Annotated in this window: 58 protein-coding genes (2 of these 58 only partly in view); 37 read left to right on the top strand and 21 right to left on the bottom strand. The window is 61.3% G+C overall.

Annotated elements, in window-relative coordinates:
• The 3 genes from cobG to QMK55_RS16595 form a co-directional block, all read right to left on the bottom strand.
• A protein-coding gene (gene cobG / locus QMK55_RS16605; RefSeq protein WP_320329584.1) for a precorrin-3B synthase crosses the window boundary here: on the bottom strand, positions 1-1,063 show its 5' portion. The gene continues 236 nt to the left of window position 1, outside the view; the window shows 1,063 of its 1,299 coding nt (coding positions 1-1,063); the start codon lies at positions 1,061-1,063; its stop codon lies off the left edge, out of view.
• 159 nt (positions 1,064-1,222) lie between these two features.
• Entirely contained in the window at positions 1,223-1,861 is a 639-nt protein-coding gene (locus tag QMK55_RS16600) for a hypothetical protein (protein WP_320329583.1), read from the bottom strand.
• Positions 1,862-1,918: 57 nt separating this feature from the next.
• A complete protein-coding gene (locus QMK55_RS16595; RefSeq protein ID WP_320329582.1) occupies positions 1,919-2,134 on the bottom strand; it encodes a hypothetical protein in 216 nt (71 codons plus the stop codon).
• Here QMK55_RS16595 and cbiE point away from each other — a divergent pair.
• The 26 genes from cbiE to QMK55_RS16465 all read left to right on the top strand — a co-directional run bounded on the left by cbiE (position 2,133) and on the right by QMK55_RS16465 (position 28,150).
• Entirely contained in the window at positions 2,133-3,344 is a 1,212-nt protein-coding gene (gene cbiE / locus QMK55_RS16590; protein WP_320329581.1) for a precorrin-6y C5,15-methyltransferase (decarboxylating) subunit CbiE, read from the top strand. The two genes, QMK55_RS16595 and cbiE, sit on opposite strands and share 2 nt — an antisense overlap.
• Complete coding sequence (locus QMK55_RS16585; RefSeq protein WP_102354376.1) at positions 3,337-4,434, top strand: cobalt-precorrin-5B (C(1))-methyltransferase; 1,098 nt, start codon at positions 3,337-3,339, stop codon at positions 4,432-4,434. The genes cbiE and QMK55_RS16585 overlap by 8 nt, the downstream gene beginning before the upstream one ends.
• The gene (locus tag QMK55_RS16580) at positions 4,431-5,159 is read left to right on the top strand and encodes a cobalt-precorrin-6A reductase (protein ID WP_102354375.1); all 729 of its coding nucleotides are present in this window, start codon (positions 4,431-4,433) and stop codon (positions 5,157-5,159) included. The genes QMK55_RS16585 and QMK55_RS16580 overlap by 4 nt, the downstream gene beginning before the upstream one ends.
• Before the next feature lie 160 nt (positions 5,160-5,319).
• Positions 5,320-5,622 carry a type II toxin-antitoxin system RelE/ParE family toxin gene (locus tag QMK55_RS16575; protein WP_003221246.1) on the top strand — a complete coding sequence of 101 codons (303 nt, stop codon included), beginning with the start codon at positions 5,320-5,322 and terminating at the stop codon, positions 5,620-5,622.
• A 3-nt stretch (positions 5,623-5,625) separates the two neighbouring features.
• Entirely contained in the window at positions 5,626-5,916 is a 291-nt protein-coding gene (locus QMK55_RS16570; RefSeq protein WP_003221244.1) for an addiction module antidote protein, read from the top strand.
• A 97-nt stretch (positions 5,917-6,013) separates the two neighbouring features.
• A complete protein-coding gene (locus tag QMK55_RS16565) occupies positions 6,014-6,412 on the top strand; it encodes a DUF2946 domain-containing protein (RefSeq protein ID WP_320329580.1) in 399 nt (132 codons plus the stop codon).
• Between the two features lie 48 nt (positions 6,413-6,460).
• Positions 6,461-6,940: a copper chaperone PCu(A)C gene (locus tag QMK55_RS16560; RefSeq protein WP_320329579.1), complete on the top strand. Its 480-nt coding sequence runs from the start codon at positions 6,461-6,463 to the stop codon at positions 6,938-6,940.
• Positions 6,941-6,961: 21 nt separating this feature from the next.
• Positions 6,962-7,408 (top strand): DUF2946 domain-containing protein, encoded by a 447-nt coding sequence (locus QMK55_RS16555; RefSeq protein ID WP_320329578.1) that lies wholly within the window; start codon positions 6,962-6,964, stop codon positions 7,406-7,408.
• An 85-nt stretch (positions 7,409-7,493) separates the two neighbouring features.
• Positions 7,494-9,632: a TonB-dependent copper receptor gene (locus QMK55_RS16550; RefSeq protein ID WP_320329577.1), complete on the top strand. Its 2,139-nt coding sequence runs from the start codon at positions 7,494-7,496 to the stop codon at positions 9,630-9,632.
• Between the two features lie 177 nt (positions 9,633-9,809).
• Entirely contained in the window at positions 9,810-11,189 is a 1,380-nt protein-coding gene (locus QMK55_RS16545) for a PepSY domain-containing protein (RefSeq protein ID WP_320329576.1), read from the top strand.
• Positions 11,190-11,339: 150 nt separating this feature from the next.
• A complete protein-coding gene (locus QMK55_RS16540; protein ID WP_320329575.1) occupies positions 11,340-13,463 on the top strand; it encodes a TonB-dependent receptor in 2,124 nt (707 codons plus the stop codon).
• Between the two features lie 172 nt (positions 13,464-13,635).
• The gene (locus QMK55_RS16535) at positions 13,636-14,424 is read left to right on the top strand and encodes an ABC transporter ATP-binding protein (RefSeq protein WP_320329574.1); all 789 of its coding nucleotides are present in this window, start codon (positions 13,636-13,638) and stop codon (positions 14,422-14,424) included.
• Entirely contained in the window at positions 14,421-15,368 is a 948-nt protein-coding gene (locus QMK55_RS16530) for an ABC transporter substrate-binding protein (protein ID WP_102354365.1), read from the top strand. The genes QMK55_RS16535 and QMK55_RS16530 overlap by 4 nt, the downstream gene beginning before the upstream one ends.
• A complete protein-coding gene (locus tag QMK55_RS16525) occupies positions 15,365-16,375 on the top strand; it encodes a FecCD family ABC transporter permease (RefSeq protein WP_102354364.1) in 1,011 nt (336 codons plus the stop codon). The genes QMK55_RS16530 and QMK55_RS16525 overlap by 4 nt, the downstream gene beginning before the upstream one ends.
• Positions 16,376-16,698: 323 nt before the next feature.
• On the top strand, positions 16,699-17,964 hold the full coding sequence (gene urtA, locus QMK55_RS16520; RefSeq protein ID WP_320329573.1) for an urea ABC transporter substrate-binding protein: 1,266 nt from the start codon (positions 16,699-16,701) through the stop codon (positions 17,962-17,964).
• 143 nt (positions 17,965-18,107) lie between these two features.
• Positions 18,108-19,610, top strand: a complete 1,503-nt coding sequence (gene urtB, locus QMK55_RS16515) for an urea ABC transporter permease subunit UrtB (RefSeq protein WP_320329572.1) — start codon at positions 18,108-18,110, stop codon at positions 19,608-19,610.
• Positions 19,610-20,689: an urea ABC transporter permease subunit UrtC gene (gene urtC, locus QMK55_RS16510; protein ID WP_320329571.1), complete on the top strand. Its 1,080-nt coding sequence runs from the start codon at positions 19,610-19,612 to the stop codon at positions 20,687-20,689. Before urtB ends, urtC begins: the two co-directional genes overlap by 1 nt.
• Entirely contained in the window at positions 20,686-21,558 is an 873-nt protein-coding gene (gene urtD / locus QMK55_RS16505) for an urea ABC transporter ATP-binding protein UrtD (RefSeq protein ID WP_102354360.1), read from the top strand. Before urtC ends, urtD begins: the two co-directional genes overlap by 4 nt.
• A 133-nt stretch (positions 21,559-21,691) precedes the next feature.
• Complete coding sequence (urtE, locus tag QMK55_RS16500) at positions 21,692-22,390, top strand: urea ABC transporter ATP-binding subunit UrtE (RefSeq protein WP_320329570.1); 699 nt, start codon at positions 21,692-21,694, stop codon at positions 22,388-22,390.
• Positions 22,391-22,420: 30 nt separating this feature from the next.
• Complete coding sequence (locus QMK55_RS16495) at positions 22,421-23,260, top strand: urease accessory protein UreD (protein WP_320329569.1); 840 nt, start codon at positions 22,421-22,423, stop codon at positions 23,258-23,260.
• Between the two features lie 157 nt (positions 23,261-23,417).
• Positions 23,418-23,720, top strand: coding sequence for an urease subunit gamma (gene ureA, locus QMK55_RS16490; protein ID WP_003221215.1), 303 nt, complete (start codon positions 23,418-23,420; stop codon positions 23,718-23,720).
• Positions 23,721-23,729: 9 nt separating this feature from the next.
• Complete coding sequence (locus QMK55_RS16485) at positions 23,730-24,263, top strand: N-acetyltransferase family protein (RefSeq protein ID WP_320329568.1); 534 nt, start codon at positions 23,730-23,732, stop codon at positions 24,261-24,263.
• A 6-nt stretch (positions 24,264-24,269) separates the two neighbouring features.
• The gene (locus tag QMK55_RS16480; protein ID WP_320329567.1) at positions 24,270-24,806 is read left to right on the top strand and encodes a GNAT family N-acetyltransferase; all 537 of its coding nucleotides are present in this window, start codon (positions 24,270-24,272) and stop codon (positions 24,804-24,806) included.
• Complete coding sequence (locus QMK55_RS16475) at positions 24,803-25,111, top strand: urease subunit beta (protein ID WP_102354354.1); 309 nt, start codon at positions 24,803-24,805, stop codon at positions 25,109-25,111. Before QMK55_RS16480 ends, QMK55_RS16475 begins: the two co-directional genes overlap by 4 nt.
• 53 nt (positions 25,112-25,164) lie before the next feature.
• Positions 25,165-26,865, top strand: coding sequence for an urease subunit alpha (ureC, locus tag QMK55_RS16470; RefSeq protein WP_320329566.1), 1,701 nt, complete (start codon positions 25,165-25,167; stop codon positions 26,863-26,865).
• 157 nt (positions 26,866-27,022) lie between these two features.
• Positions 27,023-28,150, top strand: a complete 1,128-nt coding sequence (locus QMK55_RS16465; RefSeq protein WP_102354352.1) for a sensor histidine kinase — start codon at positions 27,023-27,025, stop codon at positions 28,148-28,150.
• A 111-nt stretch (positions 28,151-28,261) separates the two neighbouring features.
• Here QMK55_RS16465 and QMK55_RS16460 read toward each other — a convergent pair whose 3' ends face one another.
• On the bottom strand, positions 28,262-28,567 hold the full coding sequence (locus tag QMK55_RS16460) for a chaperone modulator CbpM (RefSeq protein WP_102354351.1): 306 nt from the start codon (positions 28,565-28,567) through the stop codon (positions 28,262-28,264).
• A 23-nt stretch (positions 28,568-28,590) separates the two neighbouring features.
• Positions 28,591-29,541, bottom strand: coding sequence for a DnaJ C-terminal domain-containing protein (locus tag QMK55_RS16455; RefSeq protein WP_102354469.1), 951 nt, complete (start codon positions 29,539-29,541; stop codon positions 28,591-28,593).
• Between the two features lie 291 nt (positions 29,542-29,832).
• Between QMK55_RS16455 and QMK55_RS16450 the strand changes: the two genes are divergently transcribed.
• A complete protein-coding gene (locus QMK55_RS16450) occupies positions 29,833-31,107 on the top strand; it encodes an Hsp70 family protein (RefSeq protein WP_102354350.1) in 1,275 nt (424 codons plus the stop codon).
• A gap of 114 nt (positions 31,108-31,221) precedes the next feature.
• Here QMK55_RS16450 and QMK55_RS16445 read toward each other — a convergent pair whose 3' ends face one another.
• From QMK55_RS16445 to QMK55_RS16435, 3 genes are all read right to left on the bottom strand, one after another.
• Positions 31,222-32,235: an AI-2E family transporter gene (locus tag QMK55_RS16445; RefSeq protein WP_102354349.1), complete on the bottom strand. Its 1,014-nt coding sequence runs from the start codon at positions 32,233-32,235 to the stop codon at positions 31,222-31,224.
• 308 nt (positions 32,236-32,543) lie between these two features.
• Positions 32,544-32,849: a PsiF family protein gene (locus tag QMK55_RS16440; protein ID WP_025111807.1), complete on the bottom strand. Its 306-nt coding sequence runs from the start codon at positions 32,847-32,849 to the stop codon at positions 32,544-32,546.
• 63 nt (positions 32,850-32,912) lie between these two features.
• Positions 32,913-33,707: a helix-turn-helix transcriptional regulator gene (locus QMK55_RS16435; RefSeq protein ID WP_320329565.1), complete on the bottom strand. Its 795-nt coding sequence runs from the start codon at positions 33,705-33,707 to the stop codon at positions 32,913-32,915.
• Between the two features lie 96 nt (positions 33,708-33,803).
• Between QMK55_RS16435 and QMK55_RS16430 the strand changes: the two genes are divergently transcribed.
• Positions 33,804-34,691 carry a DMT family transporter gene (locus tag QMK55_RS16430; RefSeq protein ID WP_102354348.1) on the top strand — a complete coding sequence of 296 codons (888 nt, stop codon included), beginning with the start codon at positions 33,804-33,806 and terminating at the stop codon, positions 34,689-34,691.
• 119 nt (positions 34,692-34,810) lie between these two features.
• On the opposite strand, the gene QMK55_RS16425 is transcribed toward QMK55_RS16430, so the two are convergent.
• The 3 genes from QMK55_RS16425 to QMK55_RS16415 form a co-directional block, all read right to left on the bottom strand.
• Positions 34,811-35,701: a triacylglycerol lipase gene (locus tag QMK55_RS16425; RefSeq protein ID WP_320329564.1), complete on the bottom strand. Its 891-nt coding sequence runs from the start codon at positions 35,699-35,701 to the stop codon at positions 34,811-34,813.
• Between the two features lie 91 nt (positions 35,702-35,792).
• Positions 35,793-36,098, bottom strand: coding sequence for a DMT family transporter (locus QMK55_RS16420; protein WP_102354346.1), 306 nt, complete (start codon positions 36,096-36,098; stop codon positions 35,793-35,795).
• Positions 36,099-36,737: an FMN-dependent NADH-azoreductase gene (locus QMK55_RS16415; protein ID WP_102354345.1), complete on the bottom strand. Its 639-nt coding sequence runs from the start codon at positions 36,735-36,737 to the stop codon at positions 36,099-36,101.
• 109 nt (positions 36,738-36,846) lie between these two features.
• Here QMK55_RS16415 and QMK55_RS16410 point away from each other — a divergent pair, with 109 nt between their 5' ends.
• Positions 36,847-37,797: a LysR substrate-binding domain-containing protein gene (locus QMK55_RS16410; RefSeq protein WP_178082082.1), complete on the top strand. Its 951-nt coding sequence runs from the start codon at positions 36,847-36,849 to the stop codon at positions 37,795-37,797.
• A gap of 100 nt (positions 37,798-37,897) precedes the next feature.
• Complete coding sequence (locus QMK55_RS16405) at positions 37,898-38,431, top strand: ferritin-like domain-containing protein (RefSeq protein ID WP_102354343.1); 534 nt, start codon at positions 37,898-37,900, stop codon at positions 38,429-38,431.
• Between the two features lie 103 nt (positions 38,432-38,534).
• Here QMK55_RS16405 and QMK55_RS16400 read toward each other — a convergent pair whose 3' ends face one another.
• The gene (locus QMK55_RS16400) at positions 38,535-40,610 is read right to left on the bottom strand and encodes an AsmA family protein (protein WP_102354342.1); all 2,076 of its coding nucleotides are present in this window, start codon (positions 40,608-40,610) and stop codon (positions 38,535-38,537) included.
• Positions 40,611-40,995: 385 nt separating this feature from the next.
• Here QMK55_RS16400 and QMK55_RS16395 point away from each other — a divergent pair, with 385 nt between their 5' ends.
• The 7 genes from QMK55_RS16395 to QMK55_RS16365 all read left to right on the top strand — a co-directional run bounded on the left by QMK55_RS16395 (position 40,996) and on the right by QMK55_RS16365 (position 46,294).
• Positions 40,996-41,460, top strand: coding sequence for a hypothetical protein (locus QMK55_RS16395; RefSeq protein WP_102354341.1), 465 nt, complete (start codon positions 40,996-40,998; stop codon positions 41,458-41,460).
• A 173-nt stretch (positions 41,461-41,633) separates the two neighbouring features.
• Entirely contained in the window at positions 41,634-42,266 is a 633-nt protein-coding gene (locus QMK55_RS16390; protein ID WP_102354340.1) for a TetR family transcriptional regulator, read from the top strand.
• A gap of 303 nt (positions 42,267-42,569) precedes the next feature.
• On the top strand, positions 42,570-43,070 hold the full coding sequence (ureE, locus tag QMK55_RS16385) for an urease accessory protein UreE (protein WP_320329563.1): 501 nt from the start codon (positions 42,570-42,572) through the stop codon (positions 43,068-43,070).
• Positions 43,067-43,741, top strand: a complete 675-nt coding sequence (locus QMK55_RS16380) for an urease accessory protein UreF (RefSeq protein ID WP_320329562.1) — start codon at positions 43,067-43,069, stop codon at positions 43,739-43,741. The genes ureE and QMK55_RS16380 overlap by 4 nt, the downstream gene beginning before the upstream one ends.
• A 23-nt stretch (positions 43,742-43,764) precedes the next feature.
• Positions 43,765-44,379 (top strand): urease accessory protein UreG, encoded by a 615-nt coding sequence (gene ureG, locus QMK55_RS16375; protein ID WP_102354337.1) that lies wholly within the window; start codon positions 43,765-43,767, stop codon positions 44,377-44,379.
• Between the two features lie 27 nt (positions 44,380-44,406).
• A complete protein-coding gene (locus QMK55_RS16370) occupies positions 44,407-44,979 on the top strand; it encodes a HupE/UreJ family protein (protein ID WP_102354336.1) in 573 nt (190 codons plus the stop codon).
• Between the two features lie 181 nt (positions 44,980-45,160).
• A complete protein-coding gene (locus QMK55_RS16365; RefSeq protein WP_320329561.1) occupies positions 45,161-46,294 on the top strand; it encodes an AGE family epimerase/isomerase in 1,134 nt (377 codons plus the stop codon).
• Between the two features lie 123 nt (positions 46,295-46,417).
• Here the strand turns inward: QMK55_RS16365 and QMK55_RS16360 are convergent, their stop codons facing one another.
• The 9 genes from QMK55_RS16360 to QMK55_RS16320 form a co-directional block, all read right to left on the bottom strand.
• Positions 46,418-47,323, bottom strand: coding sequence for a cation diffusion facilitator family transporter (locus QMK55_RS16360; RefSeq protein ID WP_102354334.1), 906 nt, complete (start codon positions 47,321-47,323; stop codon positions 46,418-46,420).
• A gap of 174 nt (positions 47,324-47,497) precedes the next feature.
• On the bottom strand, positions 47,498-48,262 hold the full coding sequence (locus QMK55_RS16355) for an SDR family oxidoreductase (protein WP_102354333.1): 765 nt from the start codon (positions 48,260-48,262) through the stop codon (positions 47,498-47,500).
• Between the two features lie 885 nt (positions 48,263-49,147).
• Positions 49,148-49,864: an ABC transporter ATP-binding protein gene (locus QMK55_RS16350; RefSeq protein WP_025111825.1), complete on the bottom strand. Its 717-nt coding sequence runs from the start codon at positions 49,862-49,864 to the stop codon at positions 49,148-49,150.
• Positions 49,861-50,733: an ABC transporter ATP-binding protein gene (locus QMK55_RS16345; RefSeq protein WP_102354332.1), complete on the bottom strand. Its 873-nt coding sequence runs from the start codon at positions 50,731-50,733 to the stop codon at positions 49,861-49,863. The genes QMK55_RS16350 and QMK55_RS16345 overlap by 4 nt, the downstream gene beginning before the upstream one ends.
• Entirely contained in the window at positions 50,730-52,031 is a 1,302-nt protein-coding gene (gene livM, locus QMK55_RS16340; RefSeq protein ID WP_102354331.1) for a high-affinity branched-chain amino acid ABC transporter permease LivM, read from the bottom strand. Before livM ends, QMK55_RS16345 begins: the two co-directional genes overlap by 4 nt.
• Before the next feature lie 3 nt (positions 52,032-52,034).
• A complete protein-coding gene (locus QMK55_RS16335; RefSeq protein WP_102354330.1) occupies positions 52,035-52,949 on the bottom strand; it encodes an ABC transporter permease subunit in 915 nt (304 codons plus the stop codon).
• 242 nt (positions 52,950-53,191) lie between these two features.
• Positions 53,192-54,325 carry an ABC transporter substrate-binding protein gene (locus tag QMK55_RS16330; RefSeq protein WP_064117213.1) on the bottom strand — a complete coding sequence of 378 codons (1,134 nt, stop codon included), beginning with the start codon at positions 54,323-54,325 and terminating at the stop codon, positions 53,192-53,194.
• A 368-nt stretch (positions 54,326-54,693) separates the two neighbouring features.
• The gene (locus tag QMK55_RS16325) at positions 54,694-55,977 is read right to left on the bottom strand and encodes an FAD-binding oxidoreductase (RefSeq protein ID WP_320329560.1); all 1,284 of its coding nucleotides are present in this window, start codon (positions 55,975-55,977) and stop codon (positions 54,694-54,696) included.
• 158 nt (positions 55,978-56,135) lie between these two features.
• Positions 56,136-56,177, bottom strand: the 3' portion of a protein-coding gene (locus QMK55_RS16320) for an aldehyde dehydrogenase family protein (protein WP_102354328.1). It continues 1,449 nt past the right edge of the window; the window shows 42 of its 1,491 coding nt (coding positions 1,450-1,491); its start codon lies off the right edge, out of view; the stop codon is at positions 56,136-56,138.

The following is a 56,177-nucleotide window of genomic DNA, read 5'->3' as shown; positions in this document are numbered from 1 at the left end:
GCCGGGCGTCGTGTTTGGTATCGGCAAGGCCTTTGCCGCAGCCGCTGGATCCGGTGCAGGCGATCAGCCGCGATAGCGCCTCGTCCGGATCGGTGCGCAACTGCAATTGCCCCAGTTTCTGCAGCACTTGCGCGGCGTCGGTGTGCTTCACGTTCGGTAGCAACACACTTTGCCAAGGTGTGAAGCGCAGGCTGCCATCGCCGAACTCACGGGCCAGTCGGGCCACCCCGTGAAGCATCGCCGGATCAAGACGGCCGAGCGCTGGCACCGCGCCGATGTACACCCGATCCACCGTGCCTTGCGGGTGAACACCGATGTGCAGAGCATCGATTGCGGGCGTTCGTTGCCAATCGCACAAAGCGGTTATCGGCAGGCGTTTGTGCAAATGTTCGAGGAACGTTGGCGTCGACATTTCATCGAGCAAATGGCGCATGCGCGTCTGCTCCGGCCGTGCCAGTTCGAGGAACAATTCCAGCACCGCGACGACCAGAGCATGGCCGTTTTCCAGGGGCACGGCGCCAGTTGCACTATCGGTCGGGCATCCGGCCAGACCAAACGCCAACAATACTTCACCGTCACGTTCGAACGCCGACAGCCACAAGTCATGCGGATGCTCGAGCATCGCCAACGCCTCGCCGCCATCGAGTTGCACGGCGAACTTGGCGCTCAACTGGTGAAACTGCGGGTGAGATTGCAGGGTCGCAAGAATCTGTTCGGCCAGTGACCGGGTATCGAATTGCTGCTGCCGATCGATCCCGGCACTGGGGCTGAGCATCAGATTGCGTACATCGTCGCCCTGCGCGGTTTGCGGCCCGAGGCCGGCGGCCAGCAAGCTGCCGATCAATGTCTCAGACTGCTCGCCGATACCGCGGATCTGCAGATTGGCGCGGTTGGTCGCCTCGATCACTCCACTGGCGAAACGCTCGGCAGCATCGGCTACCGCGTCAGCCTGATCGGCAGTGATCGACCCACCATTGAGCTTGATCCGGCAGATACCGCCGTCCAGCGCCTGGACAATACGCAGTAACCCCGGGCAGGCCGAGGGGCGTAGAGCGGTGGACATCGGGCGTTCGTTCAAGGGATGACCGGCTGGCTGGCAGCGCTGTGGTGGGCGAAAGGTCGCCATTATGCCTGCTTTGCCCAAGTGCATGAAAATGCCTGCCGGTCGGAAACTGCGTCGGGGTGCACGGCGCAGGATAAAAAGCGCTTTACCCCGTGCAAGTCAGATCGGGACAGCGGCGAAATTGAATTTGAGCCCCTCCAGCGCCTTGCTCACGCTCAGGCGGCGAGCGTCCATGACCCGGCGGCTGATCACCACCTTTCGCGCCACAACATCCAGCTGAGTCATGGATTGCGACACGTCCCAGAAAAAGTAACTGGTGTTGAGACTCGACTTGATGAAGCGGATATTGCTGATCACCAGTTCCAGATCGCCGTTGGCGTTATAGCTGAGCGGTATGACCTTGAAATCGAAAGGCTTGCCACTGGTGCCCTTGACCTTTTTCAGCAACTCCACGTCACGTTCCAGTTTCGCCAACCCTTGGTCAACCCCAGTCACCTGCTCTCGACTGAGCAGCGGCGATGCAAGTTGAAACCAGACCTGTCGCACGCTGCCATTGAACTGCGTCTGAACATGCTCGATCGGCTGATGATCGCGGTTCCAGCCATGCGACCAAAGCACATCAGTAAAATAATCGGTCCAGCGTCCTGGCTGGATCGCACTGTTGTAAGTGGTATCCGCCTGACGTTTTGCCAAATAAGCACAGTTCAACGCGAACTGATAATCCTCGTAACTCTGCCCCTGACTTCCAGTCAGCAATATATCGCCGACCAGTGTCGCATTATGTTTTATATCATCCATGTTTATTTTTTCATCCTAGTAAGCGACGCCCGTATGGCGTGCAAAGTATTAATCCATTTAATAATAATCTATCGGTTGACCAAGTTTGTTTTGGTTGTAACGGGCAACTTGATCAAATATCAAAATAACAAACACGCTTGCTCTGCCAATCATTTTTCTACCACATGGCATGTCAACCGTTGCCAGCACCTGCGACAAGGCAGCAGCACCAGACAACAGAAGCCGCGCTATCATGCGCCGCTTGAACGGGCGCACGAGATTGAGGAACGGCATGACACCCTGGCTGACGGTTGTGGGAATCGGTGAAGACGGCTTCAAGGGCCTGGGCAAAAATGCCCGGCGCGCCCTCATGAATGCTTCGCGGATCATCGGTGGCCATCGTCAACTGGACTTGTTGCCGGTGTGCATTCGCGGTGAGCGCGAATTGTGGCCGAGCCCGTTTTCCCTTGCCCCGGTACTGGAGCGGCGCGGCGAAGCTGTCTGTGTGCTCGCCAGCGGCGATCCGATGTTTTACGGCGTCGGTGCGAACCTTGCGCGGCAAGTGCCGAGCGCGCAGATGCTGATTCTGCCAACGCCATCTTCCTGCTCGCTGGCTGCAGCCCGCCTCGGCTGGCCGTTGCAAGAAGTCGTGACGCTGTCGCTGGTAGCCCGACCGCTGTCGGCGCTCAATGCGCAACTGTTCAGCGGTGTGCGCCTGTTGCTGCTGAGCAATGACGGGCAGAGTCCTGCGGCGGTCGCGGCGTTGTTGCGCGAGCGCGGTTTTGGCGGCAGTCGCATCAGCGTTCTGGAGCACTTGGGCGGCACAGCCGAACGCCGTATCGACAGCACCGCAAATCACTGGAACGACCCGCCAATTGCCGATCTGAATGTGATCGCCATCGAATGCCTGGCCGATGTGCAGGCGCCGCGCCTGTCGCGACTTGCCGGATTGCCCGACTCGGCATTCAAGCACGACGGCCAACTGACCAAACGCGATGTGCGCGCGATCACCCTCGCCCGCCTCGCGCCGACACCCGGTGAACTGCTGTGGGATGTGGGCGGCGGTTGCGGCTCGATCGGCATCGAATGGATGCGTGCGCATCCCAGTTGCCGAGCGCTGGCAATCGAAGCCGATGACGGCCGCCAGCAGTTGATCGAATACAACCGCGACGCGCTGGGCGTACCCGGCCTGCAACTGGTTCGCGGTCGTGCGCCACAGGCCCTCGCCGGACTGGAGCGCCCGGACGCGATCTTCATCGGCGGCGGGGTGACTCGCGAAGGTGTGTTTGAAACCTGTTGGGAACAGCTCAAACCCGGAGGCCGGTTGGTGGCCAATGCCGTGACCCTGCAAAGTGAGCTCGCGCTGATGAACTGGCGCGAGCGCCACGGCGGCGAACTGACCCGTATTCATGTCGCTCAGGCACAGCCGCTCGGTGAGTTCGACACCTGGCGCCAGGCGCTGCCGATCACCTTGCTCGATCTGGTCAAACCTCTCGATGCGTGACGAAACCGCCGAACAACCCGCGCCCCTGCGCAGCGGCCTGACCACCGGCAGTTGCGCCACCGCCACCAGCCTTGCCGCCGCACGCCTGCTGCTCGGCGGTACCGGCGCGGACGCCGTGCAGATCGTCCTGCCCAAGGGCAAGCAGGTGCAGATGCGCCTGGAGTTCTGTCGCCTGACCGAAGACGGCGCGGAAGCCGGGACGATCAAGGACGCCGGTGACGACCCGGACGTGACCCATGGCGCCTTGCTCTATTCGCGCGTGCGTCTGCTGCCCGAACCAGGGATTCGCTTCAATGCCGGCGCAGGCGTCGGCACCGTGACCCGTCCGGGACTGGTGCTGGGCGTTGGTGAGCCGGCGATCAACCCGGTGCCGCGCAAGATGATCAGCGATCACCTGAACCTGCTCGCCGAGGAAACCGGTTATACCGGCGGTTTTGACGTTACGGTCAACGTCGAAGGCGGTGAGGCGCTGGCGCTGAAAACCATGAATCCGCGACTGGGCATTCTCGGCGGCCTGTCGATTCTCGGCACCAGCGGCATCGTCCGGCCGTTCTCCTGCGCGGCGTACATCGCCTCGATCCACCAGGGCATCGACGTGGCCAGGACCAACGGCTACCTGCACATCGCCGCCTGCACCGGCAACGCCAGCGAAGACACCATGCGCCGGGTCTACGACCTGCCGGAAATCGCCCTGATCGAAATGGGCGACTTTGTCGGCGCGGTGCTCAAGCATCTGCGCAAAGTGCCTGTGGATAAACTCAGCCTGTGCGGCGGTTTCGGCAAGATCAGCAAACTGGCGGCCGGGCACATGGATCTGCACTCGCGGCATTCCAGTATCGACCTGCCGCAACTGGCCGAATGGGCGGCGGCGATTGGTGCGGATGAGATTTTGCAGCAAGGTATTCGTGCGGCGAACACCAGTCAGCAGGCCTTGGCGATGGCCAGTGCGGCAGGCGTCGCCCTAGGCAATGAAGTCTGTCGCCATGCGCTGAACTTCGCCCGCAGCGTGGTGCCGGCGCAGGTGCAGGTCGAGGTGTTTGCGATTGATCGTCAGGGCGGCATTGTCGGCCACGCAGGAGGTTTTGCATGAAGCGAATCTTGTTGCTCGGCGGCGTCACTGAGGCGCTGGCCATCGCTCGCACGCTGGGGCCAGAACACATTTACAGCCTGGCCGGCGTGGGCCGGGTGCCCACCGACCTGACCTGCCAGGTGCGCGTCGGTGGCTACGGCGGGGCCGAAGGTCTCGCGCAATTCATTCGCGCTGAAGGCATCGAGCTGCTGCTCGACGCGACCCACCCCTATGCCGCACAAATCAGCCACAACGCCGCCCGCGCCGCACAACTGTCCGGCATTCCCTGCTGGGCTTTGCGCCGCCCCGCATGGCAGGCACAGGCCGGGGATGACTGGCGCGAAGTCAGCGACTGGGCCGAACTGACCGAGGCCCTAAAACCGTTCCAAAGCCCGCTGTTCACCCTCGGCCGTGAACCGCTGCAACACCTCGACGAAATCCCCGCCGACCAGTTCTGGACTCTGCGCGCCCTCGACGTCTACCCCGGCAACGAACGCTGCGAAGTCATCGGCGCCCGTGGGCCGTTTCTGCTTGAGGACGAGCGCGCACTGTTCGAACGCCGGCAGATCGATGTGCTGATCAGCAAGAACAGCGGCAGCACCGCGACCGAGCCGAAGCTGGAAGTGGCGCGCGAACGTGGGGTGCCGGTGATGGTGTTGAAACGGCCGGTGTTGCCGGGAGTTGATCGGGAGTTTCTGACGACGGCTGAAGTCCTCGCTGCCCTGCTTACGTCAGAATTTTCCTGATTTCGAATTTATCTGCGAATTAGCCGGCTTGTTTTGAAGAAGCAGCCGACTGTTCTTCGCAATCCCCTCACCCAATACTTCGGTTCCTTCAATCCATACAGGCAGACAAGCGCTTAAAAGCGGCTTGCCAGACTGTATCCCAAGGAATACGATCCCTGACATGATCGAACTTGAACGATCCCGTATATTTTCCGAATGGCTCGACTCGTTGAAAGACATCATCGGCAAAGGCCGAATCATCTCCAGACTTCGAGCAGCCGAACATGGCAACTTTGGCGATTGCGGATTTGTCGGTGACACCGTTTATGAAATGCGTGTGCACTACGGTCCTGGTTACAGGATGTACTTCACTCGTCGAGACGAAGTGATTTATCTGCTGTTAATCGGGGGCGATAAATCGACACAACGGCGTGATATCAAGCGCGCCGTACAAATGGCACATAGCATCGGAAATGAGGAGTAAGTCATGACCGAAAAATTTACCCGTTTCGACGCCGCCGAATACCTCAAAACTCCCGAAGATATGGCGGCGTATCTGGACGCTTGCTTTGATGATGATGAAGGCGATGGCGTGCTCATCCGTGCGGCACTGAATGACATAGCCCGAGCTCAGGGCATGACACAGGTGGCACGTGATGCCGGCCTGGGTCGTGAAAGTCTCTATAAAGCGCTGAGCAGCACTGGTAACCCCGAATTCGCAACTATCATGAAGGTCATGAAGGCTTTGGGGTTGAGATTGCACGCCGTCGCGGTTTGATTGATCTGCGACACCAAACCGCACGACGCCTTTTTACTTATCGGCCCTGATCAGGCTAAATAGCCGCGCCTGATCGCCCACCCAACGGATCTGTCCCATGAACCAACACCGGCTAGCCATTGCCTGGATTGCCTGCTTTGCAGTGCTGTTCAACATGCTCGCCATGCCGATGACCGGGGCGATGGCGCAGGCGGCCAATTCACCGGCCGAACAATTGCTGTGGAGCAGTTTCTGCACCGGCAGCGGGACGAAGATGGTGGCGATCAATATCGGCACCACGGAGCAGAAAGCCCCGTCCAACGACACCCATTCGAACATGCAGCATTGCTGGTGCTGCTCGGGTTCCGCGCCGCTGGTGGCGTTGCCGGGCCATGCACCGCAGCTGTATTTCGCCCGTTACGAAAGCAATCGCAGCGTGGCAGCGCCCTCGTTGCAAACGCCGACACCGCGCCAGCAATGGCCGAGCCTCAATCCCCGCGCCTCGCCTCTGGTTTGATTTGTTCTCGCAATTGACCTGCGTTTCAAATCGTTCTGGAGAACTGCCATGTTGAACAAACTCATCGTCATCGCTGCGCTGTTGCTGCCGGCGTGCTTCGCCCATGCCCACGAATACAAGGCCGGCGAGCTGGAAATCGCTCACCCGTGGTCGCAGGAACTGCCGCCCAACGCGCCGACCGTCGCCGCCTACTTCGTGATCAGCAACCCCGGCAAGACCGACGACCGCCTGCTCAGCGTCGATTCGCCGATCACTGACCAAGCGCAGCTGCACGAGCATGTGATGCAGGGCGATCTGATGAAGATGCAGCAGGTGCCCAACGTGATGATTCCAGCCGGCGGCAAGGTGACGTTCGCGCCAATGGCTTATCACGTGATGTTGCTCAACCCGAAAGACCGCAGCCTGCTCAGCGACGGCAAACGCTTCCCGCTGACCCTGCATTTCGAGAAGTCCGGCAACGTCACCGTCGAGGTCGCGGTGCAGAAGAAACCACCGCACGCGGTGCCCGAGCACGAGCACGCCCAGTAATCGATCCGGCTGACCACGCCCGTGCGCTCGCAACGCGCCGGGGCGTCCAGCCTGCATCGCCAGAGCCAGACTCTGACTCGCGGTAGCTGGATCGCCCTGTTCGCCATGTTGATGATCTTCATCGGCCCGCTGATTTCTCAGTCGATGCCGATGGATCAGCACGCCTCGACTTCCATGCCGATGAGCATGGACATGTCGATGGCCATGCCCGGCATGGATCACGGTGGTCATGATGCACAGCCCAGCGCCGAACATTGCCCGCCGCAATCCTCGCACCACGCCCTGTGGGAAAAATGCGGTTATTGCAGCCTGCTGTTCAACTGCCCGGCACTGACCGGTGGCGGCAGCTTCGCCACGTTCAGCATCGCTCACGTCAACACCTTCACCCCGCCCTCCCCGCGCCTGGGTCATGCCCGGCAAACCTTCTTCCCCGGCGCCCGCACCCGCGCCCCGCCCATCACCGCGTAAACACCGCACCTTTGATTGCACACGGTTGAGAAGACAGCTTCAGGCTGCCGGCCGTGTCGTTTACGACTGTTTGATGGAAATTGTCATGTCCAGGTTTTCTGCTGTTCCACGCTTGAGCGCTGCTCAGGCGTCCTTCGACTTGAACGAATCGCGCATTCGTTTCTCGCACGCTACCGCCGTCCTTTGCGGCGTCCTGCTGTCCCCGCTGGTGCTGGCCGATGACCACACCGGTCACAACGACCCTGCCAGCCACTCTGAAATGTTGAGTCCAACGGTGATCACCGCGATCGCCCCCAGCTCACCGCTGACCATCGTCACCAACCCCAAGGACCCGCGCCAACCGGTGCCGGCCAGCGACGGTGGCGATTATCTGAAGACCATTCCAGGCTTTGCCCTGGTGCGCAATGGCGGTACCAACGGCGATCCGGTACTGCGCGGCATGTTCGGTTCGCGCCTGAATATCCTCACCAACGGCAGCATGCTGCTCGGTGCCTGCCCTGGCCGCATGGATGCACCTACCTCGTACATCTCGCCGGAAACCTACGACAAACTCACGGTGATCAAAGGCCCGCAAACCGTGCTCTGGGGCCCGGGCGCATCGGCCGGCACGGTGCTGTTCGATCGTGAACCGGAAAGCTTCGGCGAACTCGGTACCCGGGTGAACGCCAGCGTGCTGGCCGGCTCCAACGGGCGCTTCGACAAGGTCGTCGACGCCGCCGCCGGCGGGCCGTTGGGCTACGTGCGGGTGATCGGCAACACCGCGCACTCCGACGACTATCGCGACGGCAACAACGACACCGTGCCGTCGCGCTACGACAAATGGAACGGTGACATCGCCGTCGGCTGGACCCCGGACGCCGACACCCTGATCGAACTCACTGCCGGCAAGGGCGACGGCGAAGCGCGCTACGCCGGACGCGGCATGGACGGTTCGCAGTTCCTGCGTGAAAGCCTCGGGCTGCGCTTCGAAAAATCCAACATCACTGACGTGCTCGAGAAACTTGAAGCACAGGTCTACTACAACTACGCCGACCACGTGATGGACAACTACACCCTGCGCACGCCGTCCGGCACCGGGATGATGGCCGGGCCGATGGCGTCCAACGTTGATCGCCGCACCCTCGGCGCGCGGATCAAGGCGACCTGGCGCTGGGCCGACATCCAGTTGATCACCGGCCTTGACGCGCAGACCAACGAGCACCGCCAGCGCAGTGGCATGGGTATCGACACTTACAAGGATCAGCCGTACACCAAGGACGCCGATTTCCATAACTACGGCGTGTTCAGCGAAATGACCTGGTACGCCGCTGACCGTGATCGCCTGATCACTGGCGCTCGGGTCGACCGCGCTTCGGCCAAGGACTACCGGCAGAGAATCGGCTCAGGGATGATGAGCCGGCCGAATCCGACCGCCGACGACACCCGTGCCGACACCCTGCCCAGCGGCTTCGTGCGTTACGAGCATGACCTCGCTGACAGCCCGACAACGCTCTATGCCGGCCTCGGCCACGCGCAGCGCTTCCCGGATTACTGGGAGCTGTTTTCACCCAAGTCCGGCCCGGCAGGTTCGTTGAATGCCTTCGACTCGATCAAACCGGAAAAGACCACCCAGTTCGACTTTGGCGTGAACTACAAGACCGCCGAACTCGAAGCCTGGGCCTCGGGCTACATCGGCGTGGTGCGTGACTACATCCTGTTCGACTACACGCCGACGATGATGGGCATGAGCACCTCCCGCGCACAAAACATCGACGCGCGGATCATGGGCGGCGAACTCGGCGCTGCGTACAAACTCACCGACAACTGGAAAGCCGACGCGACCCTGGCCTACGCCTGGGGCAAGAACAGCAGCGACGGCAAGGCCCTGCCGCAGATGCCCCCGCTGGATGCGCGTTTCGGCCTCACCTACAGCGAAGACAACTGGAGCGCCGGAGCGCTGTGGCGCGTGGTCGCGGCGCAAAACCGCATCGATCAGAACAAGGGCAACGTGGTCGGCAAGGACTACGACAAGAGCGGCGGCTTTGGCGTGTTCTCGCTCAACGGTGCCTACCGGATCAACAAGAACTGGAAGGTCAGTACCGGCGTCGACAACCTGTTCGGCAAGGCTTACGCCGAACACCTGAACCTGGCGGGCAACGCCGGTTTCGGCTACCCGGCCAACGACCCGCAAGCGATCAATGAGCCGGGGCGCACGCTCTGGACCAAGGTCGACATGAGTTTCTGACAAAGAGGCACACCCTGCCTTTGTGGGAGCGGGCTTGCTCGCGAAAACGGTGTATCAGGCGCCAACAATGTTGAGCGTGCCGCCGTCTTCGCGAGCAAGCCCGCTCCCACAGGAGTGCAGCGATGACGCTACCGATACAGAACAACTAAAAGATCCAAGCCAAGCGGAGCACACGTGATGCAAAAGCCCAAACCGAACTTCTATAACACGGCCTGGCGCTGGCATTTTTACGCCGGTCTTTTCGTCGCCCCTTTCATGGTGATGCTGGCCCTGACCGGCATCATCTACCTGTTCAAACCGCAGCTCGATTCCCTGATGTACAGCAGCCTGCTCAAGGTTCCGGCCGGGCATCACACGGTGTCGGCCGATGAGCTGCTGCAACGGGTGAAAAGCGCTTATCCACAGGGCCAGATCACCCAGTACCTGCCGCCGGCGAATGCCGAACGCAGCGCGCAATTCGTGGTGAAGAACGAAGGTCATGAACTCAACGTGTTCATCGATCCGTACCACGGCGACATCCTTGGCGAGCAGGATGCCAAGCAGAATCTGCAAGCCGTCGCCCGCGCCATTCACGGCGAATTGATGATCGGCACGGTCGGTGACCGCCTGATCGAACTCGCCGCCGGTTGGGGCGTGGTGCTGGTGGTGTCGGGGGTGTTCCTGTGGTGGCCGCGAGGTCAGTCCGCCGGCATTTTGTGGCCACGGCTGAACAGTCGCGGTCGGGTGTTGTGGCGTGACCTGCACGCGGTCACCGGGTTTTGGGGCGCGGCCTTGCTGCTGGTGATGCTGCTCAGCGGCATGACCTGGACCGGCTTCTGGGGCAAGCAGTACGCCCAGGTCTGGAACGTGTTCCCGGCCGCCATGTGGAACAACGTACCGACCTCCGACATCGAGGCCGGCAGCCTCAACAACGCCGCGCGCCAGACCGTGCCATGGGCAATGGAAAACACGCCGATGCCGATGTCCGGCGACCATGCCGAGCACATGGCCCACGGCGGCATGCAACACGGCCCCGCCGCACCCGCGATCAGCCTGCAAGAGGTGCAGAACATCGCGATTGAACGCAAGGTCGAGCCGGGCTACAGCATTACCCTGCCGACCACCGCCAGCGGGGTGTTCACCATTGCCGTATTCGCCGACGACCCGCGCAACGACGCCACCCTGCACATCGATCAGTACACCGGCAAAGTCCTCGCCGATGTGCGTTTCGAGCAGTACGGCGCGGTGGCACGGGCCACGGAAATCGGCGTGATGCTGCATGAAGGCAAGATGTTCGGCACCTTCAACCAGATCGTCGTGCTGCTGATCTGCCTGATGATTCTGCTCAGCGCCGTCAGCGGTGTGGTGATCTGGTGGAAGCGCCGACCACAGGGCAAGTTCGGTGTGCCGCCGCTACGTCATGACCTGCCGAAATGGAAAACCGGCGTGGCGATCATGCTGGTGCTGGCGGTGATTTTTCCGCTGGTGGGGGCTTCGCTGGTGGTGGTCTGGTTGCTGGATCGAGTGCTGTTGTCGCGCCTGGGGCGCCAACCTGAATCTGCCTCAACTTCATCATGAAACAGGCGAGATGCGCGGTTTAGACAGTTCTTTAAACTGCCGGCTCTTATACGCCGGCATTTTTTAGTGTTACTGTATAACCCATATTTGCCACTCTGCCCGCGGCCAAAAGCTGCGGGGTTTCTTTTGAAGAAGTGATTCACCACCCCGATGAACAAGTACCTCTTGTCCAGCCTCTGCCTGTTCGCCCTGAACAACGCCAATGCCGATAGCCAACCGCTGACGCTGCCTATCGGCACGATCAGCGCACCGGCCATGGACGACGAAAGCCTCAGCCTGACCACGCCGACCACCGCCGGTTCACGCCTGAACCTCACGGCCATGGAAACCCCGGCCAGTGTCGAAAGCCTCAGTGGCGAACAAGTGCGTGCCCGTGGCGATCGCAACGTGCAGGACGCCGTGTCGCGCAGCACCGGCATCAGCCGCACCGGTACTCCCGGCGATGGCGGCACCTCGTTGCAGGCGCGCGGTTTTACCGGGCAGAGTTCGGTGATGCAGTTGTATGACGGCAACCGCATGTACACCGGCATGGGCACCGTGACCTTTCCGGTCGACACCTGGTCGGTGGCGCGCGTCGACGTGCTGCGCGGCCCGGCCTCAGTGCTGTACGGCGAAGGCGCGACCGGTGCGGTGGTCAACGTGATCCCGAAGAAGCCGTTCAGCGGTGAAATCGAAAACCATCTGCGCGTCGGCTACGGCTCGTATGACCGCCAGCAGCAGGCGTTCGACAGCGGCGGCTCACTGACCGACACCCTGAGCTATCGCCTCAATCTCAATCGTCTGCGCAGCAATGGCTGGATCGATCGCGGCGACTCCTCCAGCGACTTCATCAGCGCCGCCCTGCGCTGGCAGGCTACCGATGATCTGGCTTTCACCTTCGCCCACGACTACGGTGACCAGCGCCCACAGAACTACTTCGGCACGCCACTGATCAACGGCCGGTTGCAGGACAGCCTGCGCAACAAGAACTACAACGTGCGCGACAACCAGCAGCACTACAACGATCAGTGGACGCGTCTGACCACTGACTGGCAGATCAACGATGCGCTCAGTGCCAGCAACGAGTTGTACTACCTCAAGGCCCAGCGCCGCTGGCAGAACGCCGAGAACTACAACTTCGATCGCGACACCCGGCAATTGAGCCGCAGCGGCTACTTCGGTATCGGGCACAAGCAGGAGCAGGTCGGCGACCGCCAGACCTTCACCTTCAAGCACTCGCTGTTCGACCTCGACAGCCAGACCGTGACCGGTGTCGATTACAACCGCATCCGCTTCCAGCTCAACAGCAACTCGCCGTTCAACGACGTGTTGCCGAACGGCCAGGCGCTGGACCTGTATCACCCGCAGCCGGGCTATTTCGCAAGCGCCAATCCGTACCGCGATCAGTTCGACAGCACCACGAAACAGATGTCGCTGTTCGCCGAAAACCGTACGCAACTGAGCGAACGCTGGTCGCTGGTGACCGGTGTGCGCCGCGATTACGTGCACGTTGATCGCAACAATCTGATCGACGGCAGCCAGAGCGACAAGACCCTGACCGGTAACAACTGGAAGGCCGGACTGGTGTTTGCGCTGACGCCCGACACTTCGTTCTACGGGCAGGTCGCGACCAGCACCGACGGCATCGGCGGCCTGATCTCCCTGAGCCCGAGCCAGCAGCAGTACGACTTGTCGACCGCACGCCAGACCGAGATCGGCATGAAACAGTTGTTCTGGGATCAGCGCGGCGAGTTCACCCTGGCGGCCTATCGCATCGTCAAAAAGAAGCTGCTGACGGACGATCCGGGCAACCCGACGCTCAAGCAGCAAGTCGGTCAGCAATCGTCCAATGGCCTGGAAGCCAGCCTCGACCTGCAATTGCCCCACGCCTGGCAACTGCAGGCCAACGCCGCGATTGTGCAGGCCAAGTACGATGATTTCTCCGAGGTGGTCAACGGGCAAACCCTTTCGTACAACGGCAACCGCCCGGTGGACGTGCCCCGGCGCACCGCCAATCTGTGGCTGAACAAAAAACTGAGCGATGACCTGAAGGCCGGCGCCGGCGTGCGCTATGTCGATGCGCGCTACGCCGACATGGCCAACCGCAACGAGCTGCCAAGCTACACCGTGGTCGATGCCACGCTGTCGTGGCAAGCCTTGCGCAATACCACGCTGGGCCTGCAAGTGAACAATCTGTTTGACCGCCAGTACGCGCAAAGCCAATACAATGAGGGCCAGCAATGGATTCTCGGCGAGCCGAGATCGTTCTTCGTCACCGCGGATTACACCTTTTAAAAGTTGAAACACTCTTGTGGTGAGGGGATTTATCCCCGATGGACCGCGCAGCGGTCCCAAAACCTGTAATCACCGTTTATCAGAAGACCGTATTCATCGGTTTGCGACGGCTTCGCCGCCGATCGGGGATAAATCCCCTCGCCACAAATGATTTACTGAACTCAGGAATGTGATGACCTCGCTAAACCTCGCCAACCTCGCCTGGACACCTATGGGCCACGGCCACTGCCATCACCAGTTCCAGCTGCGTGACGCCTCGTTGCAGGTGGCCGCCGGTGAGTTTGTCGGTCTGATCGGCCCCAACGGCAGCGGCAAGACCAGCCTGCTGCGCTGTGCCTATCGCTTCAGCCAGCCGGAAAGCGGCGAGGTCAGACTCGATCACCACAACGTGTGGAAGCAGTCCTCACGCTGGTGCGCACAACGCATCGCCGTGGTCCTGCAGGAATTCCCCGATGCCTTCGGCCTGACCGTCGAAGAGGTTGTCGCCATGGGCCGTACACCACACAAAGGCCTGTTCGATGGTGACACGCAGGAAGATCGCAATCTTGCGACGCAAGCGCTCAAATCAGTCGGCCTCGACGGCTTCGAAGACCACGCGTTCGCCACCCTTTCCGGCGGTGAAAAACAGCGAGTGATCCTCGCCCGCGCCCTGACTCAGCAACCGCAACTGCTGATCCTCGACGAGCCGACCAACCACCTCGACCCGCGTTATCAACTCGAGCTGCTGCAACTGGTCAAGCGCCTGCAGATCGGCACCCTCGCCAGCATCCACGATCTGAATCTGGCCGCCGCGTTCTGTGACCGACTCTACGTGATCAACCACGGGCACATCGTCGCCAGCGGTACGCCGCAAGAGGTGCTCACCACTGAACTGTTGCGCGGCGTGTTCGGTGTCGAAGCCTTGATCGATTCCCACCCCCTCCACGGCTACCCGCGAATCACCTGGATAACCCGACCATGACTGTGCGTTCCCTGCTTTGCGTCGCTCTTTTGTTGTGCAGTGCCCAAGCCCTGGCCGAAGCCACGAAATACCCGCTGACCATTCATAGCTGCAACCGCGAAGTGAGCTTCAGCGAGGCGCCGAAGCATGCGGTCAGTCACGACATCAACATGACCCAGATGATGCTCGCCCTCGGTCTCAAGCCGCGCATGGCCGGGTACAGCGGCGTCAGTGGCTGGAAGTCGGTAACGCCCCAGATGCAGTCGCTGCTCGATGGTTTGCCGGAGCTGGCCGCGAAATATCCGTCGGTGGAAACCCTGCTCAACGCCAACGTCGATTTCTTCTTCGCCGGCTGGGATTACGGCATGCGCGTCGGCGGTGATCTCACCCCGCATACCCTGCAACCGCTGGGCATCAACGTGTATGAACTGACCGAATCCTGCGCCTTCGTGATGAAGCGCCCGGCGGCGACGCTGGAGGACACCTACAACGACCTGCGCAACCTCGGGAAGATCTTCGACGTACAGGATCGCGCCAACGCGCTGATCGCCGACATGCAGCAGCAGGTCGCCGAAATCCGCAAAGACCTGCCCGCCGACAAGCCGCGAGTGTTCCTCTACGACAGCGGCGAAGACCGCGCCATGACCTCCGGCCGCCTCGGCATGCCGCAAGCGCTGATCGATGCCGCCGGTGGGCGCAACATTCTCGATGACGTCGACGCGAGCTGGACCCGGGTCAACTGGGAAACCGTGGTCGAACGCAATCCGCAGGTGATCGTGATCGTCGACTACAGCGAAATCACCGCCGAGCAGAAGATCGAATTCCTGCTGAAGAACCCTGCGCTGCAGTCAGTGGACGCGATCAAGAACCAGCGTTTCATCGTCATCCCTTACGTGCAGGCCACGCCGGGGATCGATAACGTGCTGGCGGTGCAAACCCTGGCCAAGGGGTTCCACGGCGAATGATCGACCGTCGCTACGCCCTGTTGCTGACCGTCCTCGGCGCCGTGTTGCTGGTGTCATGCGTGGTGTCGCTCGGCTTTGGTCCGGCGCGGGTGCCGGTGGAGGTGGTGTGGCGGATTCTGCTGCACAAGGCCTTCGGCGTCGGCGACGTGAGCTGGAGCGCCGGGCAGGAACACATTGTCTGGCTGATCCGCGTGCCGCGCATGTTGCTCGGGGCATTGGTCGGTGCCGGGCTGGCATTGATCGGCGCGGTGCTGCAAGCGGTGACGCGCAATCCACTGGCCGATCCGCACCTGCTCGGCGTCACTTCCGGCGCGACGTTGGGCGCGGTGATCGTGGTGCTACACATTGGTGAAATCGTTGGCCTGCTGACCTTGCCGATTGCCGCGTTCATCGGTGCGTTGCTGAGCATGTTTCTGGTGCTGGGCATTGCCAACCGTCAGGGCCGGCTCGACAGCGACCGATTGCTGTTATGCGGTGTGGCGGTGTCGTTCGTGATGATGGCGATCGCCAACCTGCTGCTGTTCATGGGCGACCACCGCGCCAGCTCGGCGGTGATGTTCTGGATGCTCGGCGGCCTCGGCCTGGCACGCTGGGAACTGCTGGCGGTGCCGGCGCTGAGCGTGCTGCTTGGCCTCGGTTTGCTGTTGGGTATGGCCCGACCGCTGAACGCACTGATGGCTGGCGAGCAGACCGCCGTGACCCTCGGCCTGAATGCCCGGTCGGTGCGTTTACGGGTGTTTGTGATCGCCTCGTTGATGACCGGCGTGCTGGTGTCGATCAGCGGCTCGATCGGTTTTGTCGGGCTGATGGTGCCGCACATTGCCCGGCGCCTGGTCGGCGCCGAACATCGCCGCCTGCTGCCAGCCTGTGTGCTGCTCGGCAGCCTGTTCCTGGTGTGGGTCGATGTCGCCGCCCGGACCCTGATCGCGCCGGAAGACCTGCCCATCGGCGTCGCCACCGCTGCCATCGGCGGCGTGTTCTTCATCGGCCTCATGCGCCGCCGCTGATCCAACACAGATCAACTTGTAGGAGTGAGCCTGCTCGCGATGACGGCGACACATTCGACATCAATGCGGATGACAGAACGCTATCGCGAGCAGGCTCACTCCTATAGGGGACAATGTCGCCCTTGAAATCGCGCCCCAATCTGGCGCGGCCATCTGCACCAACGCTCCGCCCGCGTTCCTTCATGGTGCGCCCTGCCAACGCGCAACCGCTCTAAACCGAGATGTCCCTGCCCGATCCCGACCGGGCACAGCCCTTGCACAACACACCTTCAGTCGTCCGTATCTGCCAACCAGAAAAATTAAATGCTCATGGAGATCGCACAATGAAGCGTCGCAGTTTGATCAAGGCTTTCACATTCACGGCATCTATTGCCGCGATGGGCATGACCTGGACTGTCCAGGCTGCCGAGACCATCAAGGTGGGGATTCTGCATTCGTTGTCCGGAACCATGGCGATCTCCGAAACGTCGCTCAAAGACATGGCGCTGATGACCATTGACGAGATCAACGCCAAGGGCGGCGTCAACGGCAAGATGCTTGAGCCGGTGGTGGTTGATCCAGCATCGAACTGGCCGCTGTTCGCCGAAAAGGGCCGGCAGTTGCTGACCCAGGACAAGGTCGCAGTGGTGTTCGGTTGCTGGACCTCGGTGTCGCGCAAATCGGTGCTGCCGGTGTTCGAAGAGCTCAACGGCCTGCTGTTCTACCCGGTGCAATATGAAGGCGAAGAGATGTCGCCGAACGTGTTCTACACCGGCGCCGCGCCGAACCAGCAAGCGATCCCGGCGGTGGAATATCTGATGAGCGAAGAAGGCGGCAGCGCCAAGCGCTTCTTCCTGCTCGGCACCGACTACGTCTACCCGCGCACCACCAACAAGATCCTGCGCTCGTTCCTGCACTCCAAAGGCGTGGCCGACAAGGACATCGAAGAGGTCTACACCCCGTTCGGTCACAGCGACTATCAAACCATCGTCGCCAACATCAAGAAATTCTCCGCTGGCGGCAAGACCGCCGTCATCTCCACGGTCAACGGCGACTCCAATGTGCCGTTCTACAAAGAGCTGGCCAACCAGGGCCTGAAAGCCACCGACGTACCGGTGGTGGCATTCTCGGTGGGCGAAGAAGAGCTGCGCGGCATCGACACCAAACCGTTGGTGGGCAACCTCGCGGCGTGGAACTACTTCGAGTCGGTCGAGAACCCGGTGAACAAGAAGTTCGTCGCTGACTGGAAGGCCTACGCGAAGAAACACAACCTGCCGGGCGCCGACAAAGCGGTGACCAACGACCCGATGGAGGCCACTTATGTCGGCATTCACATGTGGGCGCAGGCGGTCGAGAAAGCCAAGTCCACCGAGATCGACAAGGTCCGCGAAGCGCTCGCCGGCCAAACCTTCGCCGCGCCGTCGGGCTACACCCTGACCATGGACAAGAGCAACCACCACCTGCACAAGCCGGTGATGATCGGCGAAATTCAGGCTGATGGTCAGTTCAACGTCGTGTGGCAGACCGAAGGGCCGATCCGCGCGCAACCGTGGAGTCCGTTTATCGATGGCAACGACAAGAAGCCCGATTATGCGGTGAAGAGCAACTGAGTCATCCCGCTCAACCTGATCGTTCCCACGCTCTGCGTGGGAATGCCTCAACGGACGCTCTGCGTCCGCTTTGGGGACGCGGAGCGTCCCGGGCTGCCTTCCCACGCGGAGCGTGGGAACGATCACTACGCAAGGCCAAGCATATGCCCACTGCCCTTTACCGCTTGCTTCTCGCCATCACGCTGTTGCTGCCGATGCTGGCCCACGCCGGCGATGCCGAAGACTTCGTCGCCGCCAACCCGGTGCAGCAAGCCAAACTGCTGGAAGCCTGGGCCGCGCAGCCCGATCCGGCCCGTATCGAGCTGATCAACGCCCTGCAACAAGGCGAGCTGACCATCGACGGCCAAGCCAAAACCCTGCGCCTGAACAACCGCCTGCGAGGTCTGATCGACACCGCGCTGGCCAGCCACCAATTGCTCGCCGCCGACGCCAAAACCCGTCTGACTGCCGCGCAGAAATTACAGAAAAGCGCCAAACCGGCGCAGCTGAAATTCCTCGACCAGCAACTGGCTGACGAAAAAGACCCAGGCGTTCACGACGCCCTGAGCCTGGCCTTGGCCAACCTGCAACTGGTGGATGCCGAACCGGCGGTGCGTCTGGCCGCCGTGCGCCTGCTTGGTGAAACCGGCGATCCACTGGCTCGCACCCGCCTCGAAGGCTTGCTCGAGCCTGGCGTCGAAAGCGATGCCGGCGTGCGCACCGCCGCCGAAACCAGCCTCGCTCAGGTCAAGCGCAAACTGCTGATCGGCGAAGTGTTGGGTCAGGCCTTCAGCGGCATGTCCCTCGGCTCGATCCTGCTGCTCGCGGCGCTCGGTCTGGCGATCACCTTCGGCCTGCTCGGGGTGATCAACATGGCCCACGGCGAGATGCTGATGCTCGGCGCCTACTCGACCTACGTGGTGCAGTTGATGTTCCAGCGCTACGCCCCGCAAGCCATCGAGTTCTATCCGCTGATCGCGCTGCCGGTGGCGTTCCTGGTCACGGCGGCAATCGGCATGGCGCTGGAGCGCACGGTGATTCGTCACCTCTACGGCCGGCCGCTGGAAACCTTGCTCGCCACCTGGGGCATCAGCCTGATGCTGATCCAGCTGGTGCGTCTGCTGTTCGGCGCGCAGAACGTTGAAGTGGCGAATCCGGCGTGGCTGTCCGGCGGCATTCAAGTGCTGCCGAATCTGGTGCTGCCGTACAACCGCATCGTGATCATCGCCTTCGCCTTGTTCGTGGTGGCGCTGACCTGGCTGCTGCTGAACAAGACCCGTCTGGGCCTCAACGTGCGCGCAGTCACCCAGAACCGCAACATGGCCGCCTGCTGCGGCGTGCCCACCGGACGCGTCGACATGCTCGCTTTCGGCCTCGGTTCGGGTATCGCCGGCCTCGGTGGCGTGGCGCTGAGCCAGATCGGCAACGTCGGCCCGGATCTGGGCCAGAGCTACATCATCGATTCGTTCCTGGTGGTGGTGCTCGGCGGCGTCGGGCAACTGGCCGGCAGTGTGCTCGCGGCGTTCGGTCTGGGCATCGCCAACAAGATTCTTGAGCCGCAGATCGGTGCGGTGCTCGGCAAGATCCTGATCCTCGCGTTGATCATTCTGTTTATCCAGAAACGTCCGCAAGGCCTCTTCGCACTGAAAGGACGGGTGATCGACTGATGAACCAGCCTCTGTTAGTCACGGCCACGCAAAAGGCCGGGCCGAAAGTCACGATCGCGGTCGGAGCGCTGATTCTCGCGCTGCTGATTGCCCTGCCACTGCTGTCGCTGTTATCGCCAGACAATGCGCTGCACGTCTCGGCGTACACCCTCACGCTGGTCGGCAAAATCCTCTGCTATGCCATCGTCGCCCTGGCGCTGGATCTGGTCTGGGGTTATGCCGGCCTGCTGTCGCTGGGCCACGGTCTGTTCTTCGCCCTCGGCGGTTACGCGATGGGCATGTACCTGATGCGTCAGGCCGCCGGCGATGGCTTGCCGGCGTTCATGACCTTTCTGTCGTGGACGGAACTGCCGTGGTACTGGAGCGGCACCAGCAGCTTTATCTGGTCGATGTTTCTGGTGGTGTTGGCGCCGGGTCTGCTGGCGCTGGTGTTCGGCTTCTTCGCCTTCCGATCGCGGATCAAGGGCGTGTACTTCTCGATCATGACCCAGGCCCTGACTTTCGCCGGCATGCTCCTGTTTTTCCGCAACGAGACCGGTTTTGGCGGCAACAACGGCTTCACCAATTTCCGCACGATTCTGGGGTTCGGCATCACTGAGCCGGGCACCCGCGCGGTGCTGTTTCTGGCCACGGTGTTGCTGCTGGTGGCGAGCCTGTTCATCGGCTGGCGCCTGGCGCAGAGCAAGTTCGGCCGGGTGCTGACCGCGCTGCGCGATGCGGAAAACCGCCTGATGTTCTGCGGCTACGACCCGCGCGGCTTCAAGCTGTTCGTCTGGGTCCTGAGCGCGGTGTTGTGCGGCCTGGCCGGGGCGTTGTACGTGCCGCAGGTAGGGATCATCAACCCCAGCGAAATGTCGCCGACCAACTCCATCGAAGCCGCCGTGTGGGTCGCCCTCGGCGGACGCGGAACGTTGATCGGCCCGTTGCTCGGCGCCGGTGTAGTCAACGGCATGAAGAGCTGGTTCACCGTGGCCTTCCCCGAATACTGGCTGTTCTTCCTCGGCGCGCTGTTCATCGTCGTGACGTTGTACCTGCCCAAGGGTGTGATCGGTCTGCTGAAGAAACGAGGTGAGCAATGAGAGTGACAGCGAGCGCTGAATTCATGCTGGAGCCGGCGTTTTTCCCGCCACTGGAGCCGAACAAGGACGCCGGCACCAGCCGCGATTCGCTCGGTCTCGGCCAGCGCGTCGGCCCCGGGCTGAACACCCGTCACGGCACGATCCTGACCCTGGAAGACATCAGCGTCAGCTTCGACGGCTTCAAGGCGCTGAACAATCTGAACCTGTACATCGGCGTCGGCGAATTGCGCTGCATCATCGGTCCCAACGGCGCAGGTAAAACCACGCTGATGGACGTGATCACCGGCAAGACTCGCCCCAGTCATGGCAAAGCGTGGTTCGGTGAAACACTCGACCTGACGCAGATGAGCGAAGTGCAGATAGCCCAGGCCGGGATCGGCCGCAAGTTTCAGAAACCGACAGTGTTCGAAGCCCTCAGCGTGTTTGAAAACCTGGAACTGGCGCAGAAAACCGACAAGTCAGTGTGGGCCAGTTTGCGTGCACGCCTGAGCGGCGAGCAGCGCGATCGCATCAGTGAAGTGCTGGAGACCATCCGCCTCACCACGTCGGTCAATCGCCCGGCGGGTTTGTTGTCCCACGGCCAGAAGCAGTTTCTGGAGATCGGCATGTTGCTGATGCAAGACCCGCAACTGTTATTGCTCGACGAACCGGTGGCGGGCATGACCGATGCCGAAACCGAGTTCACCGCCGAGCTGTTCAAGTCGCTGGCCGGCAAGCATTCGCTGATGGTGGTGGAGCACGACATGGGCTTTGTCGGCTCGATTGCCGACCACGTGACTGTGCTGCATCAGGGCAGCGTGCTGGCCGAAGGCTCGCTGGAACAAGTGCAGGAAAACGAGCGCGTGATCGAGGTTTACCTCGGCCGCTGAAACTGCAAACACCGTTCCAATGTGGGAGCGGGCTTGCTCGCGAATGCGGTGTGTCATTCAAAGTTGATGGCGACTGATCCACCGCATTCGCGAGCAAGCCCGCTCCCACAGGTGGATTTGAGGAGATCTGGAAATGCTGCAAGTCGACAAGCTGCACCAGTACTACGGCGGAAGCCACATCCTGCGTGGCCTGAGCTTTGACGTGAAGGTCGGCGAAGTCACCTGCCTGCTCGGGCGTAACGGCGTGGGCAAGACCACCCTGCTCAAATGCCTGATGGGCCTGTTGCCGGCCAAGGAAGGTGCGGTGAATTGGGAAGGCAAAGCGATCACCACGCTCAAGCCACACCAGCGCGTACACGCCGGGATCGCCTATGTGCCCCAGGGCCGGGAAATCTTCGGCCGGCTGACGGTGGAAGAAAACCTGCTGATGGGGCTGTCACGATTTCCCGGCAGCGAAGCGAAACAAGTCCCAGGTTTCATCTACGAATTATTCCCGGTGCTGCTACAAATGAAGCAGCGTCGCGGTGGCGACCTGTCCGGCGGCCAGCAACAGCAACTGGCGATTGGTCGTGCACTGGCCAGCCGCCCGCGTTTGTTGATCCTCGACGAGCCCACCGAAGGCATCCAGCCCTCGGTGATCAAGGAGATCGGCACGGTGATCAAGACACTCGCCGCCCGTGGTGACATGGCGATTTTGCTGGTGGAACAGTTCTACGATTTCGCCGCTGAACTGGCCGACCAGTATCTGGTGATGTCCCGGGGCGAGATCGTGCAGCAGGGTCGCGGTGAAAATATGGAGGCCGAGGGTGTACGAGGTCTGGTAACGATTTAATCTGTAGCTTCCTAACGATAATTACAAACCATGAATCTAGCGCTTCCCACTGCCCTGTTTACCCCAAGCTGGCACGCCGAGCTGGAGCTGGCCTACGCCCGCTTCGGCGACTGCACGCGCCCGGTTCAACGTCGCCACCTCGGCCCGCTGCGGGTGCAAAAGCACCTGTACGCCGAAGGCCCTGAGGTCTGCCAGCACATTATCGTCCACCCACCGGGCGGGATCGCCGGCGGTGACCGGCTGAGCATCAGTGCCCGCGTCGAATCGCACGCCTGGGCACAGATCACCAGCCCTGGCGCGGCCAAGTGGTATCGCGCCAGCGGGCCGGCTTATCAAAATCTCGATTTGCAGGTGGCGGCCGGGGCGACGCTGGAATGGCTCCCCCAGGAAACCATCATCTACAGCGCGGCACAGGCTGAACTCACGACTTCAATTGATCTGCGGGGTGATGCGCGGCTGTTCTACTGGGACGTGGTGGCACTGGGTCGCCCGGCCAGTGGCGAGCGTTTCGACCTCGGACATTTTCAGGCGCGCCTGGATATTCGCCGCGACGGCCGCTTGCTCTGGCATGAGCGCCAGCGCATCAGCGGCAATGACGGGTTGCTTGATTCGCCCATCGGGCTGGATGGCAGCCCGGTGTTTGCGACGTTGCTGGTCACCGGTGAAATCGATGCCGAGATGCTGGAGCGGTGTCGTTCGCTGGGCCATGAGGTGCGAGGGGATCTGACGCAGTTGCCCGGATTGCTGGTTGCCCGCTGCCTGGCGAGCGAGGCACTGCTGGCCCGCGCCTGGCTCATTGATTTATGGCGTTTGCTCAGACCCGCCCTGCTAGGTCGCGACGCCCAGCCCCCACGAATCTGGAACACCTGAAATGCACTTTAATGTGGGAGCGAGCCTGCTCGCGAAAGCCTCCTGTCAGCCAACACATGTACTGCATGTGAGCCCGTATTCGCGAGCAGGCTCGCTCCCACAGGGATCTATGCCAACAGTCCCGACCCTTTTCAATCTGCCCTGATGGATACCCACAATGGACCTGACCCCACGCGAAAAAGACAAACTGTTGATCTTCACCGCCGGCCTCGTCGCTGAGCGTCGACTGGCGCGCGGTGTGAAGCTCAACTACCCGGAAGCCATGGCCTACATCTCCGCAGCGCTGCTTGAGGGTGCCCGGGATGGCCAGACCGTGGCCGAGCTGATGCACTACGGCACCACCCTGCTGAGCCGCGAGCAAGTGATGGAGGGGATCCCGGAAATGATCCCGGAGATCCAGGTCGAAGCGACATTCCCCGACGGCACCAAGCTGGTCACCGTCCACCAACCGATCGTCTGAGGCCGCGCCATGCCCTACACCATTCGCGATGCCCTGCACGCCGACCTGCCGGCGATCCGCGACATCTACAACGACGCGGTGCTCAACACCACGGCGATCTGGAACGAATCGGCGGTCGACCTCGGCAACCGCCAGGCCTGGTTCAGCGCCCGCCAGGCCCAGGCCTACCCGATTCTGGTGATCGTCAACGCCGACAACGGCGTGCTCGGCTACGCTTCGTTTGGTGACTGGCGGCCGTTCGACGGTTTCCGCCACACCGTCGAGCACTCGGTCTATGTGCGCAGCGACCAGCGCGGCAACGGCATTGGCCCGCAATTGATGAACGCGCTGATCGCGCGGGCAAAAGCCTGCGGCAAGCACGTGATGGTCGCCGCCATCGAAAGTGGCAACGTCGCCTCCATTCGTCTGCACGAGCGCGCCGGTTTCAGCATCACCGGGCAAATGCCGCAGGTCGGCACCAAGTTCGGCCGCTGGCTCGACCTGACGTTCATGCAACTGACCCTCAATCCTGGCGCACAGCCGCCGGTCGCCAACAAGGAGTGACACGCGATGAACCCCGCCCAACTGCGACGCGTCAATGCGGAAAGTTTTGCGCACTATCGTCAGGGCCTGATTGATCTGCTGCTCGACGCCGTGGGCTATGGCGCCAGCGTCGGTTTCATGGCCGACCTCGATGCCGCCCAGGCGCGCGCCTATTTCGATGATGTTCAGCAACAGGTGAACAAGGGCAGCGTGTTGCTCTGGGTGGTGGTCAAGGATGAAGAGGTGCAGGCCAGCGTGCAGCTGGGCTTGTGCCAGAAGGCCAACGGCCTCAATCGCGCCGAAGTGCAGAAACTGCTGGTGCGCGAACAGGCGCGCCGGCGCGGCCTCGGTCAGCAATTGATGAATGCACTGGAACTCGAAGCGGCCAAGCACAAGCGCGGCATGCTCTACCTCGACACAGAAGCTGGTTCGCCGGCTGAAGATTTCTATAAAGCCCTGGGTTACACCCGCGCCGGTGAAATACCTGATTACGCCTGCGACCCGCACGGTACGTATCGGGCCACCGCCCTCTACTACAAGATTCTGCAAGGAGCCCGGCCATGATTCCCGGCGAGTACCAGATCCAGCCCGGCGACATCGAACTGAATGTCGGCCGCCGCACCGTCAACCTGAAAGTCGCCAACAGCGGCGACCGGCCGATCCAGGTCGGTTCGCACTATCACTTCTTCGAAAGCAACGATGCGCTGATCTTTGATCGCGCCGCCAGCCGTGGCATGCGCCTGAATATTCCAGCCGGGACTGCCGTGCGCTTCGAGCCGGGGCAGAGCCGCGAAATCGAACTGGTCGAATATGCCGGGCATCGGCGGGTGTTCGGTTTTGCCGGGCGAATCATGGGCAACCTCGACTGACTGATCGTTCCCACGCTCTGCGTGGGAACGATCAATTTTTGCAAGGAATTGAAATGAAGATTTCCCGGCAAGCCTACGCCGACATGTTCGGCCCCACCGTCGGCGACAAGGTGCGCCTGGCGGACACCGAGCTGTGGATCGAAGTCGAAAAAGACTTCACCACCTACGGCGAAGAAGTTAAGTTCGGCGGCGGCAAAGTGATCCGCGACGGCCAGGGCCAGAGCCAGTTGCTGGCCGCCGAAGTGGTCGACACGCTGATTACCAACGCGCTGATCATCGACCACTGGGGCATCGTCAAGGCCGACGTCGGCCTCAAGGACGGGCGCATCGCCGCGATCGGCAAGGCCGGCAACCCGGACGTGCAGCCCAACGTGACCATCGCTATCGGCGCCAGCACCGAAGTGATCGCCGGTGAAGGCATGATCCTCACCGCCGGCGGCATCGACACGCACATCCACTTCATCTGCCCGCAGCAGATCGAGGAAGCGCTGATGAGCGGCGTCACCACCATGATCGGCGGCGGCACGGGGCCGGCGACCGGCACCAACGCCACCACCTGCACTTCCGGCCCGTGGCACCTGGCGCGCATGCTCCAGGCCGCTGATGCGTTCCCGATGAACATCGGCCTCACCGGCAAGGGCAACGCCAGCCTGCCGGAGCCGTTGATCGAGCAGGTCAAGGCCGGCGCCATCGGCCTCAAGCTGCACGAAGACTGGGGCACCACCCCGGCGAGCATCGACAACTGCCTGAGTGTCGCCGACCAGTACGACGTGCAGGTGGCGATCCACACCGACACCCTCAACGAATCGGGCTTCGTCGAAACCACTCTCGGCGCGTTCAAGGGCCGCACCATCCATACCTACCACACCGAAGGTGCCGGTGGCGGCCACGCGCCGGACATCATCAAGGCCTGCGGTTTCCCTAACGTATTGCCGAGTTCGACCAACCCGACCCGGCCGTTCACCCGCAACACCATCGACGAACACCTCGACATGTTGATGGTCTGCCACCACCTCGACCCGAGCATCGCCGAAGACGTGGCGTTCGCCGAAAGCCGCATCCGCCGCGAAACGATTGCCGCCGAAGACATCCTCCACGACCTCGGCGCGTTCTCGATGATCAGCTCCGACAGCCAGGCCATGGGCCGCGTCGGCGAAGTCATCACGCGCACCTGGCAGACCGCCGACAAGATGAAAAAGCAGCGCGGCCCGCTGCCTCAGGACGGCGAAGGCAACGACAACTTCCGCGCCAAACGCTACATCGCCAAGTACACGATCAACCCGGCGATCACCCACGGCATCAGCCATGAAGTCGGTTCGATCGAAGTTGGCAAATGGGCCGATCTGGTGCTCTGGCGTCCAGCGTTTTTTGGCGTGAAGCCGACGTTGATTCTCAAGGGCGGCGCGATTGCCGCCAGCCTCATGGGTGATGCCAACGCGTCGATCCCGACGCCGCAACCGGTGCACTACCGTCCGATGTTCGCCAGCTACGGTGGCTCGCTGCACGCCACCAGCCTGACCTTCATCAGCCAGGCGGCCCAAGAGGCCGGGTTGCCCGCAGTCCTGGGCCTGAAAAAGAAAATCGGCGTGGTCAAAGGTTGCCGCGAGGTGCAGAAAACCGATCTGATCCACAACGATTACCTGCCGAACATCGACGTCGACCCGCAGACTTATCAGGTCAAGGCCGACGGTGTATTGCTCTGGTGTGAACCGGCTGAAACCCTGCCGATGGCCCAGCGCTACTTCCTGTTCTGAGGCCGCCGACACATGGTAAAAGGCCCCGGGCCGGTGCCTTGCGCACAGACCCGGGGCCTTTTTCATGGGCGCGTAGAACCACCGCTGCAACTGATCGTGTATTTCCCGCCAAAGGGACTACTATTCGATTCGCGCCACCTATTTTCAGGTACTGCCCATGCGTCTTTCCGAGTTCATCGTGGCCAACATCGACCCTATCGTCGATGAATGGGAACAGTTTGCCGCGACCATCACGCCGGCCGCCGACTATCTGGATTCCGCCGCGCTGCGCGATCACGCCAGTGCCATTCTGCGGGCCGCCGCCCGCGACATGAACAAACCGCAGAGCCCTGACGAACAGGCTGCCAAAGCCAAGGGCGAAGGCCCGGAAAAGACCCCAAGCCTGGACGAGGCCGGCGCCAGCCATGGCGAGCTGCGCCACACCGTGGGTTTCGATCTGGTGCAGATGACCTCCGAGTTCCGCCATCTGCGTGCCTGCGTGATCCGCCTGTGGGTCAACAGCCTCGACTCGCCGGACATGACCTATTTCCAGGACATGATCCGCTTCAACGAAGCCATTGATGAAGCGCTGGCCGAATCGACTGCGGCCTACGCCGAACAGGTCAATCGCTCGCGGGACATCTTCCTCGCCATCCTCGGCCACGACCTGCGTGCGCCGCTGCAAGCGGTGAGCATGTCCACCGAGTTGCTGCTGCGCAAAGCCAGCCTTGAAGGCGATGCCCTGACCTGCGCCCTGCACATCAAGCGCGGCGCGCGGCACATGGCAGTGATGGTCAGCGACCTGCTGGAACTGGTGCGCAGTCGACTGGGCAGAAGCCTGCCGATCGAACCGGCGCCGATGGACCTGGCCAATGCCGCACGGGCGGCGATTGCCGAGGCGTGCGCCGGCAATCCGGAGTGCGATCCGAAGCTCAAGGTGAACGGCGACACGCGCGGTACCTGGGATGCCGGACGGCTCGATCAGCTCCTGCAAAACCTGATCGGCAATGCGCTGCAGCACGGTGCGAACAATCGCGACGTAACCCTCACACTCAGCGGCGAGGGCGACAGTGTGTGTTTGTCGGTGCATAACTATGGCCCGCCGATTTCCGAAGAAGCCATTGGCACGATTTTCGACCCGTTGGTGCGCAGCGCCGACGAAGAACTCGGGCAGCCGTCGACCAGCCTCGGGTTGGGCCTGTTTATCGTCAAGGAAGTGGTCACCGCGCATGGCGGGACGATCGAAGTCAGCTCGAGCGCGGCTGACGGGACGTTGTTCAGTGTGGTGTTGCCCAGAACGGTTTAAGCAGGCTGACCGCGTTATCGTTCTTCGCGAGCAAGCCCGCTCCCACAGGAGACCGCGATCACATGTGGGAGCGGGCTTGCTCGCGAAGGGGCCCGCATGTACAACCTGAACCTATTCGACCACCAAGCGCCCCAAGCGCTGCCTGAGCATGCGGTTTTCCGCGCGCAACTCCTGCACTTCTTCAAGCAGATCGAGTGCCAGCGCGACGCCCTCCCACTCAAGCTCAAGATCGCGCCGCAACTTGGCGGCACGCTTGGCCAGACTCAGCTCGTAATCGGTGAAGCGCCATTCCCGGGGCTGCGCGCCCTGAGGTTCGAGGATGCCGTGTTCGACGATTTCGATCACGTAGACGTCCGACAAGTCGGCCGCCTCACAGAATTCTGCCAGGTCCAGTTGAACGATCAGGGGGCTGCTCATGATGGGCTACTCCGTCGTCGGGTTCAGAAGTTCTCTCGCGGATTGAAGGCGGCTTTCTTCGCCAGTTCCTGCCACAGCGCCTTGACCTCATCGTCCGAGGTTTTCGGCATCACGGCTTTGAGCTGCACGAACAGATAACCGCGCTCACCGGCCTTGTTTTTCAAGCCATGCCCCTTGGCGCGCATGCGCTGGCCGTTCTGGCTGCCGGCCGGGACCTTGAGGTTGATCTTGCCGGTCAGGGTCGGCACGGCCACCTCGGCACCCAGCGCCAGTTCCCACGGCGCCAGCGGCAGGGTGATGATCAGGTTTTCGCCTTCGACATCGAATTTCGGATGCGGCGCAAAGCGAATGGTCAGGTACAGGTCGCCATTGGCCCCGCCTCCAATGCCAGGCGCGCCCTGCCCCTTGAGGCGGATGCGCTCGCCGTCGGTCACGCCCGCCGGGATCTTCACGTTCAGGCTCTTGCTGGTGTTGCTGACGTGCTGACCATTGGCGTTGTATTGCGGGATCTGGAAGCTGACTTTCTTCGACTCGTCCGACAGCGTCTCCTCAAGGAAGATCGGCAGTTCCATTTCCACGTCTTGCCCTCGGCGCCCTGCACTGCGTTGTTGCCGACCTTCGCCGCCACCGAAACCGGGGCCACGATTGCCGAAGATCGAACTGAAGAAGTCCGAGAAGTCGCCGGTGTCGCCACCGCCGCCGCCAAAGCCGCCACGGCTCTGCCAGCCCGGTGGCCCCTGGAACGGCTGACCGTGCTGGCCGTAGCGGCGCAGTTCGTCGTACTCGGCGCGTTTGTCGGCGCTTTTCAGCGCTTCATAAGCTTCCGAGGCGTCCTTGAACTTGGCCTCGGCGTCTTTTTCCTTGCTGACATCGGGGTGGTATTTGCGCGCCAGCTTGCGATAGGCCGCCTTGATCGCCTTGTCGTCCGCTGTCGGCTCCACGCCGAGTATCTTGTAATAGTCTTTGAAGTCCATCGAAGGAATCACCATCCGTTATCGATTTCGCGCCGAGGCCAGCATGCGCTCATTCGCGCGTGCCGGGTTGACCGATCTCAAACTTGTGACCGGGTGGCGCAGCAGAAGTTTATCGGCAGTGGACGACGGTTCTTGCGACCGCCGGTATGTCTGCCGGCCCATGCCAGCAAGTTTGGGGCGAAGCTGCGACTTTCAAGAAGCTTAGTCGTGAAATAGCAGATGACCGGCCTTCGAATCTGTCGCGCACTGACATACACTGCGCGGCCGTTTTTTGACCGGAACCCGAAAGACATGAACAACGCCTCTCCAGCCCGTGCCTGCGGCATCGACTTCGGCACCTCCAACTCCACCGTCGGCTGGCTGCGCCCCGGCATGGAAACGATGATCGCGCTGGAAGACGACAAAATCACCCTGCCGTCGGTGGTCTTCTTCAACATCGAGGAGCGCCGCCCGGTTTACGGTCGCCTGGCGCTGCACGAGTACCTGGAAGGCTACGAAGGCCGGCTGATGCGCTCGCTCAAGAGCCTGCTGGGTTCCAAGCTGATCAAGCACGACACCAGCGTCCTCGGCACCGCGATGCCGTTCAAGGACTTGCTGGGGCTGTTCATCGGCCAATTGAAGAGCCGCGCCGAAACGGCTGCCGGTCGAGAGTTCGAACACGTGGTTCTGGGCCGCCCGGTGTTCTTCGTCGATGACGATCCGCTGGCCGACCAGGAAGCCGAAGACACCCTGGTGGAAGTCGCGCGCAAACTCGGCTTCAAGGATGTGTCGTTCCAGTACGAACCGATTGCTGCAGCGTTCGACTATGAGTCGACCATCGAAAAAGAAGAGCTGGTACTAATCGTCGACATCGGCGGTGGTACGTCCGACTTTTCCTTGGTGCGTCTGTCGCCCGAGCGTCGCAGCATGGACAACCGCCACGACGACATCCTCGCCACCGGCGGCGTGCATATCGGCGGTACCGACTTCGATAAACAGCTGAGCCTGCAAGGCCTGATGCCGCTCTTCGGCTACGGCAGCCGGATGAAGAGCGGCGCCTACATGCCGACCAGCCACCACATGAACCTGGCGACCTGGCACACCATCAACTCGGTGTACTCGCAAAAATCCAGCCTGGCGCTGGGCAGCATGCGCTACGACATCGAGGACACCGGCGGCATCGACCGACTGTTCAAGCTGATCGAACAGCGCGCCGGGCACTGGCTGGCGATGGAGGTCGAAGAAACCAAGATCCAGCTGACCCACACCGACAGCCGCCATGTACCGCTGGACCGGATCGAGCCAGGCCTGAGCGTGGAACTGAGCCGCGCCTTGTTCGAATCGTCGATCGACGCCTTGCTGGAACGCGTGCGCGGCAGCGTCACGCAGTTGTTGAACGACGCCAACGTGGCGGTGGGTCAGATCGATACGGTGTTCTTCACCGGTGGTTCCAGCGGCATCCCGGCACTGCGCAACAGCGTCTCGGCGATGCTGCCGAATGCGCGTCATGTTGAAGGCAATATCTTTGGCAGCATTGGCAGCGGGTTGGCGATTGAGGCGATGAAGCGTTACGGCTCGGTGAACTGATCCAAAATGGGCGGTGCACCCTTCGCGAGCAAGCCCGCTCCCACAGGTTCGGTGTGATCCTGTGGGAGCGGGCTTGCTCGCGAAAGGGGCGGCTCAGACGCTACAAAGCCTGGATCAGACCATCCCGCCCAGCTTCAACTCACTCTTCAGATACGCGTAATAAATCGGCCCCGCCACCACTCCCGGCAGGCCGAATGCGGCTTCGAACACCAGCATCGCCAGCAGCAACTCCCACGACTTGGCACTGATCTGCCCGCCGACAATGCGCGCGTTGAGGAAGTACTCGAGCTTGTGGATAAAGATCAGATAGCCCAGCGCCGCCACCGCCACCCAGATCGACAGCGACAGGCCGACGATGGTAATCAGCGTGTTCGACATCAGGTTACCGATCACCGGCAGCAGGCCGAGCAGGAAGGTCAGGACGATCAGGGTCTTGGTCAACGGCAGCTTGATGCCGAACAGAGGCAAGATCACCGCAAGGAAGATCGCGGTGAAGAAGGTGTTCAGCAGGGAAATCTTGATCTGCGCGAAGACGATATTGCGGAACGCCTGCACCAGCAGGTGCAAACGGTCGAACAGCGCGGCGGCCAGCGGTTTGCGTTTGGTCACGTCGGGAATGCGCTGCAAGGCGATGATCGCGCCGAGCACCATGCCGATCAGCAAAGTGACGAACATGTGTGCCGCGTCTTTGCCGACCAGTTGCAGGTCGGCCAGGTGCTTGCTTGCCCAATCGCCGATGGCCACGCGGAACTCGGCGGCGCTGGCGGGCAGATAGCTGTCGAGAAATGGCGGCAGTTGACCGCGAGCGCGATCGACCACGCCCATGAATTTGTCGAGAGAGGCACCGGGATTTTCCGCTTCATGCAGGAGAAAACTGATAGCGCCGGCGAAGATCAACGCCAGTACGCTGACCACCAACGTGCCCAGCAGCGCCACCGCCAGCCAGCGCGCGCGCCGGCCTTCGATCAGCCGTTGCAGTTGCGGGGTGAGCATGTTGACCAGCTCGAACACCAGCAAACCGGCCAGCAGACTGGGCAACAAGCGCAACGGCAATGCCAGCAGCAACCCGCCGCAAATGATGATGCAACTGACCCAGAACACAACATGACGCTCAGAAAACGTTGGCATACAGCCTCAAAACGAACGGCGTAAAAGGATTGGCAGTCTGCCAGCGTTCCCGAGAGAGCACTAGGAATATGCAGGTTTTGAGATTGTCGCTGACATTAGCGCCCTCTTCGCGAGCAAGCTCGCTCCCACATTGGAACTGCAGCATTCACCACCAATGTGGCAACACCCGGGTTATGCAGGGTTTGAGATTGGCGGTGCTGCAGCAGACGCCATCGCGAGCAGGCTCACTCCTACACTTGAAATACGTTCCCCTGTAGGAGTGAGCCTGCTCGCGATGAGGCCGGCACGCTCACCACCAGATCAGGGAGTTATTTTTTCTTCAGGCAATCACTCATGAATGTCTTGCGCGCATCGCCGGTCAGGGCTTTGGTTTTCGCGTCGGCGTTGCAGGTTTTCATTTTTTCCTGCTGCGGGGTCAGGGTCTTGGCGTCGTTGGCCGCCGGTGCTGCCTTGAGGCAGGTGCTCATGAAAGTCTTGCGCTCATCGCCTTTGAGGCTCTTGGCGGTAGCGTCGGCATTGCAGGTGGTCATTTTGTTCTGTTGCGCCGTGGCGGCGAAACCCTGGGAACACAGGAGCAGACCGATCATCAACAAAGGGACACGCAACATCTTCATGGAGTTTTCTCCTTGTCGCCGCACCGATGGGTGCGACCTCTGCTGAAGTGTAGCCAAATCTTGTTACACCTTCCTGCCTTCCTGATGACTGCGACGATACTGCTCCGGCGTACATCCGGCCTGCCGGGCGAACATGGCGATGAACGCCGAGCCGCTGCTGTAACCCAGATCGAAGGCGATTTCCTGCACGCTCCTTGTGCTTTCCAGTGCCTCGATCGCTGCCAGGTAGCGCAGGCGCTGGCGCCATTCGCCGAAACTCATCCCCAGTTCGCGCACGAACTGTCGGGCCAGCGTGCGCTCACTGACGTGCACCTGCGCCGCCCAGTGCGCCAGCGGCTGATTGTTCCCCGGATCGGCCTGCAATGCGTCGAGAATCGCCAGCAACCCGGGATGGCTCGCGTACGGCAGATAGCATTCATGCACCGGCGCCTGCTGCAGTTGATCAACCAGCACCTGGGCCAGACGCTGATCGGCATCGAGTTCGGGGATTTGCACATCGCGGGCGGCGAAGTCCTTGAGGATCGCCTTGAGGATGTCGCTGATCGCCAGCGTGCAGGCGCGTGCCGGCAGATCGGCGCAGACCTTGGCATCGAGGCACACCGCGCGATAATTGACCGGCTGGTGGCTGTAGAAACTGTGCTCGACCTGCGGCGGCACCCACACCGCGTAGTGCGGCGGCGACATGAAGCGGCTGCCGTCGACGTCCATGTGCAACACGCCGTGGGCCGCATACTCCAGCGTGCCCCACGGATGGCGGTGCGGAGCGGCGTATTCATGGGTGTTGAAGTCGGCGTAGCGAAAGTACACCGCTGACGGCAGTTCGCTGAAATCCAGCAGATCGATGTGTTTGCTGTTCATGCTGTCCGGTTTCAGAGGCAGGTTGTCCGGTTCGCAGTATAGGGCTGCATCCAGACAGGAGATAATCACCGTTCATCAACGTTATGGTTTTAACCCATGCAATACGCGTTTCCCTTGCTGGCGATTTTCATCTGGGCCGGCAACACCGTGATCAACAAACTGGCCGTCGGGGCGATCTTCCCCGCCGAGATCGGTTTTTACCGCTGGCTGCTCGCCGGCCTGCTGTTCACGCCTTTCATGCTCAAAGCGGTAGTCACCCACTGGCCGCAGATCCGCCCGAACCTGGGCAAGATCTTCGTCCTCGGCGTGCTCGGCATGGCGATCTATCAGAGCCTGGCCTACTTCGCCGCCACCCTGACCACCGCGACCAACATGGGCATCATTCTGTCGTTGATGCCGCTGATGTCGCTGGCCATGGCGATCATCAGCCTCGGCCAGCGCCTGACCGCCGGTGCATTGTTCGGCGCGGTGCTGTCGTTCGCCGGCGTGCTGGTGGTGGTGTCATCCGGCAGCCTCGGCGCGCTGCTGCAACACGGGGTGAACCTGGGTGACGCGATGATGCTGATCGCCACCCTCGCCTACGCGATCTACAGCACCTTGCTGAAAAAATGGCAGCTGCGCCTGCCGCCGCTGGTGTTGCTGTACCTGCAGGTGCTGGTGGCGATTGTGGTGCTGTTTCCGCTGTATGCCGCCTCGCCGAAAACCGGCCTGACCGTGCAGAACATTCCGCTGGTGCTGTACGCGTGCCTGCTGGCGTCGATGCTCGCGCCGCTGGCGTGGATGCAGGCGGTGCAGCGTCTGGGACCGAGCCGCACGACACTGTTCTTCAACTTGCTGCCGCTGATCACCGCGCTGATTGCCGCGGTGGTGTTGAAGGAAGAGTTGGCGATGTACCACTTGGTCGGAGGTTTGCTGACCTTGGGCGGGGTGATTCTTTCCGAGCGTTGGACCACCGTTCTAGGCCGCAAACTCAGCGTCGCCTGATCAGGCCTCTTCGCGAGCAAGCCCGCTCCCACATTCGACCGAGTTCCATCAGGTGGAATGCATTCCAAATATGGGAGCGGGCTTGCTCGCGAAGAACGATAACGCGGTGTAACTGACCTTCACACGCCGGCAGCCTTGAGCCGCGCCGCATGCTCGACAAACAGCCGCACCGGATCCGCGCCCTTGCCCACCAGCCCCAGCGACTGGTTGACGATGTCGAAGTGATCCAACGGGTAATCGTCGCCAATCACCGTGCCCAGGTGCGAGCTATACCGCCCGACCATCCCGTCACACTGCCCTGGCTCACGCACAAAGGTTGTCGCGAACAACCGACAACTGCGATTGGTGCCGTCAAACAGGTTGCCGCCGCGATCGGTCTTGCCCGGTTGCAGCGTCCCTGACCACGAGTAATACCGCACGCCGTTGACCTCTTCCGGTCCGTGCCCGCCCCAGGTCTCGGGCAGGCCCTGTGGATAACGCCGATTGAACAGCGCCACCCCTTCGCTGGTCAGCGATTGATGCGAGGCGTGGATGTCCACCGGCAGCTTCGGCCCGTGGTAACCGGTTTCCAGCAACGCCATCAGCCAGCCGACAAAACGCAGCAGCGCCTCAAGCAGGCGGCCCTTGGCGCTGTCCGCCGGGTAATGTTTTTGCAGGTAGTCGGCCAGTTCCGAACCGTGATTGGGCCCGGCCACCGAGGTCACCGACGCAACCAGATCCGGTCGCTTGGCCGCAGCGTAACGGGCGGTCAGCGAACCCTGACTGTGGCCGAACAGATTGACTCTGGCGGCGCCGGTCTCGCGCAGAATCTCGTCGATCCGCGCCAGCAACTGCTCGCCGCGCACCTCGGTGCAATTGAGCGGCGACACCTGCACCGCGATCACCGTTGCACCACCGCGGCGCAACGCCTTGATAATCCCGTACCAGTACGGGTACAGCAGCAGCCGGATAAACCCGAGCATGCCCGGCACCAGCACCAGTGGATAACGTGTCGCCGTACCTTGTGACATGGGCAAACATCCTTGTGGTCGCTGAGTGGATGCCAGACGTGCAAAACGCCCGCCAAGCATCCCCCACGATGATGACAACGCCACGACCAGCCTACTTCAGGCCCACCACCCCCGCCACAATCAGTCCCACCGACAGCAGTTTTACCAGCGTCAGGCTTTCGCCGAGCAAGGCAAAACCGAGAAACACCGTGCCCAGCGAGCCGATTGCCGTCCAGATCGGATAGGCAACGCTCACCGGTAACTCGCGCATCGCCAACGTCAGGAAGTAGACCCCGCCAACGGCCGCCACCACGGTGATCACCGACGGCCACAAGCGGGTGAAGCCTTCGGCGTACTTCATGCCCATGGCGAACGTGACTTCGAACCCGGCGGCGATCAGCAGGAACAGCCAGGCCATCTAGAACGCCCGGGCGAGGTCGAGCAAACGTTGCTCGGCCTCGGCCACCGACACCGCGAAGGTGCGCTCTGCCGACTCTTCCCCCTCGGCCGCGACCACGGTGACGTCGTTGATGCCGACAAACCCCAGCGCCGTGCGCAACCATGGATCGGCATGGTTCAGCGCTTCCAGTTCACCGCCCGGGCCGAAGCCGAAACCGCCACGGCTGGTGACGATCAGGGCTTTCTTGCCCTGCAACAGCGGCGTGTATTGGGCCACGCCGTTGTCCAGGGTGTAATCGAAGGTCAGGCCCAGGCGCACGATCTGATCGACCCAGGCCTTGAGGCCGCTGGGCACGCTGAAGTTGTACATCGGCGTGGAAATCAGCAGCAGATCATGCTCGAACAACTCGCCGACCAGTTGATCGCTGAGCGCCAGATCGGCCCGCATCGACAACGGCCGCGCTTGCGGCTCCGGGTAAAACGCCGCTGCCACGAACGCCTCGTTGACTGCTGGAATCAGCGCCCGTCCGACTTCGCGACGGGTGACTTGAGCCTGCGGGTGGCGCAGTTGCCAGGCGCTGAGAAAACTTTCCGCCAGGCGCCGTGAGTGCGAACGATCACCCCGTGGGCTGGCATGAATCGCAAGAATCCTGTTCATCTGTATTTGCTCCGGACTAGAATCAAACTGCTTGTGGCTTGCAGCTTGCGGCCCGTCACTGCGTCTCTTCAAATGAGTAAAAATCAGTCGGGATGAATCCATTTCATCCATGGAGTTTCCAATGTTCGCTTCGTTGCCGCTGACCGCCCTGCGCGCCTTCGAGTCCGCCTCGCGCCTGCTGAGTTTCAAGGCCGCCGCCGAAGAGTTGTCGGTCACGCCCACCGCGATCTCCCATCAGATCCGTTCGCTGGAAGACTGGCTCGGCGTGGCGCTATTCGAACGCCTGCCGCGTCAGGTGCGCCTGACCGAGGGCGGTGAGCGACTGTTTCGCAGCCTGCACGGCGCGCTGCTGGAAGTGGCGCAAAGCGTCGACACCCTGCGCCCGCAGCGCAGCGGCAGCAGCCTGACGCTGTCAACCACCGCCGCGTTCGCCGCGCTGTGGCTGGTGCCGCGCCTCGGGCGGTTTTATGCGCAACACCCGAACATCAACGTGCGGCTTGACACCCACTGCGAAGTCATCGACCTGCATCAGGACGCCAGCGTCGATCTGGTGTTGCGCTACAGCCTCGACGACTACCCCAATCTCTACGGGATGTGCCTGTTCGATGAGTCATTCGGGGTGTATGGATCGCCGGAGCAGGTGGCGCTGGCCGCCCGGCGCACGCCGGCGCTGATCAGCGTGCGCTGGCACAACTCAAAGCTCTTTGCCCATGGCTGGGAGGCGTGGTGCGCGCGGTCTGGCGAACACTGGCTGAAGCAGCACCCGGCAATCCGCGAATACGACGAAGAGCATTACGCCCTGCAGGCGGCGATTGCCGGGCAGGGCCTGGTGCTGGCGAGCAATATTCTGGTTTCCGAAAGCGTCGCCAGCGGTTTGCTGGTGCCGTACAAGGGCCAGGTGCAGGTCGATGGCGCGGGTTACAGCGCGCTGTGCGTGCCGGGGCGCGAACGGCATCCGCCGGTGCGGGCGTTTTTTACCTGGTTACAGGCAGAAGCCGTGTTGTCCGGGCTGACGCCAAGATCGCAGCCTTCGGCAGCGCCAACAGGGAGCCCCGGGTAAAACCGATAAAACTTTTTGCATCGCGCATGACTCACAACTTGGGTACGCGATCACGCCTGTAGAGCGTGGCGCCCATTGGATTAGCCTCCTGGAGATCGAAATGAGCGATGACCTGCATTTGTCTGATGTAAAAACCCTGCGCGAGCGCGCACGGCAACACGTCGAGAACGGCGCGGTAACCGAGAGCTACAGCGCCAACCGTGAGGAAGTGCTGCGCTTGCTCAATGAATCGTTGGCCACCGAGCTGGTCTGCGTCCTGCGCTACAAGCGTCACTACTTCATGGCCAACGGCCTGAAAGCCAATGTGGCCGCCAACGAATTCCTCGAACACGCGACCCAGGAAGCACAACACGCCGACCGTCTGGCCGAGCGCATCGTGCAACTGGGCGGCGAGCCGGAGTTCAATCCGGACCTGCTGTCGAAAATGTCCCACGCCCAGTACGTGGCCGGGAACACCTTGAAGGAAATGGTCTACGAAGACCTGGTGGCAGAGCGGATCGCCATCGACAGCTACCGCGAAATCATTCAGTACATCGGCGAAAAAGACCCGACCACCCGGCGCATCTTCGAAGACATCCTGGCGCAGGAAGAAGAGCATGCGGATGACATGGCCGACATTCTGAAAGACCTCTGAACCTTCGATACCGCTATCGCGAGCAGGCTCACTCCTACAAGTTTTGCGCTGTACCTGTAGGAGTGAGCCTGCTCGCGATGACGCTTTTACAAACGCTGAAGATTTACTTCGTTGGCTTGACGGTCACTGGCGCCTTGCCCGCCTTCATCTGTTGCAGCAACGGTGCACACTGATTCGGCTCACCACCGCTCGGCGCCACCAGCGCCAGCAGCCCCGCTGCCGGTGCGGCGATCACGCCCAACGCGACCATTCCCGCGCCGCGCAGCAACAGCGGCACTGCCTTCACGCCAGCATCCGGCTTGATGAACTTGCCACGCACGTACAACGGCGAACGCAGCGAGATCAAACGCCAGCCCTTGGATTCCGGGGTCACGGTCAGGTCCAGTTGCTCGGTGGCCATGTTCGCCGTGCCGTCGATATAGATGATCGCGTTCTCGGTATCGAAGACAAACAGGCGTGTAGTCGCCAGGCCAGTCTTGATGTCGAAGTCGGCTGCTGCGCAGTTGATCTTCACTTCCTTGTCGCCAAAGATCTTGCCAACCACATAGTTGCCGACGTTGAGCCCCGCCAGTTCCATCAGCTCGCGGCTGATCGCACCGTCGTTGATCAGCATCTTGAGGTTGCCATTGGCGCCGCCCAGCAGCTTGGCCACCGAGTTGCCGCGACCGCTGATGTCGGCGTCGCCATTGAGCTCACCGAAGCTGGTTTTCATCGGTTCGAAGGTCGGGAATAGCTGCTTGAGCTTGAAGCCTCGGGCGGTCAGTTTGGCCCGGCCTTCCAGCGGTTCGGTGCGGCCGTTGAGGCGGATCTGCGCATCCAGATTGCCGCCGGCCACGCCAAAGCGCAGCGGCTCGAGGCCGAGTTCGCCGTCATTGAGTTTCAGGTGGGTATAGAGGTCGGTGAACGGCAGTTTTTCGCTGTGCACGATGCGTTTGCCGGTGAACTCTACGTCGGCGTCCATCGCGCGCCAGCGGTCGGTCTTGAACTCTTCGACCGGCAGCACTTTGTCCGTCGGCTGTTTGCTCTCGCCACCGCGGGCCTTTTGCTTGTCATTCGAGTCGGCGCCGATCAGCGGCGCGAGGTCGGCGAACAGCAGTTGATTGGACAGCAGCGCACCGCTGAGTTTTGGCCGCGGCTGGCTGGCGACGTAGGTCAGATCGCCGTGAATATCGCTGCTGCCGATCTTGCCGTTGAACTGCTCGTAGGTGAATTTCGCCCCGCCAGCGTCGTGCAGTTTGGCAATCAGATGGCCGTCGGTGGAATACGGCGGCGTGTCCGGCAGGGTCACGCCGGTCAGCGGATAGAGGTTACCGAGGCTGGCACCGGCCAGTTTCAGACGCAGATCGAGGGCGCCGAGGTTGAGCGGGTCGGTCAGGGTGCCGGCCAGTTCGATGCTGGTGGCGCCGATCTTCGCCTGGGCCTGCAGCGGGAACGGTTTGTTCGCGTCCTGCAACGCCAGTAGCCCGCCGATCTTGCCCTGGCCGGTAAGGTTCTGACCGTGATACTGGCCTTTGACCTTCAGCGCGAACGCATAATCCTGCGGTGCAGCGCCCTTGTCCTGCGCAGTCTTCGCAGCTTTGTCACCGACGATCTCGCTGAACGGAATCGGTTTGCCCAGCGGATCGATCACCACGTCCAGGCTGGTCTTCAGCGTCTGATCGTCCAGCGTGACGTGGCCCTTGTCGAAGCCGATCGCGCCGATGTCCACCACCCAACTGGACGGTTCGGCGTTCGGGTCCTTCGGATCGAACTTGAACGTCCAATTGGCGCGGCCATCGGCCAGGCGTTGCAGTTGCGCGTTGGGTTCGGTCAGGTCGATGCGCGGGATCGTCACCCGTTGTGCCAGCAGCGCCAGTGGTGAGATGCGCAGTTCCACGCGTTTGAGGGTGACCATCTGCGGCTGCTTCGACCACTGCGGATTGCCCAGCGTCAAGTCTTCAGCGACCACGTGCGGCCACGGCACCCAGGCCCGCCAGCCACCCTCGTCCGGCTCGCGCTGCCAGATCACCGCGAGGTTGCCATTGATGGCAAACGGTCGATGCAGTTCTTCCGAGACTTTGGCGTTGAGCGGCGGTTTGATCCGGTTCCAATCGAAGAACACGATGATCAGAACCAGCACCGCCAGCAGCAGTACGAGGGTGGCGAAGGTCCAACTGAAGATTTTCCCGGTGCGCGTCATGCACAAGACTCCTGATGACGACCGCACGCCGACTTCGCGACGCACAGCTGAAACGACGGGCCAAAGCGGCCCTCATGAATTCTACGACTGGCAAACAGTGCGCAGGTTTAATCGGAATATAGATTCCGGGGCAAAAAATCGCCCGAATGCTGACCGATTGGTCGAACAGCGTTACCGCCACCCGCACATTTGCGAGGCGCGAGTGAGTCGAAAATACCCACTGCGGTGCAAAACCACCGTCCGCAAACGCCCGAGATAGAGCGCCTCAGTGGAACAATCAATTCTGTTGATTATTACCATTGCGTTTATGAACTTTTATATCGACTTATCGAGAGTAGCATTGGCTTCGTACCCACTTTATCGCCCTCCCAAGGAGCAACCCATCATGAAACGCCAATTACTGCTCAGCCTTACCCTGTCGATGCTAGCCAGCACTGCTTTCGCTCTGCCCGCTGCCGATCAGGCTACCCCACAAGTGAAATCGAACCACTCGGTATTCAGCCAGACTGTTGCTGCTGACGGCGGCGACCGTACTCCACAAGGTCAGACCCTGGCTGAAAACGGCCGTAACCGTCTGGAAGAAAAAGGCTTGGTACAAGATGGCTACGACAAGACTCCACAAGGTCAAGCTGTAGCAGAAGGTGGCCGTGATCGCCTGGAAGAGAAAGGTCTGGTTCAAGACGGCTATGACAAGACTCCACAAGGTCAGTCCCTGGCTTCTGACGGCTACGACAAAACCCCACAAGGTCAGACCCTGGCTTCTGATGGCTACGATAAAACCCCACAAGGTCAAACTCTGGCCGAAGGTGGTGGTGACCGTGTGATCGAACGCAACAGCGCTTTGAGCTAAGCCCGTGGCGGCCTGGAAAAAAAGCCCAATCACCCGATTGGGCTTTTGACTTTTTCAGCTCCGGCAACCGCAAGACTGCATTTTACCTCGCTGAATATCCCCTGCCGTTCGACGCCGACAAAGCCGATTTGCTAGAGTGCGGCGCTTGTCCCGCCGAAGAAAACGCCTTTGCGATGCTGCCCCGCGCCGAACAGAAACAACAGACCCGCAATGCCCTGATGGACGCTGCCCGCCATTTGATGGAAAGCGGCCGAGGATTCGGCAGCCTGAGCTTGCGCGAAGTGACCAAGACCGCGGGCATCGTGCCAACCGGTTTCTATCGGCATTTCGCCGACATGGACGAGTTGGGTCTGGTGCTGGTCAGTGAAGTCGGCCAGACCTTCCGCGCGACCATCCGCCTGGTGCGCCACAATGAATTCGTCATGGGCGGCATCATCGATGCCTCGGTGCGGATCTTCCTCGACGTGGTCAGCGCCAACCGTTCGCAGTTCCTGTTTCTCGCCCGCGAGCAGTACGGCGGCTCGCAGCCGGTGCGCCAGGCGATTGGCCGTCTGCGCGAGAACATCAGCGCCGACCTCGCGGCCGACCTGACGCTGATGCCCAAGCTGCAACATCTGGACGCTGCCGGCCTGAGCGTGATGGCCGACCTGATCGTCAAATCGGTGTTCGCCACACTGCCGGACATCATCGACCCACCCGCCGAAGCCCTGCCGGAACATCTGACGCCACAAGCGAAGATCACCCAGCAACTGCGCTTCATCTTTATCGGCCTCAAGCACTGGCAAGGGCTGGGCAGTACCGAGTAATTCCCTCTTCCGGATCTACCGCAAATCCCCCCCTGTAGGAGTGAGCCTGCTCGCGATAACGGTTTATCAGTCGAAGTATTTGCTGCCTGACACACCGTTATCGCGAGCAGGCTCACTCCTACATTGTTTTGCGTGGTCGCCATAAATTGGTGCATGTAAAAATCTTCACGCACCAAAACCTTCCAAAATTCCGCAACATCTTGAAACATCCACTACGCTCCGACAGGGATTTCCTACATCTCATGCGGTTGGCAAGCCCCTTGCTCTAGCCCTCCCTACCTGTCCACTGCTGGAAGCTTTCCGATGCTGGTGATTCACCGCAGAATCGACCCTCAACCTGTCTGGTCCGCCGAGTTGCACCTGACCTTCGAAGCGCGGAGCAAGAGCCGCCTGCGCTGTTTCAGTGCCGATGGCGAAGACGTCGGGTTGTTTTTGGAGCGAGGCCAGTCACCGTTGTATGACGGCGAATGCCTACAGGCCGACGACGGCCGCATCGTTCGTGTCTGCGCCCGCCCCGAGCAACTGTTGCACGTCACCTGCGCCAATGCCTTCGAGCTGACCCGCGCCGCCTATCACCTCGGTAACCGCCACGTCGCCCTGCAAGTCGGCAATGGCTGGCTGCGCCTGCTCGACGACTATGTGCTCAAGGCCATGCTTGAACAGCTGGGCGCGCAGGTCGAGGCGATTGAAGCGCCGTTCCAGCCAGAACACGGTGCCTATGGCGGTGGCCATCACCATTCGCGGCACGGCGACGAAGACTTCAACTACGCGCCCAAACTCCATCAGTTCGGCGTACGCCTGTGAATCCGGCCTGGGCGCTGCTGCGCCTGGCCAGTCCGCAATTGCCGATTGGCGGCTACAGCTATTCGCAAGGTCTGGAAATGGCGGTGGATAACGGCCGCGTGAACACTCCGGAGAGCGCCCGCCGCTGGATCAGCGATCAGTTGCTGCTCAACCTCGCCCGTTTCGAAGCGCCACTGTTGCTCGCGCATTGTCAGGCGGCGGCCGAGGAAAACTGGGATGAGCTGCGGCGCATCTGCGAAACCCATCGCGCCAGCCGCGAGACCCGCGAATTGCACCTGGAGAGCCGGCAGATGGGTTACTCGTTGCAGCAGTTGCTCAACGGTTTACCGGAACTCGACACGCCGGCCCGCAGCTTTCTCGAGCAATGCGTCGAGCCACATCTGGCGCTCGGCTGGGCACTCGCCGCCCGCGCCTGGCGCATCAACCCGCAAGACGCCCTCGCAGCGTGGCTGTGGAGCTGGCTGGAAAACCAGCTCGCGGTGCTGATGAAAACCCTGCCGCTGGGCCAGCAAGCCGCCCAGCGCCTGACCAGCGAATTACTGCCGCTGCTGCAACAGGCGCAGCAGGACGCTACCCGTATCAATCCCGAACACATCGGCAGCGCCGCGTTCGGCCTGTCCCTGGCGTGCATGGCGCATGAGCGCCAGTACAGCCGCCTGTTCCGTTCCTAGGGCCTGTCATCTTGGAGAAGCACATGAACACACAACCCCTGCGCGTCGGCATCGGCGGCCCGGTCGGTTCCGGCAAGACCGCATTGACCCTGGCCCTGTGCCTGGCGCTGCGCGAACGCTACAACCTGGCCGTCGTCACCAACGACATCTACACCCGCGAAGACGCCGACTTTCTGGTGCGCAACGAAGCACTGGCCCCGGAGCGGATCATCGGTGTGGAAACCGGTGGCTGCCCGCACACGGCGATCCGCGAGGACGCCTCGATCAACCTCGAAGCGGTCGATCAACTGAACCGGCGTTTTCCGGGGCTGGACCTGATTCTGGTGGAGTCCGGCGGCGACAACCTGTCGGCGACGTTCAGCCCCGAGCTGTCCGACCTGACCATCTACGTGATCGACGTTTCGGCCGGCGACAAGCTGCCGCGCAAGGGTGGGCCCGGTATCTGCAAGTCGGACCTGCTGGTGATCAACAAGATCGACCTGGCGCCGCTGGTCGGTGCCTCGCTGGAAATGATGGATAGCGACACGAAACGCATGCGCAACGGCAAGCCGTTTGTCTTCAGCAATCAGAAGACCGGCCAGGGCCTGGAAGAGATCATCGCCTTCATCGAACGCCAGGGCCTGCTGAACGCTGCCTGATTCATTGACCAACAAGGAAGCTTATCCATGACACTCAAACGTATTCTCGGCGCCGTGGCGCTGCTGCTGACCCCGGCACTGGCCTTCGCCCACCCGGGCCACGGCGACAGTGGTCTGGTCGCCGGTATCAGCCACCCGATCGGCGGCCTCGACCACTTGCTGGCGATGGTCGCGGTTGGTCTGTGGGCGGCGCAGCAGCAAGGCGCCGCACGTTGGGCGCTGCCGTGCACGTTCGTCGGCACCATGCTGATCGGCGGTCTGCTCGGCTTTGAAGGGCTTGAGCTGCCGGCGCTGGAAAGCGGGATTGCCGCCTCAGTGCTGGCGCTGGGGCTGGCGGTGGCGCTGGCCGTGCGTCCGCCGCTGCTGATGGCAGTGGTCGCGACGGCGCTGTTTGCGTTGTTCCACGGAGTGGCGCATGGCCTGGAGCTGCCGGACATGACCAGCCCTTGGGCGTATGCCGCTGGTTTCGTCGCTGCGACTGCTGCCCTGCATGCGGCGGGTTACGCGGTGGTTCGTTTTCTGCCGCAGGCTGCTACGCCACTGGTGCGAGTGGCCGGCGCTGCTTCGGCAGTGACTGGCGCGTGGTTGCTGGCCGGTTGATCTCTATCGTCTGAACTGGCCTCTTCGCGAGCAGGCTCGCTCCCACAGGTTTTGTGTACGCTGCAAATCCACTATGGGAGCAGACTTGCTCGCGCAGGCGGACTGACAGACACCGCGTCTCTAACAGACGCTCCTCTGCTACCATGTCGCGCAATCGCCCCAGCCGTGACGACGTCCGCCAATGCCCCATGCTTCCCGCTCCACCTCCCTGCCCGAATTGACCGCCCTGTTCAGCGACGTGCAACAGCACTTTCTGAACGTGATCGTGCCGCTCTGGCAAGGCCCGGGCTGGAACGCCGACATGGCGCTGCCCTGCGAAGCACTGGACGCCGCACACCAGCCGCTGCCGCCCCAACGCTATAGGGCGATGGCCTGCGCACGGCAGCTGTACCTGTTTTCCAGCCTGATCGGGGTTGTGGATAACGCCGATGTGCGCGCCGCCACACTGTTCCGCTCGCTGCAACGGCACTTCCACGATGCCGAGTACGGTGGCTGGTTCTACAGCATCGATGCACAAGGCAAGCCGCTGGATCAGCGCAAAGACCTCTACACCCACGCCTTCATCCTGTTCGCCTGTGCCCATTACTGGGCCAAGTCCCGCGAGCCGTTGGTGGAATCTACGCTCAATGCCGCACTTGAAGTCATCGCCCGGCGCTTCGCCACCGGCGATGGCTTGTACGAGGCGTGCCTGGACCGCGACTGGATCACTCTGCAAACCGGCCCGTTGCAAAACCCGCTGATGCACCTGGCCGAAGCGTTCCTCGCCACCCTCGCCGTGCGCGAAGACGCGCCGACGCAGCAAGCGCTGTTCGAGTTATGCACAGCCATGCACAAGCACTTCGTCGATCCGCAGCATGGCGTGCTGATGGAGAAACCGCTGGGCGCTGTGGATAACTGGTACGAACCGGGCCATCAGTTCGAATGGTATTTCCTGCTCGAATCTTCGCCATTGCTGCGCGCCTCGAAACTGCACGCGGCGCTGGACCGGGCATTCGCCTTCACCGAACAGTTCGGCGTTGAACAGCCTTCAGGTGCGGTGCGGGCGATGCTTGATCTACAGTTGGATGGACGACCGAAGGATTCGACGCAGCGCATCTGGGCGCAGGCGGAATACCTGCGCGCCCTGACGTTGCGTCCGGACAGCGAAACTGCGGTGCTGCGCCAGTTGCAGGCGCTGCAGCAGCGGTTTCTGCATACGGGCGGTTGGCATGAGTGCCGGGATGAACAGGGTGAAGTCAGCCGCAAGGACATGCCTTCGACGACGCCGTATCACTTGGCGACGTGCTATAGCGGGCTGGCCGACTATCTGCGTTGATTGACAGAAAGCTTTCGCGAGCAGGCTCGCTCCCACAGTTGACCTGTGCTGTTCACAAATATTGTGTCCGGCACAATTCCAATGTGGGAGCGAGCCTGCTCGCGAATAACCATTACACGGTCTCTAGGCAATCCACTTCTTGTCGCCAGTAAAACTGATGGTCAACCAGCGCGCCGCATCCGGCTCGCCCAACTGCGCCGAAATCTCCTCACGCAGCGCATCCAGCTGACCCACACTGCTCAGCGCATAATCGGCCGGCAACACCACATGAATTTCGATGAATCGCGCCCGTCCGTGCTTCTGCACGTAGGTCACGTAATCGTCGAAACCATGCTCGACCTTCGCCGCCTCCATCACCTGCCGTACCTGGTCATCCAGCGTGTCCGGGGCAATGCCCAGCACATCGCGCAGCGCCGGGCCAAGGATCTTGAACGCCGGCGGCAACATGGTCAGGGCCAGCACGATCAGGATCAGCGGGTCGACAAACTTCGCCCACTCGCCAAAGCCCTGGGCCTTGAGCAGCAGCGCCGCAAGAAAGCTGATCAACAGGCCGACCGAGAGCATCGCGTCCACCAGCCAACTGATGTTATCGAACTGGATCAGGCTGGATTTGAGCTTGCGATTGCGTCGGCGCACGTAGAAGAAATAAGCGAATTCAACGACGGTGAACACCGCCGCATAAATGATCACCAGCCCCAGCTCGATCTCGCGGCCACCGTTGATGATGCCGAACACACCATTGAGAAACGCATAGATGGCGATCAACAACAGGAAACTGCCTTCGATCAGCAGCACCATCGGCTCCAGATGCCAGAAGCCGAACTGGAAGCGATGATTGCTCTCTTTGGCGATCAGCCTGGCAGTGATCAGCATCAGGACTTTGATGAAGGTTGCGATCAGCGAGAAAAAACCATCGAAAAGGATGGACTGCGAACCAGAAACAAAACCGGTGACGATCCCGGCGATCGACACCGCGAACATCAGGATGGTCGATTGTTTGAGCAGCGCCTGCTCACCTCGGTTACTCACTTTAACTCCTCGAAAACCTTGAAAACCGCAGGGTGCGGTGGGGTTGTTGCGAGGGGAGTTTACCCTATCGTCCTGTTTTGGCCGATTTGACCTATTCGCGAGCAGGCTCGCTCCCACTTTGAAATGCATTCCAATGTGGGAGCGAGCCTGCTCGCGAAGAACGATGACACGGTATCAGGCTTTGTTACGCTCGATCGCAAACCCCGCCCAGGTCTGGCTCACCGGCATCAACTCCAGGCTGTTGATGTTGATATGCGCCGGCGCATTCATCACCCAGAAGATGGTCTCGGCGATGTCCTGCGGCTGGATCGGCTCAGCCCCGGCGTAGGTCGCGTTGTAACGCTCCTGGTCACCGGCAAAGCGCACCAGCGAGAACTCGCTTTCGCACAGGCCTGGCTCGATGTTGCTGACGCGCACGCCAGTGCCCTGCAGGTCGCAGCGCAGGTTCAGCGAGAACTGCTTAACGAACGCCTTGGTCGCGCCATACACGTGGCTGCCCGGATACGGGTAGTTGCCAGCGATCGAACCCAGGTTGACGATACCCGCGCCACGGCCATGGGCGATCAGACGCGGCAGCAGCAAACGGGTGGCGTACATCAGGCCTTTGACGTTGGTGTCGACCATGGTGTCCCAGTCGTCGAGGTCGCACTTCGGTGCTGGATCGACACCCAGCGCCAGCCCGGCGTTGTTGATCAGGCCACGCAGCCTGGCGAAGGATGGCGGCAGATTGGCGATCGCCTCTTCCATCGCCTTGCGATCACGTACGTCGAGCACCAGGCCGTGCACTTCGGTCTGCTTCGACAGTTCGGCGCACAGGGCATTCAGACGTTCTGCACGACGACCGGTCAACACCAGTTTCCAGCCAGCCTCGGCGAAACGACGGGCACAGGCTTCACCAAAACCGGAAGTCGCGCCGGTGATAAACAGGGTGTTGGACATCGTGTTCTCCTTGCGTCGGCCGCCAGCGCAGCCATTGAAATAGAAAATCAGCAGCCAGCATGCCCGGCCTCGCGGCGACCGGCAACCCGCTTCAAAGCGCGCTGTGGAAAAGTTTCAGAAAGCATTTTACAGCCGCCCCCTGTACAAAAAACGACCAACCACAGCAACACCACGGCCAGCGTGGCCTGTAGCCATGTGCACGCACGTTATCCACAGTCCCTTCCACAGTTTCCGGGGGCAAGTGGAAACGCGCAAAGCCACGCCACACAAGGCTTTGCGCGGGAAATAGAAAGTTTTTTGCTTGACCCTGAAGCGGCAGTTGTGCCGGACATGGCATTTTGCACGACCCACCGGTCACCCCTGTGATTGCGCGAGGCCAGTAATTACGGCCCTCAGCGCAGTCTTTCCAGAGTTTAGTCACAGACTTATCCACAGGCTTGCTCACATCGAATCACCTGGGTTGCGACCAGCATAAAAAGGTTGACAACGACGTCATCCGCTCCAGAAAAAACACCTGATCAAAAAACACTCACCACCCTGCAGGCCACGGTTCAAAAGGGCTGCAGCCAGCTACTCCCACGTTATTCACAGCCAGCTCCACAGCAAACGGGGACAAGTCAAAACTGTGGAAAAACAGCCATTTGCAGCGTCTATATGTCGCGCTTTGGCAGCTATGGGAATTTGTTTTCCACAATTCTGAAAAATGGCTCAGATCAACCGCAAGAGTGAGCCTGCTCGCCATAGCGGTAATACATTCAGCATCGGCGGTGGCCAACACACTGCTATCGCGAGCAGGCTCACTCCTACAGGAGGTTTTGCGGTGAGTTCGAGATGTAAAAAGCCCCGGGACTTTCGTCGCGGGGCTTGTGGACAACTCAAGAAGAATCAGTGCCCACCCAGATAGGCGTTACGCACCTCCTCGTTCACCAGCAGCTCTTTACCGGTACCGGTCAGGCGAATCTCGCCGTTGACCATCACATACGCGCGGTCCGACAGCTTCAGCGCATGGTTGGCGTTCTGCTCGACCAGAAAGATCGTCATCCCGGTTTTCGCCAGTTCGCGCAGGGTGGCGAAGATCTGCTTCACCACGATCGGCGCCAGGCCCAGGCTCGGCTCATCGAGCAGCAGCAACTTCGGCCGACTCATCAGTGCCCGGGCGATGGCGAGCATTTGTTGCTCGCCACCGGACATGGTCATCGCCCGCTGAGTGCGGCGCTCTTCAAGCCGTGGGAACAGCGTGAACATGCGCTGCATGTCCTCCTTGGCGTACTTGTCGCCAATCGGGATGGTGCCCATCAGCAGGTTTTCCTCGACGGTCATGTCGGGGAACACCCGCCGCCCTTCCGGCGACTGCGCAATGCCGTTGGAGGCGATGTAGTGCGAGGACTTGTGGGTAATGTCGACGCCTTGATAGAGGATCTGCCCGCCCGCGGCCCTTGGCTGGCCAAAGATCGACATCAGCAGCGTGGATTTTCCCGCGCCGTTGGAGCCGATCAGGCTGACGGTTTCTCCTTCGTTGATCTGCAGCGACACGCCTTTGAGGGCCTGGATCGGGCCGTAGAACACGTCGAGGTCTTTGAGTTCGAGGATCGGTCGGGTCATACCAGTTCCTCTTCATCGGCGCCCAGGTAGGCGGCAATCACTTTCGGATCGTGACGGATAGCGTCGGGGCCGCCCTCGGCGATGACGACGCCGTGGTCCAGCACCACGATGTGGTCGGAAATGCTCATTACCATGCCCATGTCGTGTTCGATCAGCACCACGGTCAGATCGTGCTCGTCACGCAGCAGCCGGATCATCGCGCTCAGCGCTTCGGTTTCCTGAGGGTTGAGGCCGGCGGCCGGTTCGTCGAGGCAGATGATCTGCGGTCGCGTGCACATGGCCCGGGCGATTTCCAGACGGCGTTGCTGGCCGTAGGACAGTTCACCGGCCAGGCGGTTGGCGCAGTCCACCAGATCGACCACTTCCAGCCAGTAGAACGCGCAATCCAGCGCGTCGCTTTCGGCCTTGCGGTAGCCCTTGGTATTGAGGATGCCGGCCAGCATGTTGCGGTTGACCCACATGTGCTGGGCCACCAGCAGGTTTTCCAGCACCGACATTTCCTTGAACAGGCGAATGTTCTGGAACGTCCGGGCCAGGCCAGCACGGTTCACCAGATGCGTACCACCGAACATCTTGTAGTACAGGCGACTGAGGAAGGATTTCGGCGAAACGAAATCGGTCGGTTTGAACGACTCGCCCAGCAGCTTGATGACGTTGGTCTGCTTGCCGCGCACGTTGAGTTCGATCTTGCCGCCGGAGGCCTTGTAGAACCCGGTCAGGCAGTTGAACACCGTGGTCTTGCCCGCTCCGTTGGGGCCGATCAGGGCGAAGATCGAATTGCGTTTGACCTTGAGGCTGACATCGCTCAGGGCCTTGATGCCACCGAAGTGCATCATCAGTTTTTCCACAGAGAGTACGACTTCACTCATGGCGCAGTCCTCTCGTAGTGAATGGCACCTTTGCGTGGAGTGACCCCGGTACGGCTGATGCGGATCAGCCCTCGTGGTCGCCAGATCATCATCAACACCATCAGGATGCCGAACAGCAGCACGCGGTATTCAGCGAAACCGCGCAGCAGTTCCGGGGCCACCGTCAGCACGAACGCCGCGATCACCACACCGATGGTCGAGCCCATGCCGCCGAGCACCACAATGGCGAGGATCAGCGCCGATTCGAAGAAGGTGAACGAGGTCGGATTGACGAAGCCTTGATAGGTGGCGAAGAACACCCCGGCCAGACCTGCCGTCGACGCACCGATGGTGAACGCCGAAAGCTTGACCAGCACGTGATTCAGGCCCATCGAGCGACAGGCGATTTCGTCTTCACGCAAGGCTTCCCAGGCCCGGCCTACCGGCATCTTCACCAGGCGATGCTTGATGTACAGCACGGCCAGTACCACCAGGAACAACACCGCGTAGATGAAGTAGTACTTCACGTCAGGGTTGTAGGCGATGCCGAAGAACTCGTGGAACGGCACCCCGCCATCCTTAGCCCGTTTGCCGAATTCCAGACCGAAGAACGTTGGCAGCGGTGCCGGCATGCCGTTCGGGCCGCCGGTCAGCGACAGCCAGTTGTTAAGGATCAGGCGAATGATTTCACCGAAGCCCAGGGTCACGATCGCCAGATAGTCGCCATGCAGGCGCAGCACCGGGAAGCCGAGGATGCAACCAGCCAGACCCGCAGTGATCGCTGCCAGCGGCAGCACGGTCCAGAAGCCCAGCCCGAGGTATTGATAACCCAGCGCCAGACCGTAGGCGCCGATGGCGTAGAACGCCACGTAACCGAGATCGAGCAGACCAGCGAGGCCGACCACGATGTTCAGCCCCAGCCCCAGCAACACGTAGATCAACCCGAGGATGACCACGCCCAGTAAATAGGAGTTGGAGACAAACGGCACGATGACCGCGAGCACAATCAGCAGCGGGATGACCCAGCGCAGGGAGGATTTGTGATCGGCAGGCAGCACATGCACACCGGAACCGGTGCTCTCGAATCCGTCGAGAATCTTCAGGCCCTTGGGCGTCTGCAGAAACAGGCTCAGGGCAAAGCGGCCGAGCATGACGATGCCGATGATCCACGCGACGCGGGTCGGTTCGAGTTTGAAGCTGTAGCCGTCGAGCACGACGCCGACAATCGGGCCGAACACGATCAGCGCAATGAGGCCGGCCAGAATCGCCTCAACCAGGCTTTTTTTGATATCGATGTTTTTTTGAGTGGTTGAAGACATCGCTTACACCTTCGACACAAGAGGACGGCCCAACAGACCCTGAGGCCGGAAGACCAGAACAAGTACGAGCAGCGAGAAGCTGAACACGTCTTTGTAGTCGGAGTTGACCAGGCCCGAGAACAGCGACTCGGAGATCCCGAGAATGATCCCGCCAAGCATCGCGCCGGGCAGTGAGCCGATCCCGCCGAGCACCGCGGCAGTGAACGCCTTGATGCCGATGACGAAGCCTGCGTAGAAGTCGAACGTGCCGTAGTTCATGGTGATCAGCACGCCGGCCAGGGCCGCCATCGCCGCACCGATGATGAACACGTAGGAAATCACCCGGTCGGTGTTGATCCCGAGGATCGAAGCCATCTTGCGGTCTTGCTGGGTGGCGCGGCACATACGGCCGAGCTTGGTGTACTTGATCACGTAGGTCAGCAGGCCCATGCCGACAAATGCGGCCACCAGAATGAAGATCTTGGTGTAGGTCAACTGAACGAAACCGCTGCCGACGTCGACACGCCAGGCACCGGTGAGCAGCGTTGGAACACCCTGTTGGCGGGCGCCCTGGCTGATCTGGGCATAGTTTTGCAGGATCAGGGAGATACCGATGGCGCTGATCAGCGGTGCCAGTCGGGTGGAGTTGCGCAGAGGTTTGTAGGCGACGCGTTCGATCACCCAGCCATAAACGCCGGTGACGACGATGGTGAAGACCAGCGTGCCGAGCATCAACAGCGGGAAGGATTCAATACCGAAGTAAGCCAGCAGAGCCAGACTGATTGCCGCGAGGTACGCGGAAATCATGTAAACCTCGCCGTGGGCGAAGTTGATCATGCCGATGATGCCGTAGACCATTGTGTAGCCGATGGCGATCAGGCCATAGACCGACCCGAGGGTCAGGCCGTTGACCAGTTGCTGCAGGAAAATACCATCCATAACGCAATCTCACGCAATGAGAACCTGCCCTCCGGTGGGCGGGCGGTTCTTCTAGGAAAAATACAGATTTACGTCGGAGCAATGTCAGCCACGATCAGCCCATCCCACACCGTCCCTGTGGGAGCGAGCCTGCTCGCGAAAGCGGTCGATCATTCAACACATGTGTTGGCAGTCATTCCGTCTTCGCGAGCAGGCTCGCTCCCACATTGGATCGGTGGGGGATCAACTGATCGCGTCAGCCCTTACTTCTGTTTTTCCAGCTGGTGATATTTGCCTGTCGCGTCCCACTGGTAAACCACGTAGTCGGAGACTTTCAGGTCGCCCTTCTTGTCCCAGGCCTTCTCGCCCATCACGGTTTTCACCGGATTGGCTTTCAGCCACTCGGCGGCTTTCTCGCCACTGTTGGACTTGGCGCCGTTGAAGGCGGCCGCCAGGGTCTGGACCGATGCGTAGGCATAAAGGGTGTAGCCTTCAGGCTCGGTACCGGCTTTGCGGAAAGCATCCACAACGGTTTTACTTTCTGGCAGCAGACGAGGGTCGGCGCCAAAGGTCATCAGCACGCCGTCAACGTATTGCGGGCCACCGGCGGTGGTCACCAGTTCGTCGGTGACGATACCGTCGTCAGACATGAACTTGACGTCTTTCAGGCCTTCGGTGCGCAGTTGCTTGACCAGCGGCCCGGCTTCCGGGTGCAGGCCGCCGAAGTAGACCACGTCGGCACCGGCCGCACGGATCTTGGTGACCACGGCACTGAAGTCTTTCTCGCCACGGGTCAGGCCTTCATACAGCACCGGCTTCACGCCACGTTTTTCCAGCTGAGCCTTGGTCGCATCGGCCAGGCCCTGACCGTAGGTGTCCTTGTCGTGCAGCACGGCGACTTTCTTGCCCTTGAGCACATCGACGATGTAGTCGCCGGCCACGATGCCTTGCTGGTCGTCACGCCCGCACATACGGAACATGGCGCTCAGGCCGCGCTCGGTCACTTGCGGGTTGGTGGAACCCGGAGTGATCGCGATGACGCCGGCTTCGTCGTAGATTTCCGAGGCGGGGATGGTGGAGGAGGAGCAGAAGTGACCGACCACACCGGCAACCTTCTGGTTGACCAGGTCCTTGGCGACCGTTACAGCCTGTTTCGGTTCGCAGGCGTCATCGCCCTTGACCAGTACGATTTTCTCGCCGTTGACGCCGCCTGCCGCATTGACCGCGTCCGCCGCTGCCTGTGCACCCTTCATGTACTGCTCGCCAAATGCCGCGTTGGCGCCAGTCATTGGACCCGCTACACCGATTTTCACATCAGCTTGAGCAAACGCAGAAACACCCAGCGCAGTAGCAACTGCGAGGGCCAGAAAGCCTTTCTTGTAAAACGTCTGGGACATGAGGTGGTGCTCCAAGGTTTTTTTTAGTTGGCACTGCGACTTCACTTCACTGAATGCTCTGAGCAAGCGCCGTGCCATCGGTTTTTTATTCTTCAAAAAGTCGCTGCTTTCTTGTTATTTCGACTGTTTCGTTCCCATTTTCATTGGGCGTGCAACCGTCTAAACCGCGGAAGGTGAAACCTTTTTAAATCTGAGGCGCAACCCGCTTGCGCCATCATTGCAACCGCGGCACCAAACGACGTGCAACCAGCCTGTAACAGCTCGCGTCACCGAACTGCACACTGCTGGTGCGGGACTGCTACAACCCGCACCATTACAGGCTAGTCGCTGCATCGAAAAGCGCCGCTTCCGGCAACATAATTCAACACTCAGATGACGATGCGCAGGCACTGGCCCGCGTGATACAGCGAGAAACCCGCCTCATAAAGGCAGCTGCGCAAACCGACGCCGGCCAAGGGCTGCATCGGTGCGAAGGGGATCGGCAGGGCTTGAGGATTGCCGTGACACAGGTAATCGGCGAAGGCCTTGCCGACCACGGTGCCGGTGGTCACGCCGCGACCGTTGTAACCGGTGACAGCCACCAGGCCAGGCGCCGGCTCGAACAGGCGCATCAGGTGATCGGGAGTAAAGGCGATGCGCCCGGTCCAGGTGCATTCCCACTCCACCGGTTTCAGGTTGGGGAAGTAGTGCTGCTGCACCCGGTCGGCCCAGGTCTTGAGAAACCAGGTGGGTTTCTGATTGCCGTTGCCCAGACTGCCGAGCAACAAACGGCCGTCCTTGTCGCGGCGAATGCTGCTCAGCACCTGCCGCGTATCCCACGAGCCCTGCCCGCCCGGGAGGATTTCCTGGGCAGCGTCTTCGGTCAGCGGAACCGAGGCGACCTGATAGTAATAACCGGGGAAGAAGTTGCGCTTGAGTTCGGTCCAGTCGCCCTCGGTGTAGGCGTTGGAGGCAATCACCACTTGTTCGGCAAGCACTGAGCCCTGTTCGGTTTGCACCGACCATTGCTGGCCCTGGCGTTCGAGTCGGGTCACCGGCGAGTGATCGAACATCTGCCCGCCCAGGCCTTTCACCGCATTGGCCAGCCCGGTGACATAGGCCATCGGGTTGAGGGTGCCGGCGCGGCGGTCGAGCAATGCCGCAGCGATCTTCTGCGTGCCGGTGGCTTGTTGGCAGGCCTTGCCGGTCAGCAGTTCGACCGGTGCGCCACGGCGCTTCCATTGTTGCTCGCGACTGCGCAGATCGGCCTCGCCCTTGGCATTGTGCGCCATGTGCAGGGTGCCTTCGCGGCGCAACTGGCAATCGATGTTGTACTTCTCCACCAGGCTGAACACCAGCGCCGGCGCCGCTCCGAGCATGCGGTTGAGCTGGCTGCCAACGGCCTCGCCAAACCCGGCCTCGATCTCGTCCGGCGGGATCCACATGCCGGCGTTGACCAGCCCGACATTGCGCCCGGACCCACCGTGCCCGGCACGATGCGCTTCCAGCACGCAGACGCTCTTGCCCTTTTCCAACAGATGCAGCGCCGCCGACAAGCCGGTAAACCCGGCGCCGATCACGCAGACATCGACTTTGACTTCACCCTTGAGCGCGGTGTTATCCGGCCTTTGCGGCGTGAGTTTTTCCCACAGACATTCTTCGCGTAACGGCATTGCCAGACTCCAACAGAAACCTGCCAAACACTGCAAAATGATCGTTCCCACGCTCTGCGTGGGAACGCAGTCAGGGACGCTCTGCGTCCCAGAAGCGAACGCGGAGCGTCCGGTGAGGCATTCCCACGCAGAGCGTGGGAACGATCGATCTCCACCTGTCAGTCGAAGGTGATGCCCTGCGCCAGCGGCAACTCCAGCGA

The organism is Pseudomonas sp. P8_229 (genome assembly GCF_034008635.1).
Lineage (GTDB): Bacteria > Pseudomonadota > Gammaproteobacteria > Pseudomonadales > Pseudomonadaceae > Aquipseudomonas.
This window is presented reverse-complemented; position numbering and strand designations above follow the sequence as displayed.

Excerpts from the sequence above, each read along its gene's own strand:
- QMK55_RS16600 (WP_320329583.1), bottom strand. The coding sequence starts at position 1,861 with ATGGATGATATAAAACATAATGCGACACTGGTCGGCGATATATTGCTG.
- cbiE (WP_320329581.1), top strand. The coding sequence starts at position 2,133 with ATGACACCCTGGCTGACGGTTGTGGGAATCGGTGAAGACGGCTTCAAG.
- QMK55_RS16595 (WP_320329582.1), bottom strand. The coding sequence starts at position 2,134 with ATGCCGTTCCTCAATCTCGTGCGCCCGTTCAAGCGGCGCATGATAGCG.
- QMK55_RS16585 (WP_102354376.1), top strand. The coding sequence starts at position 3,337 with ATGCGTGACGAAACCGCCGAACAACCCGCGCCCCTGCGCAGCGGCCTG.
- QMK55_RS16580 (WP_102354375.1), top strand. The coding sequence starts at position 4,431 with ATGAAGCGAATCTTGTTGCTCGGCGGCGTCACTGAGGCGCTGGCCATC.
- QMK55_RS16575 (WP_003221246.1), top strand. The coding sequence starts at position 5,320 with ATGATCGAACTTGAACGATCCCGTATATTTTCCGAATGGCTCGACTCG.
- QMK55_RS16570 (WP_003221244.1), top strand. The coding sequence starts at position 5,626 with ATGACCGAAAAATTTACCCGTTTCGACGCCGCCGAATACCTCAAAACT.
- QMK55_RS16565 (WP_320329580.1), top strand. The coding sequence starts at position 6,014 with ATGAACCAACACCGGCTAGCCATTGCCTGGATTGCCTGCTTTGCAGTG.
- QMK55_RS16560 (WP_320329579.1), top strand. The coding sequence starts at position 6,461 with ATGTTGAACAAACTCATCGTCATCGCTGCGCTGTTGCTGCCGGCGTGC.
- QMK55_RS16550 (WP_320329577.1), top strand. The coding sequence starts at position 7,494 with ATGTCCAGGTTTTCTGCTGTTCCACGCTTGAGCGCTGCTCAGGCGTCC.
- QMK55_RS16545 (WP_320329576.1), top strand. The coding sequence starts at position 9,810 with ATGCAAAAGCCCAAACCGAACTTCTATAACACGGCCTGGCGCTGGCAT.
- QMK55_RS16540 (WP_320329575.1), top strand. The coding sequence starts at position 11,340 with ATGAACAAGTACCTCTTGTCCAGCCTCTGCCTGTTCGCCCTGAACAAC.
- QMK55_RS16535 (WP_320329574.1), top strand. The coding sequence starts at position 13,636 with ATGACCTCGCTAAACCTCGCCAACCTCGCCTGGACACCTATGGGCCAC.
- QMK55_RS16530 (WP_102354365.1), top strand. The coding sequence starts at position 14,421 with ATGACTGTGCGTTCCCTGCTTTGCGTCGCTCTTTTGTTGTGCAGTGCC.
- QMK55_RS16525 (WP_102354364.1), top strand. The coding sequence starts at position 15,365 with ATGATCGACCGTCGCTACGCCCTGTTGCTGACCGTCCTCGGCGCCGTG.
- urtA (WP_320329573.1), top strand. The coding sequence starts at position 16,699 with ATGAAGCGTCGCAGTTTGATCAAGGCTTTCACATTCACGGCATCTATT.
- urtB (WP_320329572.1), top strand. The coding sequence starts at position 18,108 with ATGCCCACTGCCCTTTACCGCTTGCTTCTCGCCATCACGCTGTTGCTG.
- urtC (WP_320329571.1), top strand. The coding sequence starts at position 19,610 with ATGAACCAGCCTCTGTTAGTCACGGCCACGCAAAAGGCCGGGCCGAAA.
- urtD (WP_102354360.1), top strand. The coding sequence starts at position 20,686 with ATGAGAGTGACAGCGAGCGCTGAATTCATGCTGGAGCCGGCGTTTTTC.
- urtE (WP_320329570.1), top strand. The coding sequence starts at position 21,692 with ATGCTGCAAGTCGACAAGCTGCACCAGTACTACGGCGGAAGCCACATC.
- QMK55_RS16495 (WP_320329569.1), top strand. The coding sequence starts at position 22,421 with ATGAATCTAGCGCTTCCCACTGCCCTGTTTACCCCAAGCTGGCACGCC.
- ureA (WP_003221215.1), top strand. The coding sequence starts at position 23,418 with ATGGACCTGACCCCACGCGAAAAAGACAAACTGTTGATCTTCACCGCC.
- QMK55_RS16485 (WP_320329568.1), top strand. The coding sequence starts at position 23,730 with ATGCCCTACACCATTCGCGATGCCCTGCACGCCGACCTGCCGGCGATC.
- QMK55_RS16480 (WP_320329567.1), top strand. The coding sequence starts at position 24,270 with ATGAACCCCGCCCAACTGCGACGCGTCAATGCGGAAAGTTTTGCGCAC.
- QMK55_RS16475 (WP_102354354.1), top strand. The coding sequence starts at position 24,803 with ATGATTCCCGGCGAGTACCAGATCCAGCCCGGCGACATCGAACTGAAT.
- ureC (WP_320329566.1), top strand. The coding sequence starts at position 25,165 with ATGAAGATTTCCCGGCAAGCCTACGCCGACATGTTCGGCCCCACCGTC.
- QMK55_RS16465 (WP_102354352.1), top strand. The coding sequence starts at position 27,023 with ATGCGTCTTTCCGAGTTCATCGTGGCCAACATCGACCCTATCGTCGAT.
- QMK55_RS16460 (WP_102354351.1), bottom strand. The coding sequence starts at position 28,567 with ATGAGCAGCCCCCTGATCGTTCAACTGGACCTGGCAGAATTCTGTGAG.
- QMK55_RS16455 (WP_102354469.1), bottom strand. The coding sequence starts at position 29,541 with ATGGACTTCAAAGACTATTACAAGATACTCGGCGTGGAGCCGACAGCG.
- QMK55_RS16450 (WP_102354350.1), top strand. The coding sequence starts at position 29,833 with ATGAACAACGCCTCTCCAGCCCGTGCCTGCGGCATCGACTTCGGCACC.
- QMK55_RS16445 (WP_102354349.1), bottom strand. The coding sequence starts at position 32,235 with ATGCCAACGTTTTCTGAGCGTCATGTTGTGTTCTGGGTCAGTTGCATC.
- QMK55_RS16440 (WP_025111807.1), bottom strand. The coding sequence starts at position 32,849 with ATGAAGATGTTGCGTGTCCCTTTGTTGATGATCGGTCTGCTCCTGTGT.
- QMK55_RS16435 (WP_320329565.1), bottom strand. The coding sequence starts at position 33,707 with ATGAACAGCAAACACATCGATCTGCTGGATTTCAGCGAACTGCCGTCA.
- QMK55_RS16430 (WP_102354348.1), top strand. The coding sequence starts at position 33,804 with ATGCAATACGCGTTTCCCTTGCTGGCGATTTTCATCTGGGCCGGCAAC.
- QMK55_RS16425 (WP_320329564.1), bottom strand. The coding sequence starts at position 35,701 with ATGTCACAAGGTACGGCGACACGTTATCCACTGGTGCTGGTGCCGGGC.
- QMK55_RS16420 (WP_102354346.1), bottom strand. The coding sequence starts at position 36,098 with ATGGCCTGGCTGTTCCTGCTGATCGCCGCCGGGTTCGAAGTCACGTTC.
- QMK55_RS16415 (WP_102354345.1), bottom strand. The coding sequence starts at position 36,737 with ATGAACAGGATTCTTGCGATTCATGCCAGCCCACGGGGTGATCGTTCG.
- QMK55_RS16410 (WP_178082082.1), top strand. The coding sequence starts at position 36,847 with ATGGAGTTTCCAATGTTCGCTTCGTTGCCGCTGACCGCCCTGCGCGCC.
- QMK55_RS16405 (WP_102354343.1), top strand. The coding sequence starts at position 37,898 with ATGAGCGATGACCTGCATTTGTCTGATGTAAAAACCCTGCGCGAGCGC.
- QMK55_RS16400 (WP_102354342.1), bottom strand. The coding sequence starts at position 40,610 with ATGACGCGCACCGGGAAAATCTTCAGTTGGACCTTCGCCACCCTCGTA.
- QMK55_RS16395 (WP_102354341.1), top strand. The coding sequence starts at position 40,996 with ATGAAACGCCAATTACTGCTCAGCCTTACCCTGTCGATGCTAGCCAGC.
- QMK55_RS16390 (WP_102354340.1), top strand. The coding sequence starts at position 41,634 with ATGCTGCCCCGCGCCGAACAGAAACAACAGACCCGCAATGCCCTGATG.
- ureE (WP_320329563.1), top strand. The coding sequence starts at position 42,570 with ATGCTGGTGATTCACCGCAGAATCGACCCTCAACCTGTCTGGTCCGCC.
- ureG (WP_102354337.1), top strand. The coding sequence starts at position 43,765 with ATGAACACACAACCCCTGCGCGTCGGCATCGGCGGCCCGGTCGGTTCC.
- QMK55_RS16370 (WP_102354336.1), top strand. The coding sequence starts at position 44,407 with ATGACACTCAAACGTATTCTCGGCGCCGTGGCGCTGCTGCTGACCCCG.
- QMK55_RS16365 (WP_320329561.1), top strand. The coding sequence starts at position 45,161 with ATGCCCCATGCTTCCCGCTCCACCTCCCTGCCCGAATTGACCGCCCTG.
- QMK55_RS16355 (WP_102354333.1), bottom strand. The coding sequence starts at position 48,262 with ATGTCCAACACCCTGTTTATCACCGGCGCGACTTCCGGTTTTGGTGAA.
- QMK55_RS16350 (WP_025111825.1), bottom strand. The coding sequence starts at position 49,864 with ATGACCCGACCGATCCTCGAACTCAAAGACCTCGACGTGTTCTACGGC.
- QMK55_RS16345 (WP_102354332.1), bottom strand. The coding sequence starts at position 50,733 with ATGAGTGAAGTCGTACTCTCTGTGGAAAAACTGATGATGCACTTCGGT.
- livM (WP_102354331.1), bottom strand. The coding sequence starts at position 52,031 with ATGTCTTCAACCACTCAAAAAAACATCGATATCAAAAAAAGCCTGGTT.
- QMK55_RS16335 (WP_102354330.1), bottom strand. The coding sequence starts at position 52,949 with ATGGATGGTATTTTCCTGCAGCAACTGGTCAACGGCCTGACCCTCGGG.
- QMK55_RS16330 (WP_064117213.1), bottom strand. The coding sequence starts at position 54,325 with ATGTCCCAGACGTTTTACAAGAAAGGCTTTCTGGCCCTCGCAGTTGCT.
- QMK55_RS16325 (WP_320329560.1), bottom strand. The coding sequence starts at position 55,977 with ATGCCGTTACGCGAAGAATGTCTGTGGGAAAAACTCACGCCGCAAAGG.